We start from the raw sequence: 57671 nt of genomic DNA on the forward strand, positions 1-57671 counted from the left end.
ATCCGCCGTGTCGATGGAGGCGCATTATAGGGAGTTTCCCTCAACCCGCAACCCTTAAATGACAGAAAAATGACTGACTGCTGCAATCCCCAGCAGACCCCCGCCTTATACCCATTTACACACAGAGTTATCCACAAAGCCGTCAATATTTCCTGCATCACATCCCGGAAAAAGAAGAAACCAACATTGAATCCTCTTTTCTATATAGAAAGAAAATAACGGATGCCCGTTTTCTACTACATATATAAGAAGGGATGGCGGCGGGAGTGCCCGGATCCCCTACTACCTTTGAATTACGTACCTCATCAGGCGATAATACCCGCACAAACAGTGATTCCAGGACTGCGATGAGACACCCTCTGCAACGAACGGCTATACGCAAACGCCCGATGAAACTCGGCACAACCGTGATCCTCATGGTCAGCGCGGTCCTCTTCTCTGTGCTACTCGTCGTTCATTTGATTTACTTCTCGCAAATCAGCAACACGACACGTGATGCCTTAGCAGACAAAGCGCTTGCGGTCGCGCGAACGTTGGCAAACTCTCCTGAAATCCGCGAGGGGCTCAAGAAAAAGCCTGAGGACAGCGGCATCCAGGCAATTGCTCAAGCGGTAAATAAGCGCAACGATTTTTTATTCATCGTTGTCACGGATATGAAAAGCATTCGTTATTCGCACCCTGAAGCACAACGTATCGGCCAACCGTTTAAAGGCGACGATATCCTGTTGGCGTTACAGGGCAAAGAGAACGTTGCCATTAATCGCGGCTTTCTGGCTAAAGCGCTACGCGTTTTCACCCCTATTTATGACGATCATCACCAGCAGATTGGGGTTGTGTCGATCGGTCTCGAGTTAAGCAGGGTCACCGAACAGATCAATAACAGCCGCGGCAGTATCTTTTGGTCTATCTTATTTGGCGTTCTGGTTGGGTTACTAGGTACCTGGGTATTGGTGAAGGTTCTCAAACGCATTCTGTTTGGTCTGGAGCCTTATGAAATATCCAACCTGTTCGAACAGCGCCAGGCGATGCTGCACTCTATAAAGGAGGGGGTCATTGCCGTTGATGATAGTGGTGAGGTCACGCTAATAAACCAGGCCGCCCAGGAGCTATTGGATTACCGAAAGTCGCAGGATGATGCCCAACTCTCCACACTCAGCCATGCATGGTCTCAGGTAGTTGATCTTTCGCAGGTGCTACGTGATGGAACGCCACGCCGTGATGAGGAGATCACGGTGAAGGACCGGCTGCTTTTAATCAACACCGTTCCAGTACTCAGCAATGGCAGAATCATCGGGGCAATTTCAACGTTCAGAGACAAAACGGAAGTCCGAAAACTCATGCAACGTCTGGACGGTATGGTTAACTATGCCGATGCACTTCGTGAACGATCCCACGAATTCATGAACAAGTTACACGTGATTCTGGGATTATTGCACCTGAAAAGTTATAAGCAGTTGGAAAATTATATCATTAAGACGGCCAACAATTATCAGGAAGAGATTGGCTCACTGTTAGGCAAAATAAAATCACCGGTGATCGCGGGCTTTTTACTCAGTAAGATTAATCGCACATCTGATTTAGGTCATAGTCTGATCATTAGTAATGAAAGCCAGTTGCCGGAAAATAGTAATGAAGATCAGGTGGCAGTGTTGATCACCGTGCTGGGTAATTTGATTGAAAACGCCCTGGAGGCGCTAGGTCAAGAACCGGGGGGTGAGATCAGCGTATCCTTACATTATCGACACGGCTGGTTGCATTGCGAAGTGAATGACGATGGTCCGGGGATCGCCCCCGAACGCATTGACCACATCTTTGAGAAGGGCGTCTCGTCAAAAGGAACCGAACGAGGCGTCGGTTTAGCACTTGTGAAACAGCAGGTTGAAAACGTTGGCGGCAATATTTCCGTCGAATCCGAACCTGGGGTCTTCACCCAATTTTTTGTACAGTTACCGTGGAATGGTGAGAGGGCCAGCAGATGATCAATGTCTTAATTGTCGATGACGATGCAATGGTAGCGGAGTTAAACCGCCGTTATGTCGCGCAGCTGTCTGGTTTTCATTGCTGCGGAACGGCCTCTACTCTCGAAAAAGCCAAAGAGATCATCTTTCATGGCGAACATCGTATTGACCTGATTCTACTGGATATTTATATGCAGAAAGAAAACGGTCTGGACCTGTTACCCATTCTGCACAGCGAAGGCTGTAAATGTGATGTCATCGTCATCTCCTCCGCCGCCGATGCGACAACCATTAAAGACTCACTCCACTACGGTGTCGTTGATTATCTGATCAAACCATTTCAGGCCTCACGCTTTGAAGAAGCCTTAACCAACTGGCTGCAGAAGAAAACGGATATGGAGAAGCATCAGTACTATGAACAGTCAGAGCTTGACCAACTGATTCATGGTAGCTCTTCCAGCGAGCAGGAAACGCGGCGCTTACCCAAGGGGCTGACACCACAAACGTTACGTACGCTGTGTCAGTGGATTGATGAGCACCAGGACCAGGAATTCTCCACGGATGAACTGGCGAACGAGGTCAATATCTCCCGGGTCTCATGCCGTAAATACCTTATCTGGCTCGTCAATTGTCATATCTTATTTACCAGTATCCATTATGGTGTTACTGGCCGACCGGTTTACCGCTACCGCGTTCAGGCTGAGCATTACTCATTACTTAAACAATACTGCCAATAAAACGCTCCCCCAGGGATTATTCGTTATATAAAAGTAACAATTATTAAAATAATGAAAAATCCCTTTTTGTCCCGCTAAAACAGATAAATAGTGAATTTGCGTTAGATCAAATATATTTGTATCAAACATGTTAAATTCATTATTTTGTTATTGATAAACATCACACTGTTTTTAATTTCAAAATCGCTAACAAAAGTTAATTAAGTATTAACTAACCCACAGAGTGTGTATTTTTACTCCTAAAGGATTAGTCTGAATTTCATCAGACATAAAAATCTAGACTGGTAGCAATGGAGACCATGCTACGTACTATGGACACCGTACATTTTTGTGAGCAAATAAACGTATCCGTACGCCAGACTCATTACCACATGACATGGCGTGACCGCGATCACATAAAGAATACACTCACCTGGTATACCGGTGTTTTACGTAATAGCGGACAATGTAGAACCAACGGTCAGCCCCCGGAAAACCGGTGTAAGCCAGCCCAACTACAGCGTCAGCCGCAGCGCTTCATAACCAGCCCTACTTCCCATCGCCTGAGGATTCTCTCCTCTGATCAATGCCATAGAAAAAAGCTAAATATTTCCAGAAAGTTATAAATACATTCTAGCCAGACATTTAAACATTAATCGCAAATACGGACATATCGAATACTGACCATTTTTTGATGCTTATTCCGGCAAAAAAGAATGTGCCACAGATCCATTTTTCAAAAAATTGACTGGGTTTTTCGCGAGGGTAAATAAAATGTTATTTAGTATACAACTTCTCATAATATTAATATGTTTGTTTTATGGTGCCAGAAAGGGCGGTATCGCGCTGGGTTTGTTAGGCGGTATCGGCCTGGTTATTCTGGTTTTCGTGTTCCATCTCCAGCCGGGTAAACCCCCTGTTGATGTAATGCTGGTTATTATTGCCGTGGTGGCCGCTTCTGCAACCTTGCAAGCCTCCGGCGGTCTTGACGTTATGCTGCAAATTGCTGAAAAGCTGCTGCGTCGTAACCCAAAATACGTTTCTATCGTAGCACCATTTGTTACCTGTACCCTGACTATCCTGTGCGGTACCGGCCACGTGGTGTACACCATTCTGCCGATCATTTATGACGTCGCCATTAAGAACAATATTCGCCCGGAACGCCCAATGGCGGCGAGTTCTATCGGTGCACAGATGGGGATTATCGCCAGTCCGGTTTCTGTAGCCGTTGTCTCGCTGGTTGCGATGCTGGGTAACGTGACATTTGAAGGCAAGCACCTCGAATTCCTCGACCTGCTTGGCATCACCATTCCGTCTACCCTGCTGGGTATCCTGGCTATCGGTATTTTCAGCTGGTTCCGTGGTAAAGATCTGGATAAAGATGAAGAGTTCCAGAAGTTTATTTCCGTACCTGAAAACCATCACTATGTGTATGGCGACACGGCAACACTGTTAGACAAAAAACTGCCGAAAAGTAACTGGCTGGCAATGTGGATCTTCCTCGCTGCCATCGCCGTTGTTGCCGTGCTCGGTGCAGTATCTGAACTGCGCCCTTCTTTTGGTGGCAAACCGCTGTCAATGGTCCTGGTTATCCAGATGTTCATGCTGCTGACTGGCGCATTGATTATCATCTTAACCAAAACGAATCCCGCATCTATCTCAAAAAATGAAGTCTTCCGTTCAGGTATGATCGCGATTGTTGCGGTGTACGGTATTGCCTGGATGGCCGAAACCATGTTCGGTGCGCATATGTCTGAAATTCAGGGCGTACTGGGCGAGATGGTGAAAGAACATCCGTGGGCCTATGCGATCGTCCTGCTGTTAGTCTCCAAGTTTGTAAACTCTCAGGCTGCAGCGCTGGCCGCTATCGTTCCAGTCGCACTGGCTATCGGGGTTGATCCAGCGTACATCGTTGCTTCTGCTCCGGCTTGTTACGGTTACTACATTCTGCCGACCTACCCGAGCGATCTGGCTGCTATTCAGTTTGACCGTTCAGGTACCACCCACATTGGCCGTTTCGTTATCAACCACAGCTTCATTCTGCCTGGTTTGATCGGCGTAAGCGTATCCTGTGTCTTTGGTTGGGTCTTCGCCGCAATGTACGGTTTCCTGTAATCACACTTCGCGTGCCGTCCGCTATGGTGCGGCACGCCACCGTTAAGACGCAGAGAATTTTTAAATTCCTGATAAAAATGAAAAGGCTGGAAGCAAATGTCAAAAGTTGAATTCACTTACCAGGCGGCTTTCCCACTGGGGGAAGACAAAACTGAGTACTACCTGCTGACATCCGATCACGTCAGCGTCGGCGAGTTTGAAGGCGAGTCAATCCTGAAAGTAGCGCCTGAAGCACTTACGCTACTGGCCCAGCAAGCCTTCCACGATGCCTCCTTCATGCTTCGCCCTGAACACCAACAGCAAGTCGCCTCCATACTCCATGATCCTGAAGCCAGCGAAAACGATAAGTATGTTGCGCTGCAATTCCTGAGAAACTCCGAGATTGCCGCCAAAGGCGTATTGCCAACCTGTCAGGATACCGGCACGGCCATTATCATGGGTAAAAAAGGTCAACGTGTCTGGACCGGCGGCGGTGACGAAGCGGCGCTCTCCAGAGGCGTATTTAATACCTATACTGAAGATAACCTGCGCTACTCGCAAAACGCGGCGCTGGATATGTACAAAGAAGTGAATACCGGCACTAACCTGCCTGCGCAAATCGACCTGTACAGCGTGGACGGCGACGAATATAAATTCCTGTGCGTGGCAAAAGGCGGCGGTTCTGCCAACAAAACCTATCTGTATCAGGAAACGAAAGCACTGCTGACTCCCGGCAAACTGAAAAACTTCCTGGTTGAGAAAATGCGTACGCTGGGGACTGCAGCTTGCCCGCCGTACCATATCGCATTTGTAATTGGTGGTACGTCAGCAGAAAGCACCCTCAAAACGGTGAAACTGGCCAGCACACACTACTATGATGCGCTGCCGACTGAAGGTAACGCTCACGGTCAGGCATTTCGCGATCTGCAACTGGAACAAGAACTGCTGATCGAGGCCCAGAAACTCGGCCTCGGCGCCCAGTTTGGCGGGAAATATTTCGCTCACGACATCCGCGTGATTCGACTGCCTCGCCACGGCGCATCCTGCCCGGTTGGTATGGGCGTTTCTTGCTCCGCAGACCGTAATATTAAAGCCAAGATTAACCGCGAAGGGATCTGGATTGAAAAACTGGAACATAACCCAGGTCAGTACATTCCGGAATCTCTACGCCAGGCGGGTGAAGGTGAAGTGGTTAAAGTTGACCTTAACCGCCCAATGAAAGAGATCCTCGCCCAGCTCTCTCAGTACCCGGTTTCTACTCGTCTGTCACTGAGCGGTACTATCATTGTCGGTCGTGACATTGCCCACGCGAAGTTAAAAGAACGTATTGAGTCCGGCGAAGGTTTACCGCAGTACGTGAAAGATCATCCGATCTACTACGCGGGTCCGGCCAAAACGCCTGCAGGTTACCCGTCCGGTTCTTTGGGTCCAACCACTGCGGGTCGTATGGACTCCTATGTTGACCTGCTGCAGTCCCATGGCGGCAGCATGATCATGCTGGCGAAAGGTAACCGCAGCCAACAAGTGACCGACGCCTGCCATAAACACGGCGGCTTCTACTTAGGTAGCATCGGTGGTCCGGCAGCTGTACTGGCGCAACAGAGCATTAAGCATCTGGAATGCGTGGAATACCCAGAGCTGGGAATGGAAGCTATCTGGAAAATCGAAGTTGAAGATTTCCCTGCTTTCATCCTGGTCGATGACAAAGGCAACGATTTCTTCCAGCAAATCGTGAGCAAACAATGCGCTAACTGCGCGAAGTAACCTATTCGGCCCGGCACTGGACTGACACCAAATTTTTGGGGCCAGCCCAGTGATCCCCCCGGGCCAACTTTATCCCCCCATTAACTGGCGTTGAATTTTTGCCGTTCACAGTGAATAGTAATATTTTCCATTACTTGTGAATTCGCCATGCTCCGCACACTGAATCCTGTAATACTGAACACTGGCGCTATAGTGCTGGCGCTGATCCTTATCTACACTGGCTTCTGTGCCACCGAAAAATTGACCTGGCTGATGGAAGTGACGCCGGTCATTATTGTTGTGCCATTGCTGCTCGCCACCATGAAGCGCTACCCGCTGACTCCCATGCTCTACACGCTTATCTTCTTTCATGCCATCATTTTGATGGTTGGCGGCATGTATACCTATGCCAAAGTCCCCATTGGTTTTGAAGTGCAGGCGTGGTTGGATCTCAGTCGCAACCCTTATGACAAACTGGGTCATTTTTTCCAGGGACTGGTGCCAGCGCTGACGGCAAGAGAGATTTTAGTCCGCGGCAATATTGTCCGCGGCCGCAAGATGTTAGCGTTTTTAGTCTGCTGCGTAGCACTGGCAATCAGCGCCACCTATGAGCTCATTGAATGGTGGGCGGCACTGGCGATGGGGCAAGGCGCGGATGACTTCCTGGGTACGCAGGGCGATCCATGGGATACCCAGTCGGATATGTTCTGCGCCCTGCTCGGCGCGCTAACGACAGTGCTTGTACTGGCGCGAGTTCACTGTGCACAGCTGCGTCGCTACGGACTGGTAATCGCCAACTAAATATACATACTGCCGGATGTCGATAACGTTCATCCGGCAGACGCAAGATGGACCTTATTGATGCAACCAGGCCGGCAACCACTCACCGTGCGCGTCAATGAGGTCTTCACGACCCGGTTTGATAAACCACGGCGTGTATTCAGCAAAGTGTTCCGACGACTCGGTGACGAAATACCCAATTTTTTGAACATTTCATAACGCACAATGTTCTGGCAGCGAGTATTGCCGTGGATATTCGGTTTCGGGACCTGGCCCGTTGCATAAGCTGCCAGCAGTTCCGGATAGAGATCGACATAGGTCCCATCAGCCGTTTTACGCTCCAGTTGCAGATAAAACGCCATATGGTTGATCCCGGCGCAACAATAACGCAACGAAGCAGGATCAATATCCAGATCCCGCGCCGATAAAAGTAATTTTGGGTGCAGACATCATGACTCTCCAGAACGTGGGGTGATGACGCAATGGTGTCATGAGGACGCAAGAAAAACGTCCGGCTTCTGCACCGAGTACTCCCAAAAACTCAGTTCGCCTTTTCGTTCGGGCGAAAACTGAGCCAGCAACATCGACAATCGATAGCCGGATAAGCGTCGGATGGCGCAAACACATGCCCACTGACAGCACACCCCATTCGGCAATATCAGTATCAGCCAAAAAAATAATTCCCCTGTCGATAAACAATGCTGAAAAACTGCCTTCGATGAATATTAACTGTTTGTTTATAAAGGAATAAAAATAAAATACGCTCATTTATCAGCCACTTTACAGCCCAATTTGTCAGGATAATACTTGCCTGCGTCACATTCATACGGTGTGTCTGCAATCCATAAATTGCAACCTCTCCACTACCGGGTAAAAGATGATGAAAGTATTAATTGTTGAAAGTGAGTTTCTGCATCAGGACACCTGGGTTGGTAGCGCTGTTGAGCGTCTGGCTGATGCCTTAAGTCGCCAAAATGTTACCGTCATTAAATCCACCTCATTCGACGATGGTTATGCCATCCTCGCGGCAAATGAAGCCATCGATTGCCTGATGTTCAGCTATCAAATGGAACAACAAGATGAACACCTGAATGTCAGGCAATTGATCGGCAAGCTCCACGAACGCCAGCAAAACGTCCCCGTTTTCCTGCTGGGCGATCGGGAAAAAGCCACCGCATCGCTGGATCGCGATCTGCTGGAGCTTGTCGATGAATTCGCCTGGATTCTTGAAGATACCGCTGACTTTATCGCCGGGCGCGCCGTTGCTGCGATGACCCGTTACCGCCAACAGCTGTTACCACCGCTGTTCAGCGCGCTGATGAAATACAGTGACATTCACGAATATTCCTGGGCAGCCCCTGGTCACCAGGGCGGCGTGGGATTTACTAAAACGCCGGCCGGTCGTTTCTATCATGACTACTACGGTGAAAACCTATTCCGTAGCGACATGGGTATTGAACGCGCATCACTGGGTTCACTGCTTGACCATACTGGCGCGTTTGGTGAAAGCGAAAAATATGCCGCACGTGTCTTCGGCGCTGACCACTCATGGTCCGTGGTGGTCGGTACTTCTGGCTCTAACCGCACCATCATGCAGGCATGCATGACTGATAACGATGTGGTAGTGCTGGACCGTAACTGCCATAAATCCATTGAACAAGGGCTCATTCTTACCGGGGCAAAACCGGTGTACATGGTACCAAGCCGCAACCGCTACGGCATTATCGGGCCTATCTACCCGCAGGAAATGCAGCCCGAAACATTGCAAAGAAAAATCAGCGAAAGCCCACTGACAAAAGACAAAACCGGACAGAAACCGTCATATAGCGTTGTAACCAACTGCACCTATGACGGCGTCTGCTACAACGCAAAAGAGGCGCAAGACCTGCTAGCCCAGACCAGCGATCGCATTCATTTCGATGAAGCCTGGTACGGCTATGCGCGTTTCAACCCGATTTATGCCGATCACTACGCTATGCGTGGTGCACCTGGCGACCATAACGGCCCCACCGTTTTTGCCACCCACTCGACCCATAAGTTGCTGAATGCGCTCTCTCAGGCATCTTACATTCACGTCCGTGAAGGCCGTGGCGCGGTTAATTTCTCCCGCTTTAACCAGGCGTACATGATGCACGCCACCACGTCTCCGCTGTATGCCATCTGTGCATCAAACGACGTGGCAGTTTCCATGATGGACGGTAACAGTGGCCTGTCGCTCACCCAGGAAGTGATCGATGAAGCCGTCGATTTCCGTCAGGCGATGGCACGGTTGTACAAAGAATTCACGGCTGAGGGCGACTGGTTCTTCAAACCGTGGAACAAAGAGGTGGTTACCGATCCGCAGACCGGAAAAACCTATGACTTTGCCGATGCGCCAACCCAACTCCTGACGACCGACCAGAACTGCTGGGTAATGCGCCCCGGTGAATCCTGGCATGGGTTTAAAGACCTGCCAGATAACTGGAGCATGCTGGACCCCATTAAAGTCAGTATGTAGTGGCACAGTAAATTTGGCCACCTGATTAAAGGTGATATTCTCACCACAACATAAAACAGGTGACTTAATGAACAAGAAAACTAAACGTACTTTCACCCCTGAGTTCAGGCTGGAATGTGCACAGCTGATTGTTGATAAAGGCTACTCATATCGACAAGCCAGTGAAGCAATGAATGTTGGTTCTACCACGCTTGAGTCCTGGGTACGCCAGCTCAGACGAGAGCGCCAGGGGATTACGCCCACTGCCACGCCCATTACTCCAGACCAGCAACGTATCCGCGAGCTGGAAAAGCAGGTTCGCCGTCTGGAGGAACAAAATACGATATTAAAAAAGGCTACTGCGCTCTTGATGTCCGACTCGCTGAACGGTTCACGATAGTTGCCAGACTGAGTGACAGCCACACGGTTGTCAGCCTGTGCTCCGCGCTGGAAATACACCGCAGCAGTTACCGGTACTGGCGAAAACGACGCGATATGGTTAATCCGGTACACGTCAGGTTGTGCAGCGAAATACGTCGGGCGTGGAACCAGAGTCGGGGCTCTGCGGGGGCACGCACTCTGGCTGACATGCTGACCCAAAACGGCGTCGCGATGAGCCGTTACCGTGCCGGACGTCTGATGAAATATCTGAACCTGAGCAGTTATCAGCCCGGAAAACATCAGTACAAAAATGCCCGTCAGGAGCATACCTGCCTGCCGAATCTGCTCGAGCGTCAGTTCGCTGTGCCCGAACCAGACCGGGTGTGGTGCGGAGACATTACGTATCTCTGGGCAGGAAATCGCTGGTGCTATCTGGCGGTCGTCATGGATCTTTTTGCCCGCAGGGTTGTCGGCTGGAGTCTGTCAGTACATGCCGATACCGCACTGATAAGCAGTGCCCTGCGGATGGCCTATGAAACGCGTGGTCAACCGCGTGATGTCATGTTCCATAGCGACCAGGGAAGCCAATATACAGGTCTGAAATATCAGCAACTTCTCTGGCGTTACAGAATAAAACAAAGCGTCAGTCGACGGGGAAACTGCTGGGATAACAGTCCAATGGAACGCTTCTTCCGCAGTCTGAAAACAGAATGGGTGCCAGCACATGGTTATGCAGGCAAGGACGAGGCCCGGCAGCAAATTAATGATTACATACTGAACTACTACAACAGCGTCAGACCTCACCATTATAACGGTGGACTGACGCCGGAAGAGTCTGAGAACAGATACCATTTTTACTGTAAAACTGTGGCCAGTATTACTTGACCACTACAGTATTCTGGCGCCAGGTATGGGTGATGATGGTGAACTGGAACAGACCGGTGTTCCGGCGGCGCTGGTTACCGCCTGGCTTAGCCGCCACGGCATCGTACCGACCCGTACCACCGATTTCCAGATTATGTTCTTGTTCTCAATGGGGATCACCCGTGGTAAATGGGGCACGCTGATAAACACACTGTGCTCTTTCAAACACCACTATGATGCCAATACTCCGCTCTCACAGGTGATGCCGGAACTGGTAGAGGAACATCCTGACACTTACGCAAACATGGGTATTCACGATCTGGGCGACACCATGTTCGCCTGGCTGAAAGAAAATAACCCAGGTAGCCGACTCAATGCGGCCTACTCTGGCCTGCCTGTTGCTGAAATGACCCCGCGTGAAGCCTATAACGCGATAGTCAGCGATAACGTTGAGATGGTGGCGATTGAAAATCTGCCGGGTCGTATCGCAGCCAACTCCGTCATTCCTTACCCACCGGGAATTCCAATGCTGCTGTCCGGGGAAAACTTTGGCGATGCCAACAGCCCGCAGATTAGTTATCTACGTTCGTTGTAATCCTGGGATCATCATTTTCCTGGCTTTGAACATGAAACCGAAGGAACGGAAATTATTGACGGTGTGTATCACGTCATGTGCGTGAAAGCCTAATGTCGTTTTTTAGATAGTCTATTTTTTATAAGGTTGACGTGTGATAGTTGAGTAATTCCTGAGTATTGCTGCAAAACAATAACATTGTCATACCTTTTGCGCGGGACCACCCCGCGCTTTTTTTATACGCAAATAGTACGTTGCCACTTGCGTAAAAAATTATGTACATGCCAAGAATCCCTACAGATATTGTAATTACTAAAAATCACGCTATTTTATCGCTTGTCTTGATTCATCATACAATTTTTTTTAGCCGCGATTACTCAGCAGGTGCTGAGTTACGGTATTTGATGTTCATATTCCGGGAGTTTGGGTATGAGGCTTTGCAGCAAAGAAGCTTGTGTTGTTGTATTAACGGAGAAAGATGTTTGGTTAAGGATTAACGGTAAAGAAGCCATCAGTTTAAAAGCTAACCACATGGCTCTGGTGGCGTGTGATAATAATATTATCGATTTTTCTTCACTTAATAACGCACTGGTCGTACATATCAGTCGCGATGTCATTAAAGACTATCTACGATTTTTAAATAAAGATCTTTCACAGTTCCCTCTCTGGCAACGTAGCGCCAATCCGGTGATGACCGCCGTATGCCTGACGCCGGATGTCTTTCGGGTTGCCGCTCAACACAGCGTGATGGAAACGCAAAACGAAGGCGAAAATGAGCGTACCCGTTCGCTACTGTTCACCGTATTATCGCGTTTTCTCGACAGCAAAAAGTTTATCTCCCTACTTATGCATATGTTACGCAATCGCATCAGCGACAGCGTTTACCACATCATTGAGAGCGATATTCATAAAGACTGGAATTTAAGCATGGTCGCTAGTTGCTTATGCCTGAGTCCCAGTTTGTTAAAGAAAAAGCTAAAAAATGAAAATACAAGTTACAGTCAAATAATAACCACGTGTCGTATGCGTTATGCCGTCAATCAATTAATGATGGACGGGAAAAACATTTCACAGGTATCTCAGCTGTGCGGATATAACAGTACTTCATACTTTATCTCCGTCTTCAAAGAGTTCTATGGAATGACGCCACTGCATTATGTCAGTCAACATCGGGAACCCTCCGCTGCCTGATTTTTGATCATTTAGCGATGAGCCATAATAATATCAGCATTGGCGATACCCCTGTTCCGCCATCATAAAATAGTCTTCTGAAGAGGTATGATGTGACGTCATTTATCCTTATCAGGAGTTAAAACATATGTCGACGGATGCTGATGCTCACAAAGTGGGCTTAATCCCCGTCACCCTTATGGTGTCGGGGAATATTATGGGTTCCGGTGTATTCCTGCTACCCGCAAACCTGGCGTCAACTGGCGGGATTGCAATCTACGGATGGTTGGTCACTATTATCGGTGCGCTGGCACTGTCGATGGTGTACGCCAAAATGTCGTCCTTAGACTCCAGTCCCGGTGGTTCTTACGCTTATGCGCGCCGCTGTTTCGGTCCTTTTTTAGGCTACCAGACCAACGTGCTGTACTGGCTGGCCTGCTGGATTGGTAACATCGCCATGGTCGTTATTGGCGTCGGTTACCTGAGCTACTTCTTCCCTATCTTAAAAGATCCGTTGGTTCTGACGCTCACCTGTGTCGTTGTACTGTGGGTTTTCGTCTTGCTGAATATTGTCGGTCCAAAAATGATCACTCGCGTGCAGGCCGTTGCGACAGTACTGGCGCTGGTGCCCATTGTCGGTATTGCCGTCTTCGGCTGGTTCTGGTTCCGCGGTGAAACCTATATGGCGGCCTGGAACGTCAGCGGCATGAATACCTTCGGCGCCATCCAAAGCACCTTAAACGTAACCTTATGGTCGTTCATTGGGGTTGAAAGCGCCTCCGTTGCCGCCGGTGTGGTTAAGAACCCGAAACGTAACGTCCCTATCGCCACCATTGGCGGGGTACTGATTGCCGCCGTCTGCTACGTGCTCTCCACCACCGCGATTATGGGTATGATCCCTAACGCTGCGCTGCGGGTGTCAGCCTCACCGTTTGGTGATGCTGCACGCATGGCACTGGGTGATACCGCTGGGGCCATTGTCTCCTTCTGTGCAGCGGCTGGGTGCCTTGGCTCACTGGGTGGTTGGACACTGTTGGCCGGCCAGACCGCAAAAGCGGCAGCCGATGACGGCCTGTTCCCACCGATTTTCGCTCGCGTCAACAAGGCGGGAACACCGGTTGCCGGGCTAATCATCGTCGGGATCCTGATGACCCTCTTCCAGTTCAGCAGCATGTCGCCAAACGCAGCAAAAGAATTTGGTCTGGTCTCTTCGGTCTCCGTTATCTTCACCCTGGTGCCATATCTGTACACCTGCGCGGCATTGCTGCTGCTGGGCCACGGTCACTTTGGTAAAGCGCGTCCGATGTACTTACTGGTGACCTTTGTGGCATTTGTCTACTGCATCTGGGCGGTGGTGGGTTCTGGCGCCAAAGAAGTGATGTGGTCGTTCGTGATGTTGATGGTAATCACCGCACTGTATGCGCTCAATTACAACCGGATCCATAAAAACCCGTATCCTCTGGATGCCCCGACCAACAATAATTAATGCCTGTAAGCGTCGTTGCCCGATGACATAAGCGTATCGGGCCTACGCATCACACACCCCACCAGTACCTGCTAACATTAAGAACTTAATGTTGGCTTAATTTTACTTTGAGAGGATCCGCTCCACTTAGTCGATGGAACCCCCTTAATGTTAAAGCTCCTGTTTAAAAGACCGACTCTCGGGCAAATCAGCTGGCTATTGCTGATCTCATTTTATCTTGCGACCTTCCTGAACATCGCGTTCTACAAACAGGTACTGCAAGACCTTCCGCTGGATTCCCTGCGCAATATCCTGGTGTTCTTATCGATGCCGGTTGTCGCGTTCAGCGTCATGAATATCGTGCTCACGCTGGCCTCTTTCCTGTGGCTTAACCGCCTGGTCGCGTGCATTTTCATTTTGGTCGGAGCATCCGCCCAGTATTTCATCATGACCTACGGCATCATCATCGACCGCTCGATGATCGCCAACATGATGGATACCACACCGGCTGAAACCTTCGCCCTCATGACGCCGCAAATGCTCCTGACGCTGGGGCTGAGCGGCATTCTGGCCGCCATCGTTGCCTGCTGGATAAGAATCAAACCCATTACGCCAGTGCTGCGCAGCGTGTTGTATCGCGCTGCGAATATCCTGATATCGGCACTGCTTATCGTGCTGGTCGCCGCCTTCTTCTATAAAGATTACGCATCGCTGTTTCGTAATAACAAAGAGCTGGTTAAGTCCCTCAGCCCGTCCAACAGCATCGTGGCAACGTCATCCTGGTATTCACACCAGAGACTGGCCAACCTGCCGCTGGTGCGTATTGGCGAAGATGCACACCGTAATCCAGAAATGGTGAAAGGAAAACGTAAGAACCTCACTATTGTGGTGCTCGGTGAAACGTCACGCGGCGACAACTTCTCTCTGTCAGGTTATTCACGTCAGACCAATCCGTTGCTGGAAAAAGATGATGTCGTTTATTTCCCGCATACAACGTCCTGCGGTACGGCGACAGCCGTTTCCGTTCCCTGCATGTTCTCCGACATGCCACGAGCGCATTACGATGAAGAGCTGGCTCACCACCAGGAAGGCGTACTCGATATCATCCAACGGGCGGGAATTAACGTTTTGTGGAATGATAACGACGGCGGCTGTAAAGGTGCCTGTGACCGCGTACCGCATCAGGATATGACTGCGCTGAACTTACCAGGACAGTGTATTAACGGTGAATGCTACGATGAAGTCCTGTTCCACGGGCTGGAAGAGTATATTAATAACCTGAAGGGCGACGGCGTGATCGTGCTGCACACCATCGGCAGCCATGGTCCAACCTATTACAACCGTTATCCGACACAGTTTAAGAAATTTACCCCAACCTGCGATACCAACGAAATTCAAACCTGTTCGCAGCAGCAACTGGTGAATACCTACGACAATACCATCCTGTACATTGACTATATTGTTGATAAAGCGATCAATATACTGAAAGCGCATCAGGACAATTTCACCACCAGCCTGGTTTATCTTTCCGATCACGGTGAATCCTTAGGAGAAAACGGCGTCTACTTGCACGGTCTGCCGTATTCGATTGCACCTGACACACAAAAACATGTACCGATGCTGTTGTGGCTCTCAGAAGATTATCAGCAACGCTATCAGGTCTCTCAGACATGTTTACAAAAACGGGCCAGCTCAGAAGATTTCTCACAGGATAATCTGTTCTCAACCCTGCTGGGATTAACGGGCGTGCAAACACAGAAATACCAAGCGGCAGATGATATTCTGCAACCCTGCCGGGGAGGCTAACCGAATGAAAATTCTGATTGTTGAAGACGATACGCTGTTACTACAGGGGCTGATACTTGCCGCACAAACGGAAGGCTACGCCTGCGATGGCGTATCCACGGCCCGTGCCGCCGAGCATTGCCTGGAAACGGGGCATTACAGCCTTGTCGTTCTGGATTTAGGTTTACCGGATGAGGATGGCCTGCATTTTCTGACCCGCATCAGGCAGAAAAAATACACCGTGCCGGTACTCATCCTGACCGCCCGCGACACCGTGAAAGACCGCATCACCGGACTGGATGTCGGCGCTGATGACTATCTGGTCAAACCGTTCGCGCTGGAAGAACTGCATGCCCGCATTCGGGCGCTGTTACGTCGGCATAACAATCAGGGTGAAAGTGAGATTATCATTGGCAACCTGACATTGAATATCGGCCGCCGCCAGGTGTGGATGGATGGACAAGAAATTGTCTTAACGCCAAAAGAGTACGCGCTATTGTCGCGGCTGATGCTCAAAGCGGGAAGCCCGGTACACCGGGAGATTTTGTATAACGACATCTACAGCTGGGACAACGAGCCATCAACCAATACGCTGGAAGTCCACATCCACAACCTGCGCGATAAAGTGGGAAAATCACGCATTCGCACGGTTCGAGGTTTTGGCTACATGCTGGCCGCTACTGAGGAAAGCTAAGTGAATTTGATGCGTTTTCTAAAACAACCGCTCCCGCTTCGCCAGCGTTTAATGCTGACGATCGGCCTGATTCTGCTGGTCTTCCAGCTGATTAGCACCTTCTGGTTGTGGCACGAAAGCACCGAGCAAATACAGCTGTTCGAACAGGCGTTACGCGAAAACCGTAACAACGATCGCCATATCATGCATGAGATCCGCGAGGCTATCGCCAGCCTGATCGTCCCCGGCATTTTTATGGTCAGCCTGACGCTCATTATTTGCTATCAGGCGGTACGGCGCATTACCCGTCCTCTTGCCGATCTCCAACAGGAGTTAGAAACTCGCACAGCGGATAATCTGGCTCCCATTAATATCCGTAGCTCCACCATTGAGATACAGGCGGTGGTGACGGCGCTCAATCAGTTGGTTACGCGGCTAACAACCACTATCGACAACGAGCGTCTGTTTACTGCCGACGTTGCCCATGAGCTACGAACGCCACTATCCGGCGTTCGTCTGCATCTGGAATTGCTGTCAAAAACCCACAATGTTGACGTTACGCCGCTCATCACCCGTCTCGACCAAATGATGGACAGCGTGTCGCAGCTGTTGCAACTCGCCCGTGTGGGTCAGTCGTTTTCGGCCGGAAGCTACCAGCACGTCAAACTACTGGAGGACGTGATTCTGCCCTCTTACGATGAACTCAGCACGATGCTGGACCAGCGCCAGCAAACGTTGCTCCTACCGGCGAGCGCAGAGGATGTCATCGTACGCGGCGACGCCACGCTATTGCGGATGCTGCTGAGAAATCTGGTGGAGAACGCCCATCGCTACAGCCCGGAAGGCACCCATATTACGATTAGCCTGAATACAGAGCATGATGCTGTCATGGCCGTCGAAGATGAAGGGCCAGGCATTGATGAAAGTAAATGTGGGGAACTGAGCAAAGCGTTTGTGCGTATGGATAGCCGTTTTGGCGGGATTGGGCTGGGGCTGAGCATTGTCAGTCGAATTACCCAGTTACATCACGGGCAGTTCTTTTTGCAAAACCGCCCAGGAGCCAGTGGCACTCGCGCCTGGGTGGTGCTGGAGAAAGATCAGTAAGAGCTCACCCACACGTACAAAAAACTGCTCACAATCAGTACGCTGCAAACGGTGGTCAAACTTTCATAAATACGGGTTTTCATGACACTCTCCTCCGATACTATGGAGGAGAGTTTGCCTGAAGGATATTAAGCCAACCTTAAGGCCACGCGCCGGATGGCGGCTGACGCCTTATCCGGCCTACAAAGTACAATGCTACCCGTAGGCCTAAAAGCTCGCGCCATCAGGCAATGACACGATTACTCATCAATACGCGGATGCTGCTGCACCAGGCGCGAACGCTTAAGCTGCAGCTCTGCAATTTCCTGATCGATGTCTTCGATTTTCTGCTCAATATTGTCGTAGTGCTCGCCGAGGATCTCTTTCGCTTCCTGAATATCCGAAGCGGCAGGTGTCGCCCCTTTCAGCGGCTGATTGGCGGTTTCTTTCATGGTCACGCCGGTAATTAAACCTATCACCGCAATCACCATCAGATAATAAGCTGGCATCATCAGGTTCTGCGAGCTTTCCACCAGCCAGGCGGCCAGCGTCGGGGTCAGACCAGCTACCAGGACCGAGATATTAAACGCGGCGGCCAGCGCACTGTAGCGAATATGTGTCGGGAACATCGCCGGTAACGTTGATGCCATCACCCCGGTGAAGCAGTTAAGGATCACCGCCAGCATCAGCAACCCGGCGAAAATCAGGCCAATAACGTTACTGTTAATCAGGATAAATGCCGGAATGGCCAGCACAAACAGCGCAATACTGCCCATAATCACAAACGGACGGCGTCCGAAGCGGTCACTCAGCAGCCCCATAATCGGCTGCACAAACAGCATACCAATCATAATGGCGATAATAATCAGCACACCGTGATCTTCAGAGTAGTGCAGGTTATGCGACAGGTAGCTCGGCATATAGGTGAGCAGCATATAGTAGGTGACGTTGGTCGCAATCACCAGACCGATGCACGCCAGCAGGCTACGCCAGTGTTTAGTCGCAATTTCTTTAAACGAAATCTTCGGTCCTTCCTGCAGACCCTGACGATCGCCCTGCTCCAGCTTGTCGACATGCTGCTGAAATGCAGGTGTTTCTTCCAGAGCATGACGCAGATACAGGCCAATCAGCCCTAACGGTAGCGCCAGGAAGAACGGAATACGCCAACCCCACTCAAGGAAGTTGTCTTCGCCGACGACAGTTGAGATCAGGACCACCACGCCCGCACCCAGCACAAACCCGGCAATCGAGCCGAAGTCCAGCCAACTGCCCATAAATCCACGCTTACGGTCCGGGGAATACTCTGCGACAAAAATCGACGCGCCGGTATACTCGCCGCCGACCGAAAAGCCCTGTGCCATCTTACACAGCAACAGCAGGATCGGTGCCCAGATACCAATAGACGCATACGAAGGGATCAACCCAATACAGAAGGTACTGATCGACATAATCACAATCGTGATAGCCAGGATCTTTTGGCGACCGTATTTATCGCCAAGCATACCGAAGAACAATCCGCCAAGCGGTCGAATCAGAAAGGGAACGGAGAAGGTAGCGAGTGCAGCAACCATCTGCACGCTGGGGTCAGCCCCCGGGAAGAACACTTTACCTAATGCGTAAGCAACAAACCCATAAACACCAAAATCAAACCACTCCATTGCATTACCGAGTGACGCGGCGGTAATAGCTTTTCGCAGTTTTCCGTCATCAATAATGGTGACGTCGCGAAGCGTAATTGGCTTTATTTTTTTCCTTTTTAGCATACCAGTCCTCATAGACTTAGCCCTGTCGCGCTACAGTTCGAGTCTCCCAACGCCGTATGCGCTAAGGTCATCGCCGAGCGGGGATTGCACAGGCGCAATCCCTGTAACAAGCGTAGCAGGTTTACTTACACTGACTGAAAATGAGCAGTACAACCGAACCTGTTGACGCCTGATTGGGCGGTTAATGACCTCTTTACCCTAACAGTGTTTAAATGTGTGATCAACTTCACACATAGTTTTCATTTCGTCAACCTGCGTAAATAAGGTCATTCTGAGTCAGCTTTTTTACATGGCACGCTTGCGATTTACTGACAATTAAATACAAGAATAAATCACCTGGCTCCATCAACAATCACAGCAGTCACTATTATTCTGCTAGCAAAAAAACCACCTAATCCCTTCACAAAAAGATCACAGGTTTTTTAATAATCGGAACCTGTAGTGATCTTTGCTCGGAATATGTGATGAAGATAACTAAAACATCGTTTTATTTTGATTGAATCAATGTTCCTGTGAATGCAAACTAATTCCAGACGCAATATCCCTGGGAGCAGAAACATGCTCAACGTATGCCGCGTTAGATTTTATAAAACAAAGAGATAGCCGTTTTCTTTGTTAAAAAACACAAGTAACATTTTGAATTTAAATGATTTTTTACTTTCTTGCGCGTTTATAACCTGCGACAAGACATGAGGACGTTTATGAAAATTAAAGCCACGATTGAACGCATCCCCGGCGGAATGATGTTGATTCCTCTGTTATTAGGCGCAGTGTTAAATACGTTAGCTCCCGATACGGGCGCGTATTTCGGTTCATTTACCAAAGGTATGATCAGCGGGACAGTTCCGATTCTGGCAGTATGGTTTTTTTGTATCGGTGCATCAATTGATTTACGAGCAACCGGTACGGTATTACGCAAGTCAGGTACATTGGTATTAACCAAAATAGCCGTAGCCTGGGCAGTGGCAATGATTGCCGCTTCATTTATTCCTGATACAGGCATTCAAACCGGGTTCTTTGCAGGTCTTTCCGTACTGGCAATTGTCTCAGCAATGGACATGACCAACGGGGGTTTGTACGCCAGCCTGATGAACCAGTACGGTACGAAAGAAGAGTCTGGCGCATTTGTGTTAATGTCTCTGGAATCCGGTCCGTTAATGACCATGGTCATTCTGGGCTCTGCCGGTCTGGCCTCTTTCGAGCCGCACCATTTCATCGGCGCGGTCCTGCCGTTCCTGATCGGCTTTACACTGGGCAACCTGGATCACGACCTGCGTGCCTTCTTTAGCAAAGCGACACCGGTACTGATTCCGTTCTTCGGCTTCGCACTGGGTAACACCATTAACCTGAGCGTCATCGTTGATACCGGTCTGCTGGGTATCCTGCTGGGTGTGGCCGTCATCGTTATCACCGGTATCCCGCTGATTATTGCTGACCGCGTCATTGGTGGCGGGAATGGTACGGCGGGCGTAGCAGCCTCTTCTGCAGCTGGTGCCGCGGTGGCTAACCCAGTCATCATCGCCCAGATTAACCCGGCATTTGAACCGGTTGCCGCTTCGGCAACTGCTCTGGTCGCTGCCAGCGTGATTGTCACCGCCATTCTGGTGCCGATTATCACCGCGTTGTATGCCAAACGTTTTAATAAAAATCAGGTCGCCAACGAGACGGTGGCGACCCCGGCAGACTCACTGCACCACTAAGCCTGCCTTTGCCTCACGCCCCCCAGCTCAACTGATAAGCTGGGGGGGTGCGAAAATCTCCTCAACCATCGCATCAACCAGTCGTTTTGCCGAACACAGTCTCGGCATCCCTAACGCCACATTCTGCCAACGCTGCGTCACCGACCAGCTCACCGGATGGCGCTGTGCATCGCACCAGTCACCCAGCCAACTCAGCAGATCGTTATGTTCGCTCGAACCCCCAACTGCAGGTGAGTTCAGCCATTGATGATAATAATGGCGCGTAGTTGGTGCCGCATTCACGCTATGCGCCAGCGTCTGGGCAGCCATCGTGCGTAAATTGTCTTTTAGCATCGACACTACATCGGCATTCGCCAGCCGACAGGCGTCACCAAAGGCGCCCCAGCGCAGTTCCTCCAGCGCAACAAAGCAGCGTCCGGGTAATGACCAGCCGTCATACGCGCCAGCCCGCCAGCGAGTAAAAATCTGTTCACTGTGTTCGCCTGCCTGCACGGTCAGCCCACGTTGCGTCAACGCTTTCTCTTTATATGCGCTACGTTGGGCAAACCCGTCAGCCAGTGAAATTAATTGCTGCATCACGCCGGGAGTTGATTGTCCGCGTGGCTGTTCAGTTTGTTGTAAGAACACCAGTCGCTCGGCAATACGTACCAGCGCCAGGTGACCAGGATCGATAGTACCCGCCAGTTTTTCCACCAGCTTAAGGCGCATCACCAGGTGTTCGCTGGAAACCCCCGCCATCACCCACGCCCGCAGTTGCGTCTGGGATAACACTTCCTGCGTCAGGCGCGCACGCAACCGCTGCTGCTGCTGCAGAAAACCGCCGGAACGTTTGGTTTCATCTCCCTGAACCAGATCGACCATAAACTTCGGGTAGACGCACTCCAGCGTCCGCCCAGGGCCTTCCAGTAACACGTTAGTCATGTATGCTCGGTTGCAAAAAGGGTGTGGATATCGTCACGCAGCAAGCGGGAATCTTCATAAATCCATGCCGCCGTCGTAATACGATGCTGCAATTGTTCATTCATTGCATTCACCGCCGATTCATTTTGCTGGCGCAGGGTCAGACTCTCGCGCAGGCTCGCCTGCAATTGCGTCAGACACAGTGAAAAATCAGCAAAAAACGTGGCCATGCCTGCCGTAACGGAAATATCGACCTGAGCAACTAAAGCTTTACGAATTTGTTGGCAAAACTGAGTGACATAATGGACAAGATTCTTGTGCAACGCGCCCATATCAATGAGGTAACGCGTTTTTGTTTCGACATAATCATTCCATCCCCAATTGGGCTGATTCAACCAACGTGAGAACGTGTCACGCACAACACCACCGGTGGACGGGGTATTATCAGCAGGGATATCCTGTTCAATAGCCTCGTTAAACAACTGGCGGGTATTGAAATTAAACATCGCCGCATGAAAGGCTGGAAAACGGATCCGCGCACGAAAACCGGCGTGGTTTAGTTCCTCTTTCACCCGCTGCTCAATAGGCCGCATAGCGTCATTCAGCGCCCGGGATAACGTCGATTCAAGCGCCTCAAAACGCAGCGCCAGGTCCCGGCTGATACTCTCCTGCGCCGCCAGCAGGACAACCTCACAGGAGGAGCGAATTTTATCTAACACAATTTTCGCTTGCCCCTCGTCATGCAACACCAGCATATCACCGGCCATTTCCGCCGTTGCAATGGCAGCTCCCATGCCATGTTGTGACATCATCAGCACGTTTTCTTTAACAAAGAACGTGTTGATGCCGCACAGAATCTCGGTCTGTTGCTCACTGAGATAGGCCGCAGCAGCCTCCAGCGCCAGCTCAACCTCGTGACTGACCTCGTCGCCCACCCGCGCCTGGCTTCTCTGCAACTGTTGCATATCATCTTCAATATGCGCGATATTCATCTGCAACTGCTCATAGGCTACGGTTAAGCCGTGGGCGCGAAACTCCAGATATTCGTGCGCGCTTTGCGAATAGTTCAATAACTTGTGTGATGCCGAGCGAAGCGCATACAGCGAAGCATTGGCGTGAGCGGCGTGAATGACTTTCTGGATCGGCTGCTCAAACAACGAATCCTCCCACAGCAGATCGGCGGCATGGCGAATATGTTCTTTATCCTCAAGATCGGTGGTACGCCAGCGCCTGCCGAGTGCCGCTTCGGCAAAGTCCTGGACCCAGCGCTGCTCCTGATGATCCGGCAAGCGCCCATTATTCACGAGTTCATGACGTGCCCTGTTGGCCAGATATCCCCACATTGAGGAGACCGGATAAATACGTTCAGGCGTAATACCACCTTTCATCAACGTGCCGGAAATTAACGCCCGCACCTGCTCTTCATCATCACTGTTGCGGTCTTTCTGATCGAATTTGTTAACCAGCGCATACAGCGGTACTGACTTTCCAACCGCCATAATGGCCTGACGGACTTCCTCATCCGAAATCGACTTCAGTTGGGTATAATCCATCACCGCCAGTACCGCTGAAGCCCGCGCCAGCTGTTCATTGAGCATTTGTTGTAAGTGTGGCTGCCCGGCTTCATTCGGCCCGGGCGTATCCAGCAGCGTCAATTGTCCCGGATAACTTGCCAGCCCGGCCAGATGCACGAACTCAACCTCAATAACCGGAATATGCTCAATTGCAGCATAGGCAGCAAACGGAAACTCCACCTCCAGCGCTTTAGACAAACGCACCAGATCGTTCAGGCTCTTGAGAAAATGGAAAATAGGCTGTGCGCCAAGGTAATAGCGTTCAAATGCCACGCCGTTTTCAATATGTTGAAGCAGGGCATTCATATCCTTATCTATTTCCAGCGTCTGAGCCAGACGCTGACGATCGCATTCCCGCACGCGCTGCTGTAATACTTTCATTAAGGCGTCAATTGGCGCGACATGCGAAAAATGCAGCACCGGCTCTTTCTGTCCCGGTGTATGGCGGATAAGGGTCGGTAACGCTGTCATCGGGCGATTACGATTAGGTAAAACCTCAGTTCCGACAATCGCGTTAATCGTCGTCGACTTTCCCGCCTTCATCGTACCGACGATCGCCAGAACCATTTCCAGACGGGTAATCTTTCGCAGTTCATTGTTGAGCGTTGCCTGCTGGACATCCATGCCACGCGCGCTGAAATGCAGGGGCTGAACAACCTGTCCACTATGCTCTCCTTTTTTCAGCATGACATCATTCGCCGAGGTCATTGGCAATTTCTGCAATTGCCTGAGATGTTCAAGAGAGAGCATCAGTAAGCGTTCAGCTTCCTGACTTAATTCATAAATTGTCTGTGTGTACATGGAAAATCTTTCCTTAACGCAAATAGCATTACTTTTATTTAGCCAAATCGTTTTATTTATAGATTTTCGGCTTTTATAATTACGTGTGGAAATAATTAAAATTAAAACAACCAGCTGATATTATTAAAATAAAATTTATCGTATGACTGCTGGCCTGATGCCTCTCACTTACTATATTAAGTAAGAAAGATAAACAGAGTAGTTCAGTTTTAAAAAATGCCAGCTTAATTCCCCTACCAAATTTAAGGGGGTCACAAAGTATTCACTCACAATGACTTAGCTAGTCTGTAAGCCATGCTACCTATGAATATCGGGTGTTTCGCCTCACCTTATCTTAAATAGCTAAACGTAGCAATTTCCCTTAAAAAATATTCCTTCTGGTTTTCATAGACGTGAAAGCAACCTGACGCCACAACAGATAGTTGGGCATAATTGGCCTGTAGCCCCGACAAAAGCAGGGATTTTATGTATAATTGCGGCCTTTTTCGGCAATCTGCCAATTTTGGGCGCTTTTGCCCCTGCTGACTTTTGAGGAAATCCACATGTCATTACCACACTGCCCACAATGCAACTCCGAATACACTTACGAAGATAACGGCATGTTCATCTGCCCGGAATGCGCTCACGAATGGAACGACGCTGAACCCGCTCAGGACAGCGACGAACTGATCGTTAAAGATGCTAATGGCAACCTGCTCGCCGATGGCGACAGCGTTACCGTAGTAAAAGATCTGAAGGTAAAAGGTAGCTCTTCCATGCTGAAGATCGGTACCAAAGTGAAGAATATCCGCCTGGTTGAAGGCGACCACAACATCGATTGCAAAATCGATGGCTTTGGCCCAATGAAGCTGAAATCTGAGTTTGTGAAAAAGAACTGATGCAAATTGCCTGACGGCGCTACGCTCATCAGGTCTACACCAGCTCATCTGCCAGGCGGGAAGCCCATACTTCCCGCCTGGTTTATTTATACAGACGATAACTACACTTAACTGGCTTCTCTTACTCTGAGGTAAAGATTATGCCGTTAAGTCCCTATATCTCCTTTGCAGGCAACTGCGCTGACGCTATCGCCTTCTACCAAAAAACGTTAGGCGCTGAGCTGCTCTACAAAATCAACTTCGGTGAAATGCCCAAATCGGCGCAGGACAGTGAAGAAGGTTGCCCTTCAGGCATGAAATTCCCCGATACCGCTATTGCCCACGCCAACCTGCGCGTTGCGGGCAGCGATATCATGATGAGCGATAGCGCCCCCGACGGAAACGCGCACTACTCTGGCTTTACGCTGGTGCTCGACACACAAAACGTCGATGAAGGCAAACGCTGGTTTGATAACCTGGCAGCAAACGGAAAAATCGAAATGGACTGGCAGGAAACCTTCTGGGCCCACGGTTTCGGTAAAGTGAGCGACCAGTATGGCGTGCCGTGGATGATCAACGTCGTCAAACAACAGCAACCCCCTACAGAGTAATCCAACGGGAGGCCAGCCCTCCCGTACTGTCATCAAATATCGCTCAACTCTTCATCGCCAAGTAACCTTCCTTTAACGAAAACGTCACATTGATCCGCCACGATGGGGCCACTTTTTTAGGGAGGCCGCATCATGCAAACGGTTATTCGCGTCGAGAAACTCTCCAAATCCTTCAATCAACATCAGGCGCTTAATGCGGTTGATCTGAATATCTGTGCCGGTGAGATGGTGGCTCTGCTTGGGCCGTCCGGCTCCGGCAAATCCACCCTTTTACGTCATTTAAGCGGTTTGATCGTCGGTGATAAATCACCTGGTAGCCACATCGAACTGCTGGGTCGCACCGTTCAACATGAAGGCCGCCTGGCGCGCGATATCCGCAAAAGCCGCGCCCACACCGGCTACATCTTCCAGCAGTTCAATCTGGTGAACCGCCTGACGGTGCTGGAGAACGTCCTGATTGGCGCGCTCGGCAGCACGCCGTTCTGGCGCACCTGTTTTAGCTGGTTTACCGCTGAGCAGAAACAACGCGCGTTACAGGCGCTGACCCGCGTCGGCATGGCGCACTTTGCATATCAACGTGTTTCCACGCTTTCGGGCGGACAACAGCAGCGTGTCGCAATCGCCCGCGCGCTGATGCAGCAGGCCAAAGTCATCCTTGCCGACGAGCCGATTGCCTCGCTGGATCCGGAATCCGCGCGCATCGTGATGGACACCCTGCGCGACATCAACCAGACCGACGGCATCACCGTGGTCGTCACGCTGCATCAGGTGGATTACGCCCTGCGCTACTGCGAACGCATTGTCGCGCTGCGCCAGGGCAACGTCTTCTTTGATGGCAGCAGCCAGCATTTTGACAACGACCGTTTTGACCATCTCTACCGCAGCATGAACCGCGTCGAACAGAACGCGCAGGCTGCATAGTTCTTAAAAACCAGGCGTTATTGGCGCAGCCAGGCTGGAGACGGCCAGCGCGGAAAAACCGGAGCGTACACGCAGTACGTAAGGATTTTGAGCACTGCCCGGATTCAGGCTGGCAAGTGAAATAGCCTGGAACAATGACTAATTAAGGAAACGACATGAGCTATAAGACAGTTGCCGCGCTGGCTTTCACCAGCATGTTTAGCGTCAGTACCTTGTTAAGCCCGGCCCATGCCGAGGAGCAAGAAAAAGCGCTGAACTTTGGCATTATTTCGACCGAATCACAGCAAAACCTGAAGCCACAGTGGGAACCGTTCCTGAAGGACATGGAAAAATCGCTGGGCGTGAAAGTAAACGCCTTCTTCGCTCCGGACTACGCCGGGATCATCCAGGGCATGCGCTTTAACAAAGTGGATATTGCCTGGTACGGCAACCTCTCAGCAATGGAAGCGGTGGATCGCGCTAACGGGCAAGTGTTTGCCCAGACCGTAGCCGCCGACGGATCCCCGGGTTACTGGAGCGTGTTGATCGTTAACAAAGACAGCCCGATCAACAACCTGAACGATCTGATCGCCAAACGTAAGGATCTGACCTTCGGCAACGGCGATCCCAACTCTACGTCAGGTTTCCTCGTCCCCGGTTATTACGTCTTCGCCAAAAACAACATCTCCGCCAGCGACTTCAAACGCACCGTTAACGCCGGGCACGAAACTAACGCCCTGGCCGTCGCCAACAAACAGGTGGATGTGGCTACCAACAACACAGAAAACCTCGACAAGCTGAAAACGTCCGCACCGGACAAGCTGAAAGAGTTGAAGGTTATCTGGAAGTCACCGCTGATCCCAGGCGATCCGATCGTCTGGCGTAAGAACCTCTCTGAAGCCACCAAGGACAAGGTGTACGACTTCTTCATGAACTACGGCAAAACGCCGGAGCAGAAAACCGTCCTGGAACGCCTGGGTTGGGCGCCGTTCCGTGCCTCCAGCGATCTGCAACTGGTGCCGATTCGCCAACTGGCGCTGTTTAAAGAGATGCAGGGCGTGAAGGACAACAAAGGGCTGAACGAGGAAGAGAAAACCAGCAAAACCTCGGCGCTGAAAGCACAGCTTGATGATCTCGACCGCCTGACCGCCGCCCTGGGCGCCATGACCAGCGTCACCAAAGCGGTGCAATAACCCTGATGCCCGGTGGCGCTTCGCTTACCGGGCCTACGATGTTTTGTAGGCCGGATAAGGCGCTTGCGCCGCCATCCGGCAATAACCGATGCACGGAGCCAAACATGCAAACCATCACCGTTGCCCCGCCCAAGCGTAGCTGGTTCTCGCTGCTGAGCTGGGCCATTCTTCTCGCCGTGCTGGTGGTCTCGTGGAAAGGCGCCGAAATGGCCCCGCTCACGCTGATCCAGGATTCCGGCAATATGGCAACCTTCGCTGCCGACTTCTTTCCACCTGACTTCAGTCAGTGGCAGGACTATCTCGGTGAAATGGCCGTCACGCTGCAAATCGCCGTCTGGGGTACCGCCCTCGCCGTGGTGTTGTCGATTCCCTTCGGTCTGATGTGCGCCGATAACCTCGTGCCGTGGTGGATTTACCAGCCGATGCGTCGCCTGATGGACGCCTGCCGCGCCATCAACGAAATGGTCTTCGCCATGCTGTTCGTGGTCGCCGTCGGGTTAGGGCCATTCGCCGGGGTGATGGCGCTGTTTATCCACACTACCGGGGTACTCTCCAAGCTGCTTTCCGAAGCGGTAGAAGCCATTGAGCCGGGTCCGGTAGAAGGTATTCGCGCCACCGGAGCCAACAAAATTGAAGAGATTCTGTACGGCGTTCTGCCACAGGTCATGCCGCTGCTTATCTCCTACTCGCTGTATCGCTTTGAATCCAATGTTCGCTCGGCCACGGTAGTCGGCATGGTGGGCGCAGGTGGTATTGGCGTGACCTTATGGGAAGCGATTCGCGGCTTTCAGTTCCAGCAAACCTGCGCCCTGATGGTGTTAATCATCGTCACCGTCAGCCTGCTGGATTTCCTTTCCCAGCGTTTGCGTAAGCACTTTATCTGATTAGCGAGGCATTGATTGCTATGCACTTGTCTACACATCCGACCAGTTATCCAACGCGTTATCAGGAAATTGCCGCGAGACTTGAGCAGGAGCTTCGTCAACATTATCGCTGCGGTGACTATCTGCCCGCCGAGCATCAGCTTGCCGCGCGCTTCGAGGTAAACCGCCACACCCTGCGCCGCGCCATTGACCAGTTGGTTGAACGCGGTTGGGTTCAGCGTCGCCAGGGAGTCGGCGTGCTGGTGCTGATGCGCCCGTTCGATTACCCGCTGAATGCCCAGGCACGCTTTAGTCAGAACCTGCTGGACCAGGGCAGCCACCCCACCAGCGAAAAACTGCTGGCGGTGCTGCGTCCGGCCTCCAGCCACATTGCCGATGCGCTCAGCATTAACGAGGGCGATAACGTGATTCACCTGCGCACCCTGCGCCGGGTAAACGGCATCGCACTGTGTCAGATCGACCACTATTTTTCCGACCTCACGCTGTGGCCGCTGCTGCAAGGCTTTAACAGCGGCTCACTGCACGATTACCTGCGCGAACAATCCGGTCTGACGCTCCTGCGTACGCAGACGCGCATCAGTGCCCGCCGTGCGCAGGCCAAAGAGAGCAAGGTGCTGGAAATCCCCAATATGGCGCCGCTGCTGTGCGTGCGCACCCTGAACCACCGTGAAGGCGAAGAACACGCGGCGGAATACTCCGTCAGCCTGACCCGCGCCGACATGATCGAATTCACCATGGAGCACTGAATGCATTTCGATACCGCCACTCGCCAGCGTTGGATGCGCGCGCTGGCTTACAGCAATGCCGATGCCCTGAATGCGCGTATCAAGGCGCTCAAACTAACGCCGGACTATGAGCTTATCCGCGCCCCGGAAAGCGGACTGATGCAGATCCAGGCCCGTATGGGCGGCACCGGTAATCGCTTCTTTGCTGGCGACACCACGCTCACCCGCGCGGTTATTCGCCTGAAAAGCGGGACGCTGGGCTACAGCTACCTGCTGGGTCGCAATAAACAACACGCCGAGCAGTGTGCGGTCATTGACGCATTGCTGCAGGAACAAACGCATTTCCAGAACCTCATGGAAACCTTAATTGCCCCGCTGGAAGCGGAACGCGAGGCGCTGATTAGCGCCCGCCGTGCCGAAGTCAACGCCAGCCGGGTCGACTTCTTCACGCTGGTACGCGGAGATAACGCATGACCTTACAGACCGCATTTAATTTACCCGTTCAGGATGCTCAGCAGAGCTTTCGTCGCCTGCTGAAAGCCATGAGCGAACCGGGCGTAATCGTCGCCCTGCATCAACTGAAACACGGCTGGCAGCCGCTGGGTCTGGCGACCACCAGCGTGCTGCTGACCCTGGTCGATGGCGACACGCCGGTCTGGCTGGCGCCGTCGATGGATAACGATATCGCCCGGCAGAACCTGCGTTTTCACACCAACGCGCCGCTGGTGGATCAGCCGCAGCTGGCGGCCTTTGCCGTCACCGACGAACGCATTAGCAGCGAACAGCTAAATGCCCTCTCAGCCGGTTCCGCCGTCGCGCCTGAAACCAGCGCCACGCTGATTGTGCAAGTTTCTGGCTTAAGCGGTGGACGCATGCTGCGTCTGACCGGCGCGGGCATCGCCGAAGAGCGCATGATCGCACCACAGCTGCCGGAATGCCTGATTCACGAACTTACCGAGCGCCCGCACCCGTTCCCGCTGGGAGTCGATCTGATCCTCACCTGCGGCGAACGGCTGCTGGCTATTCCGCGAACCACCCATGTGGAGGTGTGCTGATGTACGTCGCCGTCAAAGGGGGCGAAAAGGCGATAGCCAACGCCCACGCCCTGCAGGAAAACCGACGCCGGGGCGATGAGACCATTGCTGAACTGAGCGTGGCGCAAATCGAACAGCAGATGAACCTGGCCGTCGACCGGGTGATGACCGAAGGCGGCATCGCCGATCGCGAACTGGCTGCGCTGGCGCTCAAACAGGCCAGCGGCGATAACGTCGAGGCCATCTTTTTGCTCCGCGCTTACCGCACTACGCTGGCAAAGGTCGCTGTCAGCGAACCGGTTAACAGCGCAGAAATGCGCCTTGAGCGCAGAATCTCCGCGGTCTACAAGGATATTCCCGGCGGGCAGCTGTTGGGTCCAACCTATGACTATACCCATCGCCTGCTGGATTTTACCTTACTGGCCAATGGCGAAACCCCGCCGCTGCGCAGCGCAGACGGCGCGCAGGATGCCTCCCCGCACGTCTTTTCCCTGCTCGCGAACCAGGGCCTGGCAAAACGTGAAGAGGATGATGGCGCGACACCCGACGACATCACCCGCACGCCGCCGGTTTACCCCTGCTCACGCGCTTCACGTCTGCAACAGCTGATGCGTGGTGACGAGGGATATTTGCTGGCGCTGGCCTACTCCACCCAGCGCGGCTACGGGCGCAATCATCCGTTTGCCGCCGAAATCCGCAGCGGCTATGTGGCACTGGAAACCGTCCCGGAAGAGCTGGGATTTGCGGTGAACGTCGGCGAACTGCTGATGACGGAATGTGAAATGGTCAACGGTTTTGTCGCGCCAGAAAATGAATACCCCCATTTTACCCGCGGCTACGGGCTGGTGTTTGGTATGAGCGAACGTAAAGCGATGGCGATGGCGCTGGTGGACCGCGCCCTACAGGCAGCCGAATACGATGAAACGGTCACAGGACCGGCGCAGGACGAAGAGTTCGTGCTGGCGCATGCGGATAACGTCGAGGCGGCGGGTTTTGTTTCGCACCTCAAACTTCCCCATTACGTCGATTTCCAGGCCGAACTGGAACTGCTCAAACGCCTGCAACAGGAGGCCACCCGTGACCACTAACCTCTCCGGCTACAACTTTGCCTATCTTGATGAGCAGACCAAACGCATGATCCGCCGCGCAATTCTGAAAGCGGTAGCGATCCCCGGTTACCAGGTACCGTTTGGCGGACGAGAAATGCCGATGCCCTACGGATGGGGAACCGGCGGCATTCAACTTACCGCCAGCGTGATTGGCGAGCCGGACGTGCTGAAAGTGATTGACCAGGGCGCGGACGACACCACCAACGCCGTGTCGATTCGCAACTTTTTCAAGCGCGTTACTGGCGTTAACACCACCGAACGTACGGAAGACGCCACGCTAATTCAGACCCGCCACCGCATTCCGGAAACGCCGCTAACAGAAGATCAGATAATCATCTTCCAGGTGCCGATCCCCGAGCCGCTGCGCTTTATCGAACCGCGCGAAACGGAAACCCGCACCATGCACGCGCTGGAAGAGTACGGCATCATGCAGGTGAAACTGTATGAAGATATCGCCCGCTTCGGTCATATCGCCACCACTTACGCCTACCCGGTAAAGGTCAACGACCGCTACGTCATGGACCCGTCGCCAATCCCGAAATTCGACAACCCGAAGATGGACATGATGCCGGCCCTGCAACTGTTTGGCGCAGGCCGCGAAAAACGCATCTATGCCGTGCCACCTTACACCCGCGTGGAAAGCCTCGATTTCGACGATCACCCGTTTACCGTACAACGCTGGGATGAGCCTTGCGCCATTTGTGGCTCAACCCACAGCTATCTCGATGAAGTGGTGCTCGATGACACCGGCAAACGCATGTTTGTCTGCTCCGACACCGACTACTGCCGCCAACAGAGCGAGGCCCTCAGCCAATGACGCAACCGCTGCTTTCAGTCAACAACCTGACCCATCTCTACGCGCCGGGCAAAGGCTTCAGCGATGTCTCTTTTGACCTGTGGCCTGGCGAAGTGCTGGGTATCGTCGGCGAGTCCGGTTCTGGCAAAACCACGCTGCTGAAATCGATCTCTTCACGGCTGACGCCGCAGAGCGGTGAGATCTTATATCAGAACCGTTCGCTGTACGGCATGAACGAGGCCGACCGTCGCCGTCTGCTGCGCACCGAATGGGGCGTGGTGCATCAGCATCCGCTGGATGGCCTGCGCCGTCAGGTCTCCGCCGGCGGCAATATCGGCGAACGCCTGATGGCCACCGGCGCGCGTCATTACGGCGAGATCCGCGCCACCGCACAGCGCTGGCTGGAGGAGGTGGAGATCCCTGCCTCGCGTATCGACGACCTGCCAACCACCTTTTCCGGCGGTATGCAGCAGCGCCTGCAGATCGCCCGCAACCTCGTCACCCATCCCAAACTGGTGTTTATGGACGAACCCACCGGCGGGCTGGACGTTTCGGTACAGGCCAAACTGCTGGACCTGCTGCGCGGCCTGGTGGTGGAACTGGATCTGGCGGTGGTGATTGTCACCCACGATCTGGGTGTGGCGCGTCTGCTGGCAGACCGTTTGCTGGTGATGAAACAGGGTCAGGTGGTGGAAAGTGGGTTAACCGACCGCGTGCTCGACGACCCGCACCATCCGTACACCCAGTTGCTGGTGTCGTCCGTTTTGCAGAACTAAGAGGCTCAAATGATCCGCGTTGAAAACGTCAGTAAAACTTTTGTGCTGCATCAGCAAAACGGCGTGCGTCTGCCGGTGCTGCAAAACGCCACGCTGGAAGTGAAAAGCGGCGAATGCGTGGTGCTGCACGGTCACTCCGGCAGCGGAAAATCCACACTGCTGCGCTCGCTGTACGCCAACTACCTGCCGGATGAAGGACACATCCACATTCGTCACAGCGATGAGTGGGTCGATCTGGTGCAGGCCCCAGCGCGCAAAGTGCTGGAAGTTCGCCGTTCAACCATCGGTTGGGTAAGCCAGTTTCTGCGCGTGATCCCAAGGGTTTCCGCGCTGGATGTGGTGATGCAACCGCTGCTGGATCTGGGCGTCCCCCGTGAGGCGTGCGCCGCCAAAGCGGCCAATCTTCTTACCCGCCTGAACGTACCAGAACGACTGTGGCACCTGGCACCGTCGACCTTTTCCGGTGGCGAACAACAGCGCGTCAACATCGCCCGCGGGTTTATCGTCGATTACCCAATTTTGCTGCTCGATGAACCCACCGCCTCGCTGGACGCCAAAAATAGCGCCGCCGTCGTCGCATTGATTGAAGAAGCGAAAGCGCGCGGCGCGGCAATTGTCGGCATTTTTCACGATCAAACCGTGCGCGACCGCGTAGCGGATCGTCTGCATCTGATGGGAACAACAGCATGATTATCAATAATGTAAAGCTGGTACTGGAAGATGATGTGGTGCAAGGATCGCTGGAAATCGAGGGCGGGATTATCCGCGCCTTTGCTGAAAGTCCGAGCAGCCTACCTGAGGCGCTGGACGGCGAAGGCGGCTGGCTGCTGCCAGGGCTTATCGAGCTGCATACCGACAATCTCGACAAATTTTTTACCCCGCGCCCGAAGGTAGAATGGCCTGCCCACTCGGCAATGAGCAGCCACGACGCGCTAATGGTCGCCAGCGGCATTACCACCGTGCTGGACGCAGTGGCGATTGGCGATGTGCGCGACGGTGGTGACCGTCTGGAAAATCTGGAGAAGATGATCAACGCGGTGGAAGAGACGCAAAAGCGTGGGGTCAATCGCGCCGAGCACCGTCTGCATCTGCGCTGCGAGCTGCCGCATCACACCACCCTGCCGCTGTTTGAAAAGCTGGTTGGTCGTGAGCCGGTGACGCTGGTGTCGCTGATGGATCATTCCCCCGGCCAGCGTCAGTTCGCCAATCGTGAGAAGTACCGCGAGTATTATCAGGGCAAGTATTCGCTCACCGACGAGCAGATGGCCCGTTATGAAGAAGAACAGTTAGCGCTGGCTGCGCGTTGGTCGCAGCCCAACCGCTCGGCCATTGCCCAGATGTGCCGTGAACGGCAGATTGCACTGGCGAGCCACGATGACGCCACCCACGATCATGTCCTTGAATCACATCAACTTGGCAGCGTGATCGCCGAATTTCCCACAACTTTCGAAGCCGCCGAAGCCTCACGCCAGCATGGAATGAACGTGCTGATGGGCGCACCTAACATCGTGCGCGGCGGTTCTCACTCCGGCAACGTGGCGGCACATAGGCTGGCTGAGCTGGGGCTGCTGGATATTCTCTCCTCCGACTACTACCCCGCCAGCCTGCTCGATGCGGCATTTCGCGTAGCGGATGACGACGCTAACCGCTTTACGCTGCCGCAGGCTATTCGTCTGGTGACCCGCAATCCGGCGCGGGCCTTAAATCTCGACGATCGCGGTGTTATTGCCGAAAGTAAACGCGCGGATCTGGTGCTGGCGCATCGCAAAGGCGGCAACATCCATATCGACCACGTCTGGCGTCAGGGTAAAAGGGTATTCTGACTATGGGTAAACTGATCTGGCTGATGGGGCCGTCCGGCTCCGGTAAGGACAGTCTGCTGGCAGAATTGCGCCAGCAGGAACCGGCGCAACTGCTGGTGGCGCATCGCTACATCACCCGCGCCGCCAACGCCGGGAATGAAAATCATATTGCGCTGAGCGAACCAGAGTTTTTTACCCGCGCCGGGCAGAACCTGCTGGCACTGAGCTGGCATGCCAACGGTTTGTACTATGGCGTCGGCGTGGAGATTGACCTCTGGCTGCACGCCGGGTTTGATGTGGTGGTCAACGGTTCACGCGCCCATCTGCCGCAGGCGCAGAGTCGTTATGGCACTTCTCTACTCCCCATTTGCTTACAGGTTTCCCCGGAGATTTTACGCCAGCGCCTGCTGGCTCGTGGACGGGAGAGCGAAACGGAAATCGCCGCCCGTCTTGAACGCGCAGCCCGCTACGCCCCGTATGACTGCCACGTCCTGAATAACGATGGAAGTTTGCAACAGTCTATCGCTACACTGCTCGCACTGATGGGACGCAAGGAGAAGAAACATGTCTGTCTGTGAATTACGCCGCGCCACGCTGTACGATACCGATGCGGTTTACGCGCTCATCTGCGAGTTGAAGCAGGGTCAATTCGACCTGCAGGCTTTTAGCGCTGGCTACGCCGCAAATCTGCAGGATCCGAATATGCACTACCAGCTGGCGCTGCTCGAGGGACAGGTCATCGGATTGATCGGCCTGCATTTGCAGTTTCATCTGCACCACGCTAACTGGATTGGTGAGATTCAGGAACTGGTAGTGATGCCACAGGCACGAGGGCTAAGCGTTGGCAGCCAGCTGCTGGCCTGGGCCGAAGCCACTGCGCGCGAAGCGGGGGCGGAAATGACCGAGCTTTCCACCAGCACCCAACGCCTTGACGCACACCGTTTTTACCAGCGCGAAGGCTATACCATGAGCCATTTTCGCTTCACCAAACCGTTGTAGGGGGAGCCATGAGTCTGACCATTACGCTGACGGGAACGGGCGGCGCGCAGCTGGTTCCCGCATTTGGCTGTGACTGCGCGGCCTGCCAACGGGCGCGTTTACAGGCGCAATACCGCCGACGCCCCTGCAGTGGCGTGGTCAAATTCAACGACGCGGTGACGCTGCTGGACGCGGGGATCCCGCATCTGATGGACGACTGGCCAGCGGGCAGCTTCCAGCAGTTTCTGCTGACCCACTATCATATGGATCACGTGCAGGGACTGTTTCCGCTGCGCTGGGGGGTGGGAAAAACGCTCCCGGTGTACGGCCCACCGGATGAACAGGGCTGCGACGATCTGTTTAAGCATCCCGGCATTCTTGATTTTAGCCAGACCGTCGCGCCGTTTGTGGTGTTCGATTTACAGGGATTGCAGGTGACCCCTTTACCGCTCAACCACTCTAAGCTGACGTTTGGCTATCTGCTGGAGACCGCGCACAGCCGCGTGGCGTGGCTCTCTGATACCGCCGGACTGCCCGACAAAACGCTGAAATTTCTTCACAATAACCAACCGCAGGTGATTATCATCGACTGCAGCCACGCCCCGCGTAGCGAGCCACCGCGCAATCACTGTGATTTAAATACCGTTATCGCGTTGAACGACGTTATCCGCTGTCCACGGGTGATCCTGACGCATATCAGCCATCAGTTCGACCTGTGGATGATGGAAAACCAGCTTCCCGCAGGGTTTGAGGCAGGATATGACGGAATGGAGATTATGCTGGAGTAAGGAAATTTGCCGGATGCGATGAAAACATCTTATCCGGCCGACAAGACGATAGTCAGGCGACTTTTTTAGACTCGCTATTTCGCTGAGCGATAAAATCTTTAACCGAAACAATGCGGTTCAGTTCTTCTTGCGCCCGCATGTCATTTTCAACTTCCCACAGGTCAACCGCCGCCTGTAAGTTACGCCAGAAATCAACGGAAGTATCGAACGCTTTGGCCAAACGAAACGCCATATCCGTTGTTAATTTGCGATTATTGTTGACCAGTGCGCTCACCGTATTGCGATGAACATGCAGTATTTCAGCCAGATCGTTAATTTTCAGTTCGAGCGGCTCCAGGTATTCATATTGCAGGATATCACCCACAGTCGTTGGTTTTCTGGTTGCCTGTTTCATATCGTTACCTTAGATTTTCTCTAGTTCTAGTAGATGTGTGGATCTAAGTACACATCTTCGGCCTTACCGTTAACCCATTTAAATATTAATCGGAACTGCTTGTTTACTCTGATTGAAGAATATTCCTGTAATTTTCCGGTTAACTCTTCATATCTGTTACCGGGTGGCGAGCGCAAATCCCGATGCGAAACAGCCGCATTAATGATATCCAGCTTTCTGGCTAATGCAGTATGAATATCCGCTGGTATTTTTCTGTGCGATGTCGCCCGCTCAAAAAAATCTTCAAGCCATGTATCCCGAAAGCTCCTGATATTTAATGATTTAGACATTCCATTGCCGGCTCCTTTTCCATAAGCATAGAGAGATTATAATGCATACATGCACTGTGCTCAAGTGCATGTATTGACATAAAATGGCGAGATGTTGAGCTGACAGCTAAATCCCTTACAGGGGATAAAATATTCTTACATTTAGATAGTTACAGTTAACGATCGTAATCTTCTTCCATTCTGCGTTCTTCGTCTTCTAACTGACGCCGTTCTTGATCAAGCTGGCGCTGACGGTCATCCAGTTGGCGACGTCGATCTTCAAACTGGCGTCGCCTGTCATCATACTGCCTGCGCCGATCGTCACTCATCTGGCGTTCCCAGCCATTGTCGCGGGCGTCGTCGTAATCCCGCCCGTTATCGGGTTTGTATGCGTCGTTAATCGCCTGCTGAATATTGCCGATGGCTTCATCGATAATATCGGCCTGCGCCGAAACGGTGGTCACCATTAGCAGACTGAAAAGAAAGAATGTCAGGGAGCGTTGCATCAAACCCGCCTCATCAAGAAACACACCCCACGGTAATCAAAGCGTATTTGCGCGGGTAGCGGAGGAATCTCAATTACGTGCGAGTCGCAGCGCCTGCGCCAGTTCTCCTCGGGTAAACGGTTTACGCAATAGCGCCACATCCGGCAGCGCCGGGTTATGCGCCGGACGTAAATCCTGACCGCTAATCAGCAGAATGGTGAGCTGGGGGTAGTGCTTCAGCGCATGGTTGACGACATCCACCCCACTTAACCCTCCAGGCAGCATTAAGTCGCTGATAAAAATATCAATCTCGGAGGAAGCCGCCAGCATATGCAGCGCCTGCTCGCCGTTGGCGGCCTCCAGCGTCAGATAGCCCAGCAGATGCAACTGTTCACACAACGTCTGGCGCACGTCGGCCTCATCTTCGAGCACCAGTACCAGCTTTTCACCGCTGTTCGCCGCATGTTCCGCTATCGGTTCTGCCTGAATCTGTACCGGCACAACGGCGCGGGGAAGCTGTAACCGGACCGTGGTTCCCTGCCCGGGGGCGCTTTCAATCTCCACCCGACCACCGGACTGGCGCACAAAGCCGTACACCATCGATAATCCCAGACCGCTGCCGCTGCCGGTCTGTTTGGTGGTGAAAAATGGCTCGAAGACCTGCGCTTTCACTTCCTGCGACATCCCACTTCCCTGGTCGGCTACCTCCAGCATCACCATGTCCTGCTTACGCCCATCGCTGCGCGTAACCCGTTGATTCCAGGTGCGGATTTTTATCGTCCCCGTCTGCCCGTCCATGGCGTCACGGGCGTTCATCACCAGATTGATAATGGCGTTTTCCAGTTGGCTGACGTCAATCCACGCGGGCCAGGCCGGAGACTGGGCTTCAATTTCCAGCGTCAGCGTGGCGGGTAGCGAATGACGCATCAACTCTCCCAGATTCTCCAGCAGCGTTTTCAGCTCTACCGCGTGCGGATGCAAAGACTGTTTGCGCGAAAAAGCCAGCAGCCGCTGGGTCAGCAGCGCCCCGCGCTCGGCGGCTTTCAGCGCCCGATTGACCCGTGGCGCGTCGGGCGAATCCGGATCCACCAGATCCAGACTGCCAATAATCACCGCCAGCAGGTTATTAAAATCATGGGCTAATCCACCCGTCAGTTGCCCCACCGCCTTCAGCTTTTGGCTGTGCAACAGCGCTTCTTCCAGTCCCTGACGCTCGGTGCGATCGATTTCCATCTGGCTGGTTTTTTCTTTCAGCAGCCGGGTGGTGTGTTCGAGCGACGCCGTATTGCGGGCAAAGACGCTAAAGGCACGCGCCAGCTCGCCCAGCTCATCGCGCCGTTGCAGGGCCGGGACGCTGACGTCTGATTCCCCATGCGCCAGCCGGGTCATCGCCCGCGAAATGGCTGTCAGGTTAGAACCGAGATTACGGTAGATATACCACCCGGCAAAACCGGTGATCACCACCGCCAGCAGCGCAAACACTAAAATAAACAACGCGCCGGATTGCAGTTCCCGATGACTTTGCGCCACCCGCTGCTCGGAGATCAGCGCCACCTGCGAGGCATACTGGTTGATATCGCTGTTGAGGATCGCCACCAACGCTTTGATGTGGAACATATACCAGCTGATCGCCAGATCGCTTTGTTCCAGTGCCGACGAAAGCGGCTCCAGCTTATGCAACTCCTGGTTGAAATCGTTGAGGATGTTGCTAATCAGGAGGTTGCTGGTTTGCAGAGGCAGCGCGGGCATCACCTCGTCCAGTTGTTTGATCACCGAACGCGGCGTGGGGGTTTCAATGGCAGCCACAATTAAGCGGTCTATTTGTCCCAGCAGCACGTCATCCTGCGCGCCGGTCAGCTTTTGCAGGTGACGCAAATAACTTTGATTCTGATACAGCGAACTGAGCAGCGCGTTACGTTCCAGGTGCCGCCGCTGACCGCGCTGCAACATACCTTCCACGCTGCTTTGTAGCTCCTGGCTGCGCTGGATAATTCGCTCGACCAGCACCGGCTCCTGCTGCGCCAGCGGCGCGGTAGCCAGTTGTTCAAGCGACTGCTTCAGCGCCCGCTGCGTCTCCTGCAGCCGCTCCGCTTCGCCTTTGTATTCCAGCGCCCCGACTATCTGCGACAACCGCACCGCCGCCGTCGCTACGTTCGCCGTATCACGCGCCAGATTCATGCTGCCGGTCATGTCGTCAACGGTTTGCTGCTGCACCTGCTCCTGGATCTGGCTGGCATGCTGAAATCCCAGCACCGCCACACCGCTCACCATCAGCGTGACCGCCACCACCAGCAGATTAAAGAACAGTAATCGTCCACGCGCACTGGCGAAAAAGTGACGTCCCGGTTGCGGCATATCACGCTCCGTGAAGAAAAATCGCAATATGACAAATATGAACGGCTTCTGACATTTTGCATTTACATTCCTGTGATGGACTGCTGATATCGGCCACCCCACAGGAGATCCGCCATGAGCAGGACACCGGTTCTGGAGATGCGCAACATTGCCAAAGCGTTTGGCAAATTTTATGCGCTGAAAGGGGTCGATTTAACGGTCTGGCCGGGCGAGATTCATGCCCTGATGGGCGAGAACGGTGCGGGGAAAAGCACCCTGATGAAGATCCTCGCGGGCGCCTATACCGCCACCAGCGGTGAAATCCTGATTGACGGTCAGCCGTTTCACATTCGCGGTCCCAAAGATGCACTCAGCGCAGGCATCACGCTGATTTATCAGGAGATGCAGCTCGCGCCGAACCTGACGGTGGCAGAAAATATCTTTCTTGGCAGCGAGCTGTCGCGCGGCGGTCTGGTCCAGCGTAAAGAGATGGTCATGCAGTCACAGAAGGTTATCGACCGACTCGGCGCCCAGTTTAAGGCCAGCGACCGGGTAATGACGCTGACCATCGCCGAACAGCAGCAGGTAGAAATCGCCCGCGCCCTGCACCGTAACAGCCGCATTCTGGTGATGGATGAACCCACCGCCGCCCTCTCCTCACGTGAAACCCACCGCCTGTTTGAACTGATCATGCGCCTGCGCGATGAGGGGATGGCGATTATCTACATCAGCCACCGCATGGCGGAAGTGTACGAACTCTCCGATCGCGTCAGCGTCCTGCGCGACGGGCAATACGTCGGCAGCCTGACCCGCGACAAGCTCAACGCCCCGGAGCTGGTGCGCATGATGGTGGGCCGTCCGTTAAGCGATCTGTTCAACAAAGAGCGCGATATTCCTTTGGGTAAAGCGCGCCTTAACGTCCACCACCTGACCGACGGCAATAAAGTCCAGCCGTGCAGCTTACTGGTGCGCTCCGGTGAGATTGTCGGCCTTGCGGGCTTAGTCGGCGCCGGGCGTTCTGAACTGGCGCAGCTGATTTTTGGCGTGCGTAAAGCTATCGGCGGCATGATTGAAGTGGACGGTGAACCGGTGGTGATCCACTCCCCGCGCGAAGCAATTGACCACGGCATTGGCTTTCTGACGGAAAACCGCAAAGAGCAGGGATTATTTTTAGAGCTGGCAGCGGCAGAAAACATCACCATGGCAACGCTGGAACGTGACGCCAACTGGGGCATGCTCGATCGCAAAAAGGCGCAGGCGATTTCCGATGACGCCATCAAATTGCTCAACATCCGCGTGCCGCATGCACAGGTCCGCGCAGGCGGCTTGTCCGGCGGCAACCAGCAAAAGCTGCTGATTTCGCGCTGGGTGGCGATCGGCCCACGCATTTTGATCCTCGATGAACCCACGCGCGGCGTGGACGTCGGCGCCAAAAGCGAGATCTACCGGATCATGAACGATATGGCGCGCAAAGGCGTGGCGATCCTGATGATCTCCAGCGAACTGCCGGAAGTGGTCGGGATGAGCGATCGCGTGTACGTCATGCGCGAAGGCAGCATTGCCGGCGAGCTGGACGGGAAAAGCATTACCCAGGAAAACATTATGACGCTGGCAACCGGCGTGAACGACTCCCATCATCAGGCGGTGCCCCATGAATAATCCAACCACTCCCCAGCAGGTGGCGAAATCCGCCTCCGCAAAAAAAATGCTGATGAGCGATCTGATGCAAACGGTCGGTATCTTACCGATTCTCATCCTGATAGTGGCGGTGTTTGGCTTTATCGCGCCAAACTTTTTTACTGAGAGCAACCTGCTGAATATTACCCGCCAGGCGTCGATCAACATCGTGCTGGCCGCTGGCATGACCTTCATTATTTTAACCGGCGGTATCGATCTTTCGGTTGGCTCCATTCTCGGCACCACTGCCGTTGCGGCCATGGTCGTTTCTCTTATTCCTGAGTTTGCCATGCTATCTATTCCGGCGGCGCTAATGCTCGGCATGGTACTGGGGTTGTTTAACGGGGCGCTGGTCGCTTTTGCCGGGCTGCCGCCGTTTATCGTCACGCTTGGAACCTATACCGCGCTGCGCGGCGCGGCCTATCTGTTGGCCGATGGCACCACGGTGATTAACTCCAACATCAGCTTTGAGTGGATCGGCAACAACTATCTCGGTCCGATTCCGTGGCTGGTGGTCATTGCGCTGGCGGTGGTGGTGGTGTGCTGGTTCATGCTTAGGCGCACCACGCTCGGCGTTCATATCTATGCGGTTGGCGGCAATATGCAGGCCGCGCGCTTAACCGGTATCAAAGTGTGGCTGGTGCTGCTGTTCGTCTACGGCATGAGTGGTTTGCTCTCGGGTCTTGGCGGGGTGATGAGCGCCTCGCGGTTATACAGCGCCAACGGCAACTTAGGCATGGGTTACGAACTGGACGCCATCGCAGCGGTGATCCTCGGCGGCACCAGCTTTGTTGGCGGGATCGGCACCATCACTGGCACGCTGGTGGGGGCGCTGATTATCGCCACGCTCAATAATGGCATGACGCTGATGGGCGTCTCCTATTTCTGGCAATTGGTGATCAAAGGGGCGGTGATCATCATAGCGGTGCTGATCGACAAATACCGTACCCGACACCATCAAAGTGCATAACAACAACATCTTACTTCGAGGAATACAGCATGAGATTGAAGCCCTTAGTGACCGCGCTCTGTGCTGGCGCACTGCTTGCTAGCGCTCCGTTTGTGCAGGCAAAAGAACTGAAATCGATCGGCGTTACGGTGGGCGACCTGGCGAACCCGTTCTTCGTGCAAATAACCAAAGGCGCGGAGCTGGAAGCGCGCAAACTGGCCGGTGATAACGTCAAAGTGACGTTGGTTTCCAGCGGCTACGATCTGGGGCAACAGGTGTCGCAAATCGACAACTTTATTGCCGCCAAAGTCGACATGATTATCCTTAACGCCGCCGACTCCAAAGGCATCGGCCCGGCGGTTAAACGCGCGAAAGACGCCGGGATCGTGGTGGTTGCCGTTGACGTAGCGGCGGAAGGCGCAGACGCGACCATTACTTCCGATAACACTCAGGCAGGCGAAATGGCCTGTAAATACATTACCGACCGTCTGAAAGGCAAAGGCAACGTCGTCATCATCAACGGGCCACCGGTATCTGCCGTCCAGAACCGCGTGGAAGGCTGCCAGACCGAGTTTAAACGCCACCCTGACATCAAGGTGCTGTCATATAACCAAAATGCCAAAGGCAGTCGCGAAGGCGGGCTGGAGATCATGACCGCGTTGCTGGCGGCGAATCCGAAGATCGACGGCGTATTCGCCATTAACGATCCCACGGCGATCGGTGCCGATCTGGCGGCAAAACAGGCGCAGCGTAGCGAATTCTTTATTGTCGGCGTAGATGGCAGCCCAGATGGTGAAGAAGCACTGAAGCGCGAAAACTCACTATTTGTGGCGACGCCAGCACAAGATCCGCAGGTGATGGCTGCCAAAGCGGTCGAAATCGGTTATGACATATTACAGGGGAAACCCGCCCCGAAAGAACCCGTGCTGATCCCAGTGACGATGATCGATAAAAACAACGTCGGCAGTTATAAGGGTTGGACGGTGAAATAAGTGCTGGGCCGCCTGATACCTCTCCCCACGGTAAAGACAGTATAAGAAATTGAAGAATAAGCGCCCGTCAGGGCGCTTTCCTCATAAAAATGGAACATAGTAAATACCCATTTCCTGCTCAATTTTATCACTCACGAATATAGAAAAAAACAATACCGCTATAAAAATAACCAATATACCAACCACAAAAGGAACAATAGAATACCAGGGATGAATGTTGAAGGTTTCCTCTGACACTAAACAGAGATACCCAGTACACCATAAAATAATTGAGCATGCGGATATAATTTTCCAATAATTCGAGAAGTCTGCTATGTCAGGAGCAGGTTTACGCCCTGGATATTTAGCCGCGATTATCCCGGATTGAATAGTATCTGCAGATTTACTGGCGAATAATTGGTGTCCTTGCCCGTATTTTGCAGCATCCGCAGCCAACGCTAATACGACCCAGCGCTGAACCTCAGAGCCTTTCCCGGTGACGGTTTCCAGATCATATATGCTATCAGGGAGAATGCCCGTTTTTGCATTTTCTATTGCACCAGATATTACGAATTTTGACTGTTTATCCAGCGAGTTGAACCATAACCTTTTAATTTTATCAATTACCACTTGCTGAGCGGAGAGATATGTATTCACTATTTCATCGAGATAATACGGTGTACTGTCCATCATGCGTAATAAATATAATGGTGTATCTTTACTTTCAAGGAACCTGTCATCGGTGAAAACAAATGCGTTTGCACTTTCAAAAAAATCAGAGTCATTTTCGCTGTGCAATTCAACTGTAACAATTAGATTATTTTCAAACATATTAAAACCAATCCAGTCGTTGATTAAATAATAATCAGGGCATTCATGGAGGATTTTTATTTCCCCAATTTTATCTTTGGGGACGCTCAAGCTTTCAAGCACCGTTTTGAAGCTATTACCTATAGAGTCATCTGCTCCCTTAACATATAGCCAGGTCTTAAAGGGAGAATATTGTCTAACAAGAGAGTTTTTGAGTGGCTCGATCAACTGCCTTAGTACTTTATCAACTCTGATGTCATCCATAGAATCAACTTCAATAGCAATTCTTAACGGCGTTGCGGCGCCTGTAGGTGCCTCACCCTCTAGTTTTTGCATCTTTAGCGCCAGCTCTGATACTGGAAGAATTGATGAGTAATCTAAAAGAGGTAACGCCTGTCTGGCCCAATTTTGCCATCGATTCATACCATATTTTTCAAGGAAATCCGCATAACAAAATGGATAAGCTATAAAACAGTAAGCCATCCCTACAGCGCACCAGATCACTAATACTAGTATCAACGGGGTTGATAATGTAATCGATATCAATTCACCAGTAACTTTTTCTCCCTGCTGCCAATTTAATATACTGTATGTTGTAAAAACTAAAAATATACCAAAGCTAATGACCAGCATAGTAATCAGCGGAAATTTTCCTACATCCTGATACGGATTCTTGTTTGGTCTCTTCCATTTATTCATTTGCTTGTCCCCGCTGTTGGCAGTGTGGTTTTTATTGCACAACCGCATGCAGCCCTACACCCATCCACAACAACACCTCTACCGTCCATTGTCCAGGTTGGTTCAAAATCAAGTATGGGAAAGGTCCCTTTATGCGCAATACAAACAACAGTATCCCCCATTAAAGCGACAGGAATTCCCATAAACTTGCTACCAGAAGCTTTGTTCACATACCCACCGTTTTCCAGCGGGTCATTTAGTCTGATGACACCTTTCATATTATTTTCCCGCATTCATATCGCAGTGCATTCGGGTCCAGCCCTTATAGCCCACCACTTCTGGTTCTTTGTCCGGCAGATTTTGATAGTTAGCCTTATAACCCTCCGTTAAATGGGCTAAGGATGCTTTCATAAATACCACCGTTCCCCAGGCAGCTCCTGGAAACTCAGGACTGGTATGACCGTCCACATACTCGCCACTGGATTTATGCTTGCCTGGTCTGTAGAGATAATACGTATCATCAAAGTATTTATAATCTATACCCGGACCACCCGGCTTTAAACGCGGGTCGTCAAATGGGTATGAACTCATATACAAATGATTTTTCGAGGTGGTAATAAATGCCTGATTATTAACCACCACCACTCTTTTTATTTCTTTTCCTTCAGGTCTGTCGACCATATTCCCATCAGAATTTTTCTCTTGCCCCTGAGATGGGGACATATACGTTGCGACCTGCCACGTTTGTCCATAGTCTTTAGATATTGTATATGCACCGGGTTCCCATTCAGGCACCAAAACATACTGTTCTGAGGGATGAATAAACTCACCCGAGAAAACTCTATAGATTGGATTGCCATAAATTGATTTGTGGATGTTTCTTTTTATGTCATGGTAAATAATATATCCTTCACAATCATAACCAATCAACTCCAGGTAGCGATTATCATCAAACCGGTAAATTACCTGTGATGGTGTTTTTTTTGTACAGGCAGTGATAGCGCATAGTGAAACTGCGCCGATTATTATTCCTACCGTATTTCCCAGTTTCATAATTTATCCTTAAACGTTAAGCGGCTTAGGCATATCCCATTGCAGATTGGGCGTCTCGGCATTGTATATTTCATTGTGTCTGGCAGGTTGAACCGTTGTTGAATGACAATATTCGTTAACCACACCAAACTCTCCTGTCGGTAAAATATCATCCGGTCTATTCATATGTTCTTTTGTATCTGCTTTATTCAATACCCCCGAGTTATAATAATTAACTGTATCCTTGAAACCATTACGCTTCATACGCCAGTCTCCGCGCAGGAGTAGCTCGGTCCAGAATTCTCCGCAGCGGTGATCAAATGCCCTGCATATTCCCACCGCCAGATCGAAAGGCATCGCTTTCGCGGGGGCATCTTTCGACATAACAATAGAGGAATGCTGGCTGTAACCAACCTGCTTTGATTGCAGCCATTCTTTTTGCAGTTCATCCGGCGTTTTCTCATAAATAAGCTGAACGGTCTTATTGTATCCCCCGCCCAGGACAACGCCTTTGGTATAAGGCTTAGAATATTTTTTGGCGAACATCGCGAGTTCTGCAGGCGTTAATTCCTGGCCCGGCTGTAAATAATCGAAACCTGCGCCGCTGAGATTTCTGAAATCTGTCTCAGTGCGCGCAATAACCGTGGCTTTTGCCGAAAATGAGATGTCCTGATCGGGTGAACCCGGTACTATCGAATATTTATACTGACTTCCTGCGCCCTGTAACTGATGTCTGAAGGTGACGGGGAGCTGCTCACCATTCACAACCACATCCGCAAACGTATATTGTCTGGTTGCCAGCGTATCCTGATCAAAACAATCCTTTTTTAACGCCGGCATTTCAAAAGGCACGCTCAGTGGACTGCCGCCTATTTCCGGGCCATTTTCGCAGAAAACCCGCTGGCGCAGATTGTCTATGTCGCTGGCAATGTCATGGGGAACTCCCCGCCAGCCCAAACCCTGGACGTTAAGTAATGAAACCACACTGTCATTAGGGCAAAAATAGTTATATACCTTGCCAAAGTTATTACGGGTATAAAGTTTATTCTTGCGCCATTGAGAATTGGTTTTACTCAGACAAATTGCGCCTTCTAATTCATCAATCTCGGCCTGCGTATGATATTCCCCCTTGCCATATCTGGCGTTTGTCGCCATCAACTGACAGAAATTTTTAAACGTCTGCTGTCGGGCGCGATCCGTTTGATGATGTCCGGGCGTCATCCCTTCAGCAGCCGTTTTTTCCAGTGCGTAGGGGGAATGGTTAAGTATCACGCAGTCAGCGGGTTTCTCATTAGCCTGCATGACCAGCATATTCGCGAGCATAGTGATAATAGTCCCCTGTGAATGTGCAACAATATTAATTGGGTCCCGTTTTGTTGCCGGCTCTCTTCGAATCATCAGGATTAAATCGGCCAGCCGCTGCGCGGCAAAAAACTGATAAATACGGTGCGGGTTATCATAAATAGGGTGCGTAAAATCCCCGCCATTCAGATGAAATGAAGCAAATCCTGCCGCACCATTCGCCAGGCCGCCGGAGCCAGGGCCTAACATATCCGGAATAGTGGTTGTCGCATTGGCAAAGGTCCCCCCGCCTTTGGCGTACACATCGTCCAGCACGTTGCCGAAATTATCATTCTGAAATTTCATGGTGGTTTGGGGAATATGCCCCAGCTTTTCCAGCTTTGTGTTGTCATCTTCCTGATAGGCGTTGTAAGGCAGTTTTGCGGCGTCTCCTGATTTAGCCAGCTCATCACGATAACGCCGCTGATCGTCAATATACGTTGTATGGTCAACAGGTTTATATCCCCAGTAAAATGGGATCACCGGGCTGCGCCCGGGCATTTTCACCTGCTGCTGCTCGCCATCCCCCATATCCATTTTGTACTGATGCCATTCATGCGGATACATATCCGTGCGGCCCATACGTTCATTCAGGCCGGCAATGATCCCCTGCTCCTGATTTTGATATGCCTCGCCAACATCGTTGACGCCATGAACAAGGATCACAATGCAGGGCATAGGGTTTTTAACCGCCACTTCGCAGACGGCCATTTTTCCGCCGGTGGATTTAGGCACGCCTTGTACACCTGTCGCCACCACTCGCGGATTAAAGGGACTGTTACTCATTTGGCAAAATCTCCATTTTCATTTCATCCATTTCCGTCATATCCAGTAACGGCGTCATGCCTTCATCGTCGGTAACACCTTCAATGATTTCACCGGAGGCCTTAGTCAGTCTGAATTTTGTTTTTTTCAGAACATCGTCCGTATTTCCATAACCATGTAATTTAATGCGGCGGTGAAACTGGTCTTCCTGAAAAACGGGGGATTTATCTTTAACGGATTCCGGCCCGCTCCAGTCAAGGGTGGTGCCTTTGAGCTGCACTTTTGCGGGAGAGAATATTTTTACTGAGCCATCTTCATTTATTCGAATACCGCCCCCTCCACACAGCAACTGAATATTCTTTTTGGCGCTGATGGTCACATTGCCGTTCATACTTTGAATATGAAAATGCTTATCCGAAAGCAGGCCCATTTCGCCGCGCTGCGCCTGGACGGAAATATCATCTTTTGCGGCGATAATTTTGATCCCGATCGCTCTGCTGAAAAGCGATAACCCCTGCCCGACTGCCATGGAGAGTTTCTTAAAAACGTTAAAACTGCCGTTGTTGGCCGCGTTCAGCGACAGATCTTTGTTTGCCGACAGCGCCATGGTTTCCGGTGTGAGCAGAGCCATACCTTTATCGGCATAGGCCACCAGCCCCGAGCGGGTGAGCTGTTGAAGCGCGGCGTTAAGCTGCTGCTGTTGCTCCATTTCAACGTTTAACGCTTGCGCCGTCAGGGCGCTTTGCTGAAGAGAAGTTGCCAGCACAAGGGCAGCCTGTAGCTGTTGAACGACTGCGTTCATGTCGAGCTGCTGACCCTGGGCTTTTGGCTGCGCCTCTGTCGTCAGCAATATTCCCTTTGCGGCCCTCAAAACTGCCCGATCATCGGTGCGCAGTTCTGCGCCTTCACCGCGCGGCTTACCACCTGCATCAACAAGATGTCCCATGTTCAGCTGCGTTTTAGCGTACTCGGTACTCAGCTTGACGTGTTCCTGCCCGCGCCGGTCTTCCATCCGCAGCTTATTGAGACCCGCAGTGCGGATGACGTTGCGGGTATTGTTGCGGCTGGTGACGGGGTCCGGCTTTGGTGCATGATGCAGGGCATGAGCAATGAAAGGTCTTTCCGGATCGCCACCTTCAAACGCAATGGCGACCTCCGCACCCTGAATGAGTGGAAAGTGATGACCATAAGTATTGCCGGCATAAACTCGCGCCAGACGAACGGGCATACTTTCATAGCCTTGCCTATGCTGGTCGAGGTCAAAATCAAACTTCACCCAATAGCGCCCCTGCAGATCGATGTGGGCATATTGGTCATTGTCTATTGGTGATGAAACGATTGCGGGAACAGTACCGGCGATACGTGGCCGGGGTAGCGGCTGCGGTCGAAAGCAAACGCGCTCATTGTAAGGAATACCGAACAGTTGGGATTGCAGGGCTGCATCACGCCTGCCCGTCACTCGCATTGCCGTTACCACAAAGCCCGAAGTGAACGCCTGCGGAATGGTACCGTCGATGTTAAGCACCATACCAGGCACGATCGACGGACTGGTGGTCACGCCGCTTAAAACGGACTGATTATTAAGAATAATTTCGTGATGCAGTTTGGCGTAGAACCAGCTTGATTCGCCCGGTTGTTCCTCCGCAAATTTCGATCCCGGCTGGTGATGAATATCCGCATAACGATAATCCATTCCATACGTCGTCGACGTCTGTTCAGCTTCCTCGGCATCAGCATTGAGTACTAGCGAATTGGCAAGCCGGTAGTCAAAGTTCTTTGCTTTAACGGCTGCGGAAACAACGTTGTGCTTTGATACCAGCTTATCGATCGCGTAATCATTTGCTGTCAGACCCGCATGAGATGCATGCATAATCTTTTGATCGAAGATGTACCGGCTTTGTGAATCACTGAAGATAAGCACCATAATGTGCGGAACGGCATGATGATTTTCAATTCTGAACCAGATCCCAACTTCTGACAGGATGCGGCTGATAAACGCTAAATCTGATTCCTCCCACTGGACGATCATTTCCCGGTTAGGATACATACAAACAAGATTATCAAAGTCGATTTCATAATCGGCAAAAGCATGTTCTTTGAGGAGCTGCGTGACCAAATTCGGCACATTTATGTTCAGGTAAATAGCCGATCGCTTGCGTCGAGAGAGTAATGCAAGCTTATGCTCCAGCCTGATTTCGTACAGTGATTCATCCGCTGATGTGCTAATAAGCGAAAATGACGTAATGACGCCTTCAATTTGTCGTTCATATAGCCACATTTCAGAACCCTGAATATATTTATTCCAGTTATGATTAGGTGCCCTGATTTTCAGCGAGCCTTCAATATTTAGAAGTGAATCAGGAGGGATGCTTTTTAGTTTTGATGTGAATGTAATTTTATAACTGTATGGTTTACTTAAGTTTTCATAACCTTCAATTGTTTCAACATCAAGCACCCCTAACTTACCCTCGCCCCTTACGGAGAATAAATACTTATTTATACTCTCCTCTGAAACTATACCTTCCAGATTATAGAACCCTGAACCTTTTTTCATTATCGCATCCCTTACCAAAAGAAAGTAATACATAAGAAATAAAGTCCAGTCAGCATATCAATAATAACTAAAAAAGGTTATTTTTTACTGAAAAAAAATATGGAAAGTGAATTAATTATTATTAATCAAACACGTAATATAATCCTGACATATAAATAAACGATTAACTGGCACGATTTTAGATTCAATGAAATTAATTTTTTAACAAAAAGATTTATAAAACGCCGCATTCGTTTTTTCATCGCGAGGTAACAATCCAGCATTCACATCCAAATGGTTCCAGAAAACTGAGATGTGACTAAAAAAATGAACAAATTAACTCAATGATTTACAATAACATTTATAAAAATATTCTTTTCATTTATCATTTTATTGAATGAATCACACCACCCCATAAAAAAACACAATAAAATATAACGATTCCCTGTTCTGCTGTGAGGGAGAGGTAACCGGATGGTATCCCATTTGATCCATGGGAAAGCTTTTGATTTTCTCCCTCTCCCTTTGCGAGAGGGCCGCATAAAGGTCATCTTATCAGCCACAGGAGAATCAATGAAACGCTCCGCAATAAACGAGATCCTTGGCCACACGCGCCAGTTTTTCTCTCTGCACGACGTGCATCTCCCCCCTTTTGCCAGTTTCCCGCCGACCCAATGGCGCAAGCTTGATGCCGCTGCCTGGAGCGAAGTGTTCGACCTTAAGCTCGGTTGGGATGTCACCGCGTTCGGCGGCAACAATTTCGCCGCCCAAGGATTAACGCTGTTCACCCTGCGTAATGGTTCGCCGAAAGGCATGCCTTACGAGAAATGCTACGCCGAGAAAATCATGCATGTTCGCGATGCACAGGTCACGCCGATGCATTTTCACTGGCGCAAACGCGAAGACATTATCAATCGCGGCGGCGGCAATCTGATTGTCGAACTGTGGAACGCCGGTATCAGAGAACAAACGGAGGACAGCGACGTCAATGTGGTGATTGACGGCTGTCGACAAACCCATGCCGCGGGCAGCCAACTACGCCTGACGCCGGGTGAGAGCATCTGCCTGCCGCCGGGCCTGTATCACAGCTTCTGGGCGGAAAAAGGTTTTGGCGACGTGCTGGTTGGCGAGGTCTCTTCTGTTAATGACGACGACCACGACAACCATTTTCTGCAACCGATTTCCCGCTACAACGACATTGAAGAAGACGAACCGGCGCTGCTGGTGCTGTGTAACGAATATCGCCTGTTCCGCTAACCAAGGAGCGCATTATGCCGTTGATATCTCTCGCCGATGGGCTTGCCCATGCCCGCGAGCACCGCTATGCCTTAGGGGCATTTAACGTTCTGGACTCACACTTCCTGCGTGCGCTGTTTGCCGCGGCAAAGCAGGAACGTTCGCCGTTTATCATCAATATCGCCGAAGTGCATTTTAAATATATCTCGCTGGATTCTCTGGTCGAAGCGGTCAAGTTCGAAGCCGCCAGACATGACATTCCGGTAGTGCTGAATCTTGACCACGGCCTGCACTTTGAGTCGGTGGTGCGAGCGTTACGCTTAGGTTTCAGCTCAGTGATGTTCGATGGATCCACGCTGGAATATGAAGAAAATATCCGTCAAACCCGCGAAGTGGTGAAGATGTGCCACGCTGTCGGCGTGTCTGTGGAAGCTGAACTGGGCGCAGTGGGCGGTGATGAGGGCGGCGCGCTGTACGGTCATGCCGACGAGTCGCTATTCACCGACCCGATGATGGCGCGTGATTTCGTCGACAGAACCGGTATTGACGCGCTGGCGGTCGCCATTGGCAATGCCCACGGCAAATATAAAGGCGAACCGGTGCTCGACTTCCCGCGTCTGGACGCCATTCGCCAGCAAGCGGCGATCCCGCTGGTACTGCACGGCGGTTCCGGCATCAGCGACGACGATTTCCGTCGGGCAATCGAGCTTGGCATTCACAAAATCAACTTTTATACGGGCATGTCGCAGGCGGCGCTGTCAGCAGTGGAGACGCGGATGGCGAATCGTCAGCCCTTGTACGACGAATTCGCCGAACTGCTGCTCAGCATTGAAGAGGCCATTACTGATACCGTTTCAGAGCAGATGCGTATTTTTGGCAGCGCGGGGCAAATCTGATGGAACGTAAAGGCATTATCGCCGCAGGCAACATGCTGGTCGATCATGTACATCAGATTGTGCAGTGGCCGGAGCGCGGCTGGTTGGCAGAAATCACCCGTAGCGAACGCGCCACGGGCGGTGCGCCGCTGAACGTGCTGCTTACACTGGCAAAAATGCACACCGGATTGCCGCTGCAGGCGGTGGGCTTAATTGGCAAGGACAGCGATGGCGATTACATCATGGCGATGCTGGAACAGTATCACGTTAATCGCCAGCATGTTCAGCGCACAACATCAGCCCCTACGTCAATGTCGCAGGTGATGACCGACCCGAGCGGTCAGCGCACATTTTTTCATTCGCCCGGCGCAAATCGCCTGCTGGATCTGCCCGCTTTTGAGCAACTGGATACCTCGATGAAAATCTTCCATCTTGGCTATCTGCTGCTGCTCGACAGCCTGGACATGCCGGATGAAGAGTACGGCACGCGTAGCGCTCGGCTGCTGGCGCAAATGCGCGACAACGGCTTTGAAACATCGCTGGATCTGGTCTCACGCAAGGGCGACCCGCGCTACCAGCCGCTGGTGATGCCCGCCCTGCGCCATCTCGATTATCTGGTGATTAACGAGCTGGAAGCCGGAGAGTTCAGCGGGCTGGAGATCCGCCAGCCCAACGGCGAGTTGCATATCCCGCACATCGCCACCGCCGCGCGCGAACTGCTGAATGCGGGCGTACGCCAGCGGGTGGTTATTCACTGTCCGGAAGGTGCCTGGGGTGAAGCGCCGGATCTGCCGGGCGTCTGGATCCCGTCGCAGTACCTGGCGCAGGAGGAGATCGTTGGCAGCGTCGGGGCGGGTGATGCGTTTTGCGCCGGATTTTTGTATGGCTGTCATGAGCGCTGGTCGCTGACGGACAGCGTCAGGTTGGCACACGCCTGCGCGCGGGCAAGCTTGTTGTGCGCCAATGCAATCGACGGCGCGAAAACGCTGGCAGAGTTAAAAGCCGGAATGGCTGTTGCCTGATGCGCTACGCTTATCAGGCCTACGAGGTCGTTATCGCTTTTGTGGGCCGGATAAGGCGTTTACGCCGCCTTGTCGTGATGCTGCACGTCGGCGGCGAATACATAGCCCAGCCCGCGCAGGGTTTTGATCAACATCGGTTGGTGCGGGTTGATCTCTATTTTTCGCCGCAGCCGCATGATTAACACATCAATGGTGCGGTCAAACACCTCAACGCTGTCGCTGCGCGTCAGTTCCAGCAATTGTTCGCGGCTAAGCACCCGACGGGCATTTTGCGCCAGCGCCAACAGGAGACTGTATTCACCCTGCGTCAGTTCAACCTTCAATTGCTGAGGATTACGTAACTGACAACCTGCAGTGTCCAGATGCCAGCCATTAAAGGATAACCCCGTAGTTTGTGGGCCGCTGCTTTCGGGTGTTAACACACCGACGCGTCTGAGCACCGCCTTCACCCGCGCCACCAGCACCCGGGCATTGAACGGTTTACCGATGTAATCGTCAGCGCCCATTTCCAGCCCGACCACCACATCCGACTCGCTACCAAGCCCGGTCAGCATCACCACCGGCAGTCCGGGCCTCATCTTTTGCACCTGCTGCAGCACCATCAGGCCGTTGATATCGGGCAACATCATGTCCAATAACACCAGCGCGATCTCCGGCTGAGTCTCAATGCAGCGCAACGCCTCCTGCCCGGTGTGACAAGCGGTCACCGCAAAGACGTGTTCGTTCAGCACATCCTGTAAAAGCGAGCAGACTGCCACGTCATCATCCACAACCAGTATGGCTGGCTTCATTGTTTTTCCCCATTGCTGGCCAACTTAAATGAGTGTGATTGATTCTGCCCAGAGTGACAGCGATAAGGCACAAGGATGTGTGGGAAACATAACCTCGGTCACACTGCCGGGGCGTCACGTATTGGAGATTCGTCACGTCAAATATGACGACAGCCTGTTTTTCGTCAGGGTTTTGCGCAAAATTCGCCCGTAATATCGATGAATGCCCCTGATAAAAACATGGCATAAAAGATGCATAACTAAAGCGACAAGCGCGTATGCGCGATTTGATTAACTGGAGCGAGACCGATGAAAAAAGTCGTCACGGTTTGCCCATATTGCGCATCAGGTTGCAAAATCAACCTGGTGGTCGATAACGGCAAAATCGTCCGGGCTGAAGCGGCGCAGGGGAAAACCAACCAGGGTACCCTGTGTCTGAAGGGCTACTATGGCTGGGATTTTATCAACGATACCCAGATCCTGACCCCTCGTCTGAAAACCCCAATGATCCGTCGCCAGCGTGGCGGCAAACTGGAATCCGTTTCCTGGGATGAAGCGCTTAATTACGTCGCCGATCGCCTGAGCGCCATCAAAGCGAAGTATGGCCCGGACGCCATTCAGACGACCGGTTCATCTCGCGGTACGGGTAACGAAACCAACTATGTAATGCAAAAATTCGCGCGCGCCGTTATTGGTACCAATAACGTTGACTGCTGCGCTCGCGTCTGACACGGCCCATCGGTTGCAGGTCTGCACCAATCGGTCGGTAACGGCGCAATGAGTAATGCTATCAATGAAATTGATAACACAGATTTAGTGTTCATCTTCGGGTACAACCCGGCGGATTCCCACCCTATCGTGGCGAATCACGTGATTAACGCTAAACGTAACGGGGCGAAAATTATCGTCTGCGATCCGCGCAAAATTGAAACTGCGCGTATTGCTGACATGCACATCGCGTTGAGAAACGGCTCGAATATCGCGCTGCTTAACGCTATGGGTCATGTCATCATCGAAGAAAAACTGTACGACCAGGCGTTCGTCGCCTCGCGTACGGAAGGATTCGAAGAGTACAGCAAGATTGTCGAAGGCTACACGCCGGAGTCCGTCGAAGATATCACGGGCGTGAGCGCGCACGATATCCGTCAGGCTGCACGTATGTATGCCACGGCGAAAAGTGCGGCCATCCTGTGGGGCATGGGTGTTACCCAGTTCTATCAGGGCGTGGAAACCGTGCGTTCACTGACCAGCCTCGCAATGCTGACTGGTAACCTCGGTAAGCCAAGCGTCGGTGTTAACCCGGTTCGTGGCCAGAACAACGTTCAGGGCGCATGCGATATGGGCGCGCTGCCGGATACCTATCCGGGCTATCAGTACGTGAAAGATCCGGCGAACCGCGAGAAATTCGCCAAAGCCTGGGGCGTGGAAAGCCTGCCTGCACATACCGGCTATCGCATCAGCGAGCTGCCGCACCGTGCGGCCCATGGCGAAGTTCGTGCGGCCTACATTATGGGTGAAGATCCATTACAGACCGACGCTGAGCTTTCCGCGGTACGTAAAGGCTTTGAGGATCTGGAACTGGTCATCGTACAGGATATCTTCATGACCAAAACCGCCGCTGCCGCAGACGTTATTTTACCGTCTACGTCATGGGGTGAGCATGAAGGCGTATTCTCCGCGGCTGACCGTGGCTTCCAGCGCTTCTTTAAAGCCGTTGAGCCGAAGTGGGATCTGAAAACGGACTGGCAGATTATCAGTGAAATCGCCACCCGTATGGGCTATCCGATGCACTACAACAACACCCAGGAAATCTGGGACGAGTTGCGTCATCTGTGCCCGGATTTCTACGGTGCCACTTACGAGAAGATGGGCGAACTGGGTTATATCCAGTGGCCTTGCCGCGACACATCCGATGCCGACCAGGGGACGTCTTACCTCTTCAAAGAGAAGTTCGACACCCCGAACGGCCTGGCGCAGTTCTTCACTTGTGACTGGGTAGCGCCAATCGACAAACTCACCCCAGAGTACCCAATGGTACTATCAACGGTGCGTGAAGTCGGCCACTACTCTTGCCGTTCGATGACCGGTAACTGTGCGGCGTTGGCCGCGCTGGCGGATGAACCGGGCTATGCCCAGATCAACACCGCCGACGCAGAACGCCTGGGCATCCAGGATGAAGAGCTGGTGTGGGTGAACTCGCGTAAAGGTCGGGTCATTACCCGTGCGGCAGTCAGCGATCGTCCAAACAAAGGCGCGATTTACATGACCTACCAGTGGTGGATTGGGGCCTGTAATGAGCTGGTAACCGAGAACTTGAGCCCGATTACCAAAACGCCGGAGTACAAGTACTGTGCCGTTAACGTTGAACGCATTGCCGATCAGCGCGCCGCCGAACAGTATGTGATTGATGAGTACACCAAGCTGAAAGCCAGTCTGCGCGAAAGCGCGATGGGTTAGTCCGTTTACGTACCTGTTCTGCAACAGCCTCCGCCCGGAGGCTGTTTTTTTATCCATACGATCTCTTTATACTGTTCATTC

General features: G+C 52.2%; 50 protein-coding genes and 3 pseudogenes. 37 read left to right on the top strand and 16 right to left on the bottom strand.

All coding sequences use genetic code 11. The features are described 5' to 3' along the window. Positions 1 to 347: 347 nt before the first annotated feature. From SK32_RS22060 to SK32_RS22080, 5 genes are all read left to right on the top strand, one after another. Entirely contained in the window at positions 348 to 1979 is a 1632-nt protein-coding gene (locus SK32_RS22060) for a sensor histidine kinase (RefSeq protein WP_048213859.1), read from the top strand. Further along, complete coding sequence (dcuR, locus tag SK32_RS22065; RefSeq protein ID WP_048213860.1) at positions 1976 to 2695, top strand: two-component system response regulator DcuR; 720 nt, start codon at positions 1976 to 1978, stop codon at positions 2693 to 2695. The genes SK32_RS22060 and dcuR overlap by 4 nt, the downstream gene beginning before the upstream one ends. A gap of 753 nt (positions 2696 to 3448) precedes the next feature. After that, positions 3449 to 4789 (top strand): anaerobic C4-dicarboxylate transporter DcuB, encoded by a 1341-nt coding sequence (gene dcuB, locus SK32_RS22070; protein ID WP_048213861.1) that lies wholly within the window; start codon positions 3449 to 3451, stop codon positions 4787 to 4789. Positions 4790 to 4885: 96 nt separating this feature from the next. Continuing rightward, positions 4886 to 6532 carry a class I fumarate hydratase FumA gene (fumA, locus tag SK32_RS22075; RefSeq protein ID WP_048213862.1) on the top strand — a complete coding sequence of 549 codons (1647 nt, stop codon included), beginning with the start codon at positions 4886 to 4888 and terminating at the stop codon, positions 6530 to 6532. A 147-nt stretch (positions 6533 to 6679) separates the two neighbouring features. Beyond that, positions 6680 to 7312, top strand: coding sequence for a DUF2238 domain-containing protein (locus tag SK32_RS22080; protein ID WP_048213863.1), 633 nt, complete (start codon positions 6680 to 6682; stop codon positions 7310 to 7312). 87 nt (positions 7313 to 7399) lie between these two features. On the opposite strand, the pseudogene SK32_RS22085 reads toward SK32_RS22080, so the two are convergent. Beyond that, a pseudogene (locus tag SK32_RS22085) lies at positions 7400 to 7713 on the bottom strand (alpha-glucosidase/alpha-galactosidase); the annotation flags it as partial. Next, positions 7694 to 8059: a hypothetical protein gene (locus SK32_RS22090; protein ID WP_048213865.1), complete on the bottom strand. Its 366-nt coding sequence runs from the start codon at positions 8057 to 8059 to the stop codon at positions 7694 to 7696. The gene SK32_RS22090 and the pseudogene SK32_RS22085, both read right to left, overlap by 20 nt. Before the next feature lie 112 nt (positions 8060 to 8171). On the opposite strand from SK32_RS22090, the pseudogene adiA reads away from it, so the two are divergent. From adiA to pmrB, 8 genes and pseudogenes are all read left to right on the top strand, one after another. Next, positions 8172 to 9785 (top strand): annotated as a pseudogene (gene adiA, locus SK32_RS22095) (arginine decarboxylase); the annotation flags it as partial. A gap of 34 nt (positions 9786 to 9819) precedes the next feature. Continuing rightward, positions 9820 to 11033, top strand: a protein-coding gene (locus tag SK32_RS25865; RefSeq protein WP_148735742.1) for an IS3 family transposase whose coding sequence is annotated in 2 segments (ribosomal slippage) — positions 9820 to 10114 and positions 10114 to 11033 — 1215 coding nt in all. Because the reading frame shifts where the segments join, the coding sequence is not laid out codon by codon here. Between the two features lie 7 nt (positions 11034 to 11040). Beyond that, positions 11041 to 11700 (top strand): annotated as a pseudogene (locus SK32_RS22110) (arginine decarboxylase); the annotation flags it as partial. 315 nt (positions 11701 to 12015) lie between these two features. Next, positions 12016 to 12777, top strand: a complete 762-nt coding sequence (locus tag SK32_RS22115; protein WP_048213867.1) for an AraC family transcriptional regulator — start codon at positions 12016 to 12018, stop codon at positions 12775 to 12777. 127 nt (positions 12778 to 12904) lie between these two features. After that, positions 12905 to 14242, top strand: a complete 1338-nt coding sequence (gene adiC, locus SK32_RS22120) for an arginine/agmatine antiporter (protein ID WP_048213868.1) — start codon at positions 12905 to 12907, stop codon at positions 14240 to 14242. A gap of 147 nt (positions 14243 to 14389) precedes the next feature. Then, on the top strand, positions 14390 to 16027 hold the full coding sequence (gene eptA / locus SK32_RS22125) for a phosphoethanolamine transferase EptA (protein WP_048213869.1): 1638 nt from the start codon (positions 14390 to 14392) through the stop codon (positions 16025 to 16027). Between the two features lie 4 nt (positions 16028 to 16031). Further along, on the top strand, positions 16032 to 16700 hold the full coding sequence (pmrA, locus tag SK32_RS22130) for a two-component system response regulator PmrA (protein WP_048213870.1): 669 nt from the start codon (positions 16032 to 16034) through the stop codon (positions 16698 to 16700). Positions 16701 to 16709: 9 nt separating this feature from the next. Further along, on the top strand, positions 16710 to 17783 hold the full coding sequence (gene pmrB, locus SK32_RS22135; protein WP_086523823.1) for a two-component system sensor histidine kinase PmrB: 1074 nt from the start codon (positions 16710 to 16712) through the stop codon (positions 17781 to 17783). On the opposite strand, the gene pmrR is transcribed toward pmrB, so the two are convergent. After that, on the bottom strand, positions 17777 to 17866 hold the full coding sequence (gene pmrR / locus SK32_RS26775; RefSeq protein ID WP_003826741.1) for an LpxT activity modulator PmrR: 90 nt from the start codon (positions 17864 to 17866) through the stop codon (positions 17777 to 17779). The two genes, pmrB and pmrR, sit on opposite strands and share 7 nt — an antisense overlap. Before the next feature lie 156 nt (positions 17867 to 18022). Further along, entirely contained in the window at positions 18023 to 19525 is a 1503-nt protein-coding gene (gene proP / locus SK32_RS22145; protein WP_048213872.1) for a glycine betaine/L-proline transporter ProP, read from the bottom strand. Between the two features lie 701 nt (positions 19526 to 20226). Between proP and kdgT the strand changes: the two genes are divergently transcribed. Beyond that, a complete protein-coding gene (gene kdgT, locus SK32_RS22150; protein WP_048213873.1) occupies positions 20227 to 21225 on the top strand; it encodes a 2-keto-3-deoxygluconate transporter in 999 nt (332 codons plus the stop codon). A 27-nt stretch (positions 21226 to 21252) separates the two neighbouring features. Here the strand turns inward: kdgT and SK32_RS22155 are convergent, their stop codons facing one another. Continuing rightward, positions 21253 to 22146: a diguanylate cyclase regulator RdcB family protein gene (locus SK32_RS22155; protein WP_048213874.1), complete on the bottom strand. Its 894-nt coding sequence runs from the start codon at positions 22144 to 22146 to the stop codon at positions 21253 to 21255. Beyond that, entirely contained in the window at positions 22143 to 24500 is a 2358-nt protein-coding gene (gene crfC / locus SK32_RS22160; protein ID WP_048213875.1) for a clamp-binding protein CrfC, read from the bottom strand. The genes SK32_RS22155 and crfC overlap by 4 nt, the downstream gene beginning before the upstream one ends. Before the next feature lie 542 nt (positions 24501 to 25042). Here crfC and SK32_RS22165 point away from each other — a divergent pair. The 16 genes from SK32_RS22165 (at position 25043) to phnP (ending at position 36953) form a co-directional block, all read left to right on the top strand. Continuing rightward, complete coding sequence (locus tag SK32_RS22165) at positions 25043 to 25378, top strand: zinc ribbon domain-containing protein YjdM (RefSeq protein ID WP_003031835.1); 336 nt, start codon at positions 25043 to 25045, stop codon at positions 25376 to 25378. Positions 25379 to 25518: 140 nt separating this feature from the next. Then, positions 25519 to 25968 carry a VOC family metalloprotein YjdN gene (gene yjdN, locus SK32_RS22170; protein ID WP_048213876.1) on the top strand — a complete coding sequence of 150 codons (450 nt, stop codon included), beginning with the start codon at positions 25519 to 25521 and terminating at the stop codon, positions 25966 to 25968. Positions 25969 to 26100: 132 nt separating this feature from the next. Beyond that, positions 26101 to 26889 carry a phosphonate ABC transporter ATP-binding protein gene (gene phnC, locus SK32_RS22175; protein ID WP_048213877.1) on the top strand — a complete coding sequence of 263 codons (789 nt, stop codon included), beginning with the start codon at positions 26101 to 26103 and terminating at the stop codon, positions 26887 to 26889. A gap of 155 nt (positions 26890 to 27044) precedes the next feature. Beyond that, positions 27045 to 28061: a phosphonate ABC transporter substrate-binding protein gene (phnD, locus tag SK32_RS22180; protein WP_048213878.1), complete on the top strand. Its 1017-nt coding sequence runs from the start codon at positions 27045 to 27047 to the stop codon at positions 28059 to 28061. Between the two features lie 104 nt (positions 28062 to 28165). Further along, on the top strand, positions 28166 to 28945 hold the full coding sequence (gene phnE, locus SK32_RS22185; protein WP_016155398.1) for a phosphonate ABC transporter, permease protein PhnE: 780 nt from the start codon (positions 28166 to 28168) through the stop codon (positions 28943 to 28945). Between the two features lie 20 nt (positions 28946 to 28965). Continuing rightward, positions 28966 to 29691 (top strand): phosphonate metabolism transcriptional regulator PhnF, encoded by a 726-nt coding sequence (gene phnF / locus SK32_RS22190; RefSeq protein WP_048213879.1) that lies wholly within the window; start codon positions 28966 to 28968, stop codon positions 29689 to 29691. Continuing rightward, a complete protein-coding gene (gene phnG, locus SK32_RS22195; RefSeq protein ID WP_048213880.1) occupies positions 29692 to 30144 on the top strand; it encodes a phosphonate C-P lyase system protein PhnG in 453 nt (150 codons plus the stop codon). Then, positions 30141 to 30725 carry a phosphonate C-P lyase system protein PhnH gene (gene phnH / locus SK32_RS22200; RefSeq protein WP_048213881.1) on the top strand — a complete coding sequence of 195 codons (585 nt, stop codon included), beginning with the start codon at positions 30141 to 30143 and terminating at the stop codon, positions 30723 to 30725. The genes phnG and phnH overlap by 4 nt, the downstream gene beginning before the upstream one ends. Then, positions 30725 to 31792: a carbon-phosphorus lyase complex subunit gene (locus SK32_RS22205; RefSeq protein WP_048213882.1), complete on the top strand. Its 1068-nt coding sequence runs from the start codon at positions 30725 to 30727 to the stop codon at positions 31790 to 31792. Before phnH ends, SK32_RS22205 begins: the two co-directional genes overlap by 1 nt. Before the next feature lie 46 nt (positions 31793 to 31838). Further along, positions 31839 to 32630 carry an alpha-D-ribose 1-methylphosphonate 5-phosphate C-P-lyase PhnJ gene (gene phnJ, locus SK32_RS22210; protein ID WP_231591599.1) on the top strand — a complete coding sequence of 264 codons (792 nt, stop codon included), beginning with the start codon at positions 31839 to 31841 and terminating at the stop codon, positions 32628 to 32630. Next, positions 32627 to 33385 carry a phosphonate C-P lyase system protein PhnK gene (gene phnK, locus SK32_RS22215; RefSeq protein WP_048213884.1) on the top strand — a complete coding sequence of 253 codons (759 nt, stop codon included), beginning with the start codon at positions 32627 to 32629 and terminating at the stop codon, positions 33383 to 33385. The genes phnJ and phnK overlap by 4 nt, the downstream gene beginning before the upstream one ends. Before the next feature lie 9 nt (positions 33386 to 33394). After that, a complete protein-coding gene (gene phnL, locus SK32_RS22220) occupies positions 33395 to 34075 on the top strand; it encodes a phosphonate C-P lyase system protein PhnL (protein WP_048213885.1) in 681 nt (226 codons plus the stop codon). Beyond that, positions 34072 to 35208 (top strand): alpha-D-ribose 1-methylphosphonate 5-triphosphate diphosphatase, encoded by a 1137-nt coding sequence (phnM, locus tag SK32_RS22225; protein WP_048213886.1) that lies wholly within the window; start codon positions 34072 to 34074, stop codon positions 35206 to 35208. The genes phnL and phnM overlap by 4 nt, the downstream gene beginning before the upstream one ends. A gap of 2 nt (positions 35209 to 35210) precedes the next feature. Beyond that, positions 35211 to 35765 (top strand): ribose 1,5-bisphosphokinase, encoded by a 555-nt coding sequence (phnN, locus tag SK32_RS22230; protein WP_048213887.1) that lies wholly within the window; start codon positions 35211 to 35213, stop codon positions 35763 to 35765. Beyond that, a complete protein-coding gene (gene phnO, locus SK32_RS22235; protein WP_048213888.1) occupies positions 35752 to 36186 on the top strand; it encodes an aminoalkylphosphonate N-acetyltransferase in 435 nt (144 codons plus the stop codon). Before phnN ends, phnO begins: the two co-directional genes overlap by 14 nt. A gap of 8 nt (positions 36187 to 36194) precedes the next feature. Next, the gene (phnP, locus tag SK32_RS22240) at positions 36195 to 36953 is read left to right on the top strand and encodes a phosphonate metabolism protein PhnP (protein WP_048213889.1); all 759 of its coding nucleotides are present in this window, start codon (positions 36195 to 36197) and stop codon (positions 36951 to 36953) included. 52 nt (positions 36954 to 37005) lie between these two features. Here phnP and SK32_RS22245 read toward each other — a convergent pair whose 3' ends face one another. The 4 genes from SK32_RS22245 to SK32_RS22260 form a co-directional block, all read right to left on the bottom strand. After that, entirely contained in the window at positions 37006 to 37347 is a 342-nt protein-coding gene (locus SK32_RS22245; RefSeq protein ID WP_048213890.1) for a HigA family addiction module antitoxin, read from the bottom strand. A 26-nt stretch (positions 37348 to 37373) separates the two neighbouring features. Further along, complete coding sequence (locus SK32_RS22250; protein ID WP_048213891.1) at positions 37374 to 37676, bottom strand: type II toxin-antitoxin system RelE/ParE family toxin; 303 nt, start codon at positions 37674 to 37676, stop codon at positions 37374 to 37376. A 155-nt stretch (positions 37677 to 37831) separates the two neighbouring features. Continuing rightward, positions 37832 to 38161: a DDRRRQL repeat protein YjdP gene (gene yjdP / locus SK32_RS22255; protein WP_048213892.1), complete on the bottom strand. Its 330-nt coding sequence runs from the start codon at positions 38159 to 38161 to the stop codon at positions 37832 to 37834. 69 nt (positions 38162 to 38230) lie between these two features. Further along, entirely contained in the window at positions 38231 to 40495 is a 2265-nt protein-coding gene (locus SK32_RS22260) for a hybrid sensor histidine kinase/response regulator (RefSeq protein WP_048213893.1), read from the bottom strand. A 114-nt stretch (positions 40496 to 40609) separates the two neighbouring features. Here SK32_RS22260 and SK32_RS22265 point away from each other — a divergent pair, with 114 nt between their 5' ends. The 3 genes from SK32_RS22265 to SK32_RS22275 are packed head-to-tail and all read left to right on the top strand — an operon-like array spanning position 40610 to position 44092. Continuing rightward, a complete protein-coding gene (locus tag SK32_RS22265) occupies positions 40610 to 42133 on the top strand; it encodes a sugar ABC transporter ATP-binding protein (RefSeq protein WP_048213894.1) in 1524 nt (507 codons plus the stop codon). Beyond that, positions 42126 to 43121, top strand: a complete 996-nt coding sequence (locus tag SK32_RS22270) for an ABC transporter permease subunit (RefSeq protein ID WP_048213895.1) — start codon at positions 42126 to 42128, stop codon at positions 43119 to 43121. Before SK32_RS22265 ends, SK32_RS22270 begins: the two co-directional genes overlap by 8 nt. Before the next feature lie 29 nt (positions 43122 to 43150). Further along, a complete protein-coding gene (locus SK32_RS22275; protein ID WP_048213896.1) occupies positions 43151 to 44092 on the top strand; it encodes an ABC transporter substrate-binding protein in 942 nt (313 codons plus the stop codon). 81 nt (positions 44093 to 44173) lie between these two features. Here the strand turns inward: SK32_RS22275 and SK32_RS22280 are convergent, their stop codons facing one another. From SK32_RS22280 to SK32_RS22300, 5 genes are read right to left on the bottom strand one after another with little or no spacing between them, the layout of a single operon-like run. Beyond that, positions 44174 to 45580 (bottom strand): hypothetical protein, encoded by a 1407-nt coding sequence (locus SK32_RS22280; protein ID WP_048213897.1) that lies wholly within the window; start codon positions 45578 to 45580, stop codon positions 44174 to 44176. Then, positions 45577 to 45837 carry a PAAR domain-containing protein gene (locus SK32_RS22285; protein ID WP_048213898.1) on the bottom strand — a complete coding sequence of 87 codons (261 nt, stop codon included), beginning with the start codon at positions 45835 to 45837 and terminating at the stop codon, positions 45577 to 45579. The genes SK32_RS22280 and SK32_RS22285 overlap by 4 nt, the downstream gene beginning before the upstream one ends. A 1-nt stretch (position 45838) precedes the next feature. Next, positions 45839 to 46612 carry a T6SS immunity protein Tli3 family protein gene (locus SK32_RS22290; protein WP_048213899.1) on the bottom strand — a complete coding sequence of 258 codons (774 nt, stop codon included), beginning with the start codon at positions 46610 to 46612 and terminating at the stop codon, positions 45839 to 45841. A 9-nt stretch (positions 46613 to 46621) separates the two neighbouring features. Further along, complete coding sequence (locus SK32_RS22295) at positions 46622 to 48718, bottom strand: T6SS effector phospholipase Tle3 domain-containing protein (protein ID WP_048213900.1); 2097 nt, start codon at positions 48716 to 48718, stop codon at positions 46622 to 46624. After that, complete coding sequence (locus SK32_RS22300; protein ID WP_048213901.1) at positions 48711 to 51251, bottom strand: type VI secretion system Vgr family protein; 2541 nt, start codon at positions 51249 to 51251, stop codon at positions 48711 to 48713. The genes SK32_RS22295 and SK32_RS22300 overlap by 8 nt, the downstream gene beginning before the upstream one ends. Positions 51252 to 51803: 552 nt before the next feature. On the opposite strand from SK32_RS22300, the gene SK32_RS22305 reads away from it, so the two are divergent. Genes SK32_RS22305 through SK32_RS22315 form a run of 3 tightly spaced genes read left to right on the top strand, consistent with a single transcriptional unit; the run spans position 51804 to position 54363 of the window. Continuing rightward, positions 51804 to 52487, top strand: coding sequence for a D-lyxose/D-mannose isomerase (locus SK32_RS22305; RefSeq protein ID WP_048213902.1), 684 nt, complete (start codon positions 51804 to 51806; stop codon positions 52485 to 52487). A gap of 14 nt (positions 52488 to 52501) precedes the next feature. Further along, entirely contained in the window at positions 52502 to 53362 is an 861-nt protein-coding gene (locus SK32_RS22310; protein ID WP_048213903.1) for a ketose 1,6-bisphosphate aldolase, read from the top strand. Then, positions 53359 to 54363, top strand: coding sequence for a carbohydrate kinase family protein (locus tag SK32_RS22315; RefSeq protein ID WP_086523536.1), 1005 nt, complete (start codon positions 53359 to 53361; stop codon positions 54361 to 54363). Before SK32_RS22310 ends, SK32_RS22315 begins: the two co-directional genes overlap by 4 nt. A gap of 59 nt (positions 54364 to 54422) precedes the next feature. On the opposite strand, the gene SK32_RS22320 is transcribed toward SK32_RS22315, so the two are convergent. After that, positions 54423 to 55154 carry a response regulator gene (locus SK32_RS22320; RefSeq protein ID WP_048213905.1) on the bottom strand — a complete coding sequence of 244 codons (732 nt, stop codon included), beginning with the start codon at positions 55152 to 55154 and terminating at the stop codon, positions 54423 to 54425. Positions 55155 to 55442: 288 nt separating this feature from the next. On the opposite strand from SK32_RS22320, the gene fdhF reads away from it, so the two are divergent. Next, the gene (fdhF, locus tag SK32_RS22330; RefSeq protein WP_082193781.1) at positions 55443 to 57590 is read left to right on the top strand and encodes a formate dehydrogenase subunit alpha; all 2148 of its coding nucleotides are present in this window, start codon (positions 55443 to 55445) and stop codon (positions 57588 to 57590) included. Positions 57591 to 57671 lie beyond the last annotated feature (81 nt).

This window comes from Citrobacter sp. MGH100, from assembly GCF_001034465.1.
Lineage (GTDB): Bacteria > Pseudomonadota > Gammaproteobacteria > Enterobacterales > Enterobacteriaceae > Citrobacter > Citrobacter youngae.

Bases quoted from the DNA above. Each gene is read 5' to 3' on its own strand.
- phnL (WP_048213885.1), top strand. From the start codon at position 33,395: ATGATCCGCGTTGAAAACGTCAGTAAAACTTTTGTGCTGCATCAGCAA.
- SK32_RS22270 (WP_048213895.1), top strand. From the start codon at position 42,126: ATGAATAATCCAACCACTCCCCAGCAGGTGGCGAAATCCGCCTCCGCA.
- phnD (WP_048213878.1), top strand. From the start codon at position 27,045: ATGAGCTATAAGACAGTTGCCGCGCTGGCTTTCACCAGCATGTTTAGC.
- proP (WP_048213872.1), bottom strand. From the start codon at position 19,525: ATGCTAAAAAGGAAAAAAATAAAGCCAATTACGCTTCGCGACGTCACC.
- SK32_RS22295 (WP_048213900.1), bottom strand. From the start codon at position 48,718: ATGAGTAACAGTCCCTTTAATCCGCGAGTGGTGGCGACAGGTGTACAA.
- kdgT (WP_048213873.1), top strand. From the start codon at position 20,227: ATGAAAATTAAAGCCACGATTGAACGCATCCCCGGCGGAATGATGTTG.
- phnK (WP_048213884.1), top strand. From the start codon at position 32,627: ATGACGCAACCGCTGCTTTCAGTCAACAACCTGACCCATCTCTACGCG.
- SK32_RS22155 (WP_048213874.1), bottom strand. From the start codon at position 22,146: ATGACTAACGTGTTACTGGAAGGCCCTGGGCGGACGCTGGAGTGCGTC.
- SK32_RS22320 (WP_048213905.1), bottom strand. From the start codon at position 55,154: ATGAAGCCAGCCATACTGGTTGTGGATGATGACGTGGCAGTCTGCTCG.
- SK32_RS22250 (WP_048213891.1), bottom strand. From the start codon at position 37,676: ATGTCTAAATCATTAAATATCAGGAGCTTTCGGGATACATGGCTTGAA.
- SK32_RS22290 (WP_048213899.1), bottom strand. From the start codon at position 46,612: ATGAAACTGGGAAATACGGTAGGAATAATAATCGGCGCAGTTTCACTA.
- SK32_RS22300 (WP_048213901.1), bottom strand. From the start codon at position 51,251: ATGAAAAAAGGTTCAGGGTTCTATAATCTGGAAGGTATAGTTTCAGAG.
- SK32_RS22285 (WP_048213898.1), bottom strand. From the start codon at position 45,837: ATGAAAGGTGTCATCAGACTAAATGACCCGCTGGAAAACGGTGGGTAT.
- SK32_RS22260 (WP_048213893.1), bottom strand. From the start codon at position 40,495: ATGCCGCAACCGGGACGTCACTTTTTCGCCAGTGCGCGTGGACGATTA.
- phnC (WP_048213877.1), top strand. From the start codon at position 26,101: ATGCAAACGGTTATTCGCGTCGAGAAACTCTCCAAATCCTTCAATCAA.
- SK32_RS22310 (WP_048213903.1), top strand. From the start codon at position 52,502: ATGCCGTTGATATCTCTCGCCGATGGGCTTGCCCATGCCCGCGAGCAC.
- phnH (WP_048213881.1), top strand. From the start codon at position 30,141: ATGACCTTACAGACCGCATTTAATTTACCCGTTCAGGATGCTCAGCAG.
- phnJ (WP_231591599.1), top strand. From the start codon at position 31,839: ATGATCCGCCGCGCAATTCTGAAAGCGGTAGCGATCCCCGGTTACCAG.
- SK32_RS22115 (WP_048213867.1), top strand. From the start codon at position 12,016: ATGAGGCTTTGCAGCAAAGAAGCTTGTGTTGTTGTATTAACGGAGAAA.
- eptA (WP_048213869.1), top strand. From the start codon at position 14,390: ATGTTAAAGCTCCTGTTTAAAAGACCGACTCTCGGGCAAATCAGCTGG.
- crfC (WP_048213875.1), bottom strand. From the start codon at position 24,500: ATGTACACACAGACAATTTATGAATTAAGTCAGGAAGCTGAACGCTTA.
- SK32_RS22275 (WP_048213896.1), top strand. From the start codon at position 43,151: ATGAGATTGAAGCCCTTAGTGACCGCGCTCTGTGCTGGCGCACTGCTT.
- pmrB (WP_086523823.1), top strand. From the start codon at position 16,710: ATGCGTTTTCTAAAACAACCGCTCCCGCTTCGCCAGCGTTTAATGCTG.
- SK32_RS22305 (WP_048213902.1), top strand. From the start codon at position 51,804: ATGAAACGCTCCGCAATAAACGAGATCCTTGGCCACACGCGCCAGTTT.
- phnG (WP_048213880.1), top strand. From the start codon at position 29,692: ATGCATTTCGATACCGCCACTCGCCAGCGTTGGATGCGCGCGCTGGCT.
- SK32_RS22060 (WP_048213859.1), top strand. From the start codon at position 348: ATGAGACACCCTCTGCAACGAACGGCTATACGCAAACGCCCGATGAAA.
- adiC (WP_048213868.1), top strand. From the start codon at position 12,905: ATGTCGACGGATGCTGATGCTCACAAAGTGGGCTTAATCCCCGTCACC.
- SK32_RS22245 (WP_048213890.1), bottom strand. From the start codon at position 37,347: ATGAAACAGGCAACCAGAAAACCAACGACTGTGGGTGATATCCTGCAA.
- phnP (WP_048213889.1), top strand. From the start codon at position 36,195: ATGAGTCTGACCATTACGCTGACGGGAACGGGCGGCGCGCAGCTGGTT.
- SK32_RS22090 (WP_048213865.1), bottom strand. From the start codon at position 8,059: ATGAGCGTATTTTATTTTTATTCCTTTATAAACAAACAGTTAATATTC.
- phnO (WP_048213888.1), top strand. From the start codon at position 35,752: ATGTCTGTCTGTGAATTACGCCGCGCCACGCTGTACGATACCGATGCG.
- SK32_RS22280 (WP_048213897.1), bottom strand. From the start codon at position 45,580: ATGAATAAATGGAAGAGACCAAACAAGAATCCGTATCAGGATGTAGGA.
- phnM (WP_048213886.1), top strand. From the start codon at position 34,072: ATGATTATCAATAATGTAAAGCTGGTACTGGAAGATGATGTGGTGCAA.
- pmrA (WP_048213870.1), top strand. From the start codon at position 16,032: ATGAAAATTCTGATTGTTGAAGACGATACGCTGTTACTACAGGGGCTG.
- yjdP (WP_048213892.1), bottom strand. From the start codon at position 38,161: ATGCAACGCTCCCTGACATTCTTTCTTTTCAGTCTGCTAATGGTGACC.
- fumA (WP_048213862.1), top strand. From the start codon at position 4,886: ATGTCAAAAGTTGAATTCACTTACCAGGCGGCTTTCCCACTGGGGGAA.
- SK32_RS22205 (WP_048213882.1), top strand. From the start codon at position 30,725: ATGTACGTCGCCGTCAAAGGGGGCGAAAAGGCGATAGCCAACGCCCAC.
- phnN (WP_048213887.1), top strand. From the start codon at position 35,211: ATGGGTAAACTGATCTGGCTGATGGGGCCGTCCGGCTCCGGTAAGGAC.
- SK32_RS22165 (WP_003031835.1), top strand. From the start codon at position 25,043: ATGTCATTACCACACTGCCCACAATGCAACTCCGAATACACTTACGAA.
- phnE (WP_016155398.1), top strand. From the start codon at position 28,166: ATGCAAACCATCACCGTTGCCCCGCCCAAGCGTAGCTGGTTCTCGCTG.
- pmrR (WP_003826741.1), bottom strand. From the start codon at position 17,866: ATGAAAACCCGTATTTATGAAAGTTTGACCACCGTTTGCAGCGTACTG.
- phnF (WP_048213879.1), top strand. From the start codon at position 28,966: ATGCACTTGTCTACACATCCGACCAGTTATCCAACGCGTTATCAGGAA.
- dcuR (WP_048213860.1), top strand. From the start codon at position 1,976: ATGATCAATGTCTTAATTGTCGATGACGATGCAATGGTAGCGGAGTTA.
- SK32_RS22080 (WP_048213863.1), top strand. From the start codon at position 6,680: ATGCTCCGCACACTGAATCCTGTAATACTGAACACTGGCGCTATAGTG.
- SK32_RS22265 (WP_048213894.1), top strand. From the start codon at position 40,610: ATGAGCAGGACACCGGTTCTGGAGATGCGCAACATTGCCAAAGCGTTT.
- yjdN (WP_048213876.1), top strand. From the start codon at position 25,519: ATGCCGTTAAGTCCCTATATCTCCTTTGCAGGCAACTGCGCTGACGCT.
- dcuB (WP_048213861.1), top strand. From the start codon at position 3,449: ATGTTATTTAGTATACAACTTCTCATAATATTAATATGTTTGTTTTAT.